General features: G+C 35.5%; 44 protein-coding genes and 1 tRNA gene. 9 read left to right on the forward strand and 36 right to left on the reverse strand.

The genetic code is table 11. The features are described 5' to 3' along the window. Window positions 1-116: 116 nt before the first annotated feature. Window positions 117-1,685, reverse strand: coding sequence for a peptide chain release factor 3 (locus tag BN55_RS06710; RefSeq protein ID WP_008471251.1), 1,569 nt, complete (start codon window positions 1,683-1,685; stop codon window positions 117-119). Beyond that, window positions 1,685-2,551, reverse strand: coding sequence for a hemolysin family protein (locus tag BN55_RS06715; protein WP_008471252.1), 867 nt, complete (start codon window positions 2,549-2,551; stop codon window positions 1,685-1,687). Before BN55_RS06715 ends, BN55_RS06710 begins: the two co-directional genes overlap by 1 nt. Window positions 2,552-2,658: 107 nt before the next feature. On the opposite strand from BN55_RS06715, the gene BN55_RS06720 reads away from it, so the two are divergent. Continuing rightward, entirely contained in the window at window positions 2,659-3,120 is a 462-nt protein-coding gene (locus tag BN55_RS06720) for a hypothetical protein (RefSeq protein WP_008471254.1), read from the forward strand. 12 nt (window positions 3,121-3,132) lie between these two features. Here the strand turns inward: BN55_RS06720 and BN55_RS06725 are convergent, their stop codons facing one another. Genes BN55_RS06725 through recX form a run of 3 tightly spaced genes read right to left on the reverse strand, consistent with a single transcriptional unit; the run spans window position 3,133 to window position 5,039 of the window. After that, on the reverse strand, window positions 3,133-3,624 hold the full coding sequence (locus BN55_RS06725; protein WP_040469464.1) for a hypothetical protein: 492 nt from the start codon (window positions 3,622-3,624) through the stop codon (window positions 3,133-3,135). Then, complete coding sequence (locus BN55_RS06730) at window positions 3,557-4,186, reverse strand: DUF402 domain-containing protein (RefSeq protein ID WP_008471257.1); 630 nt, start codon at window positions 4,184-4,186, stop codon at window positions 3,557-3,559. Before BN55_RS06730 ends, BN55_RS06725 begins: the two co-directional genes overlap by 68 nt. Window positions 4,187-4,223: 37 nt before the next feature. Continuing rightward, complete coding sequence (gene recX / locus BN55_RS06735) at window positions 4,224-5,039, reverse strand: recombination regulator RecX (RefSeq protein ID WP_008471258.1); 816 nt, start codon at window positions 5,037-5,039, stop codon at window positions 4,224-4,226. Window positions 5,040-5,155: 116 nt separating this feature from the next. Between recX and rlmD the strand changes: the two genes are divergently transcribed. Then, window positions 5,156-6,535 (forward strand): 23S rRNA (uracil(1939)-C(5))-methyltransferase RlmD, encoded by a 1,380-nt coding sequence (gene rlmD, locus BN55_RS06740; protein ID WP_008471259.1) that lies wholly within the window; start codon window positions 5,156-5,158, stop codon window positions 6,533-6,535. Between the two features lie 328 nt (window positions 6,536-6,863). Here rlmD and BN55_RS06745 read toward each other — a convergent pair whose 3' ends face one another. Beyond that, window positions 6,864-7,823 (reverse strand): alpha/beta hydrolase, encoded by a 960-nt coding sequence (locus BN55_RS06745; protein WP_008471260.1) that lies wholly within the window; start codon window positions 7,821-7,823, stop codon window positions 6,864-6,866. A 118-nt stretch (window positions 7,824-7,941) separates the two neighbouring features. Here BN55_RS06745 and BN55_RS06750 point away from each other — a divergent pair, with 118 nt between their 5' ends. After that, a complete protein-coding gene (locus tag BN55_RS06750) occupies window positions 7,942-8,238 on the forward strand; it encodes a hypothetical protein (protein ID WP_008471261.1) in 297 nt (98 codons plus the stop codon). Window positions 8,239-8,242: 4 nt separating this feature from the next. Here the strand turns inward: BN55_RS06750 and galU are convergent, their stop codons facing one another. The 3 genes from galU to map all read right to left on the reverse strand — a co-directional run bounded on the left by galU (window position 8,243) and on the right by map (window position 10,954). Then, window positions 8,243-9,145, reverse strand: coding sequence for a UTP--glucose-1-phosphate uridylyltransferase GalU (gene galU, locus BN55_RS06755; protein WP_008471262.1), 903 nt, complete (start codon window positions 9,143-9,145; stop codon window positions 8,243-8,245). A 61-nt stretch (window positions 9,146-9,206) separates the two neighbouring features. Next, a complete protein-coding gene (locus BN55_RS06760) occupies window positions 9,207-10,127 on the reverse strand; it encodes a YihY/virulence factor BrkB family protein (RefSeq protein ID WP_008471263.1) in 921 nt (306 codons plus the stop codon). A gap of 5 nt (window positions 10,128-10,132) precedes the next feature. Next, window positions 10,133-10,954 (reverse strand): type I methionyl aminopeptidase, encoded by an 822-nt coding sequence (map, locus tag BN55_RS06765; RefSeq protein WP_008471264.1) that lies wholly within the window; start codon window positions 10,952-10,954, stop codon window positions 10,133-10,135. A 159-nt stretch (window positions 10,955-11,113) separates the two neighbouring features. Between map and BN55_RS06770 the strand changes: the two genes are divergently transcribed. Next, window positions 11,114-11,560 (forward strand): flavodoxin, encoded by a 447-nt coding sequence (locus BN55_RS06770; protein WP_008471265.1) that lies wholly within the window; start codon window positions 11,114-11,116, stop codon window positions 11,558-11,560. Then, entirely contained in the window at window positions 11,553-12,062 is a 510-nt protein-coding gene (locus tag BN55_RS06775; RefSeq protein ID WP_008471267.1) for a GtrA family protein, read from the forward strand. The genes BN55_RS06770 and BN55_RS06775 overlap by 8 nt, the downstream gene beginning before the upstream one ends. 27 nt (window positions 12,063-12,089) lie before the next feature. On the opposite strand, the gene wecB is transcribed toward BN55_RS06775, so the two are convergent. Further along, the gene (gene wecB / locus BN55_RS06780) at window positions 12,090-13,232 is read right to left on the reverse strand and encodes a non-hydrolyzing UDP-N-acetylglucosamine 2-epimerase (RefSeq protein WP_008471268.1); all 1,143 of its coding nucleotides are present in this window, start codon (window positions 13,230-13,232) and stop codon (window positions 12,090-12,092) included. 134 nt (window positions 13,233-13,366) lie between these two features. Between wecB and BN55_RS09775 the strand changes: the two genes are divergently transcribed. After that, complete coding sequence (locus BN55_RS09775; RefSeq protein WP_008471269.1) at window positions 13,367-13,552, forward strand: Protein of unknown function; 186 nt, start codon at window positions 13,367-13,369, stop codon at window positions 13,550-13,552. Between the two features lie 7 nt (window positions 13,553-13,559). Here BN55_RS09775 and BN55_RS06790 read toward each other — a convergent pair. The 4 genes from BN55_RS06790 to BN55_RS06805 all read right to left on the reverse strand — a co-directional run bounded on the left by BN55_RS06790 (window position 13,560) and on the right by BN55_RS06805 (window position 16,982). Next, a tRNA-Arg gene (locus tag BN55_RS06790) sits at window positions 13,560-13,632 on the reverse strand. 53 nt (window positions 13,633-13,685) lie between these two features. Further along, window positions 13,686-15,017 (reverse strand): PTS sugar transporter subunit IIC, encoded by a 1,332-nt coding sequence (locus BN55_RS06795; RefSeq protein WP_008471270.1) that lies wholly within the window; start codon window positions 15,015-15,017, stop codon window positions 13,686-13,688. Further along, complete coding sequence (locus tag BN55_RS06800; protein WP_040469470.1) at window positions 15,017-16,258, reverse strand: DEAD/DEAH box helicase; 1,242 nt, start codon at window positions 16,256-16,258, stop codon at window positions 15,017-15,019. Before BN55_RS06800 ends, BN55_RS06795 begins: the two co-directional genes overlap by 1 nt. Window positions 16,259-16,271: 13 nt before the next feature. Continuing rightward, the gene (locus BN55_RS06805) at window positions 16,272-16,982 is read right to left on the reverse strand and encodes a GH25 family lysozyme (protein WP_008471273.1); all 711 of its coding nucleotides are present in this window, start codon (window positions 16,980-16,982) and stop codon (window positions 16,272-16,274) included. A gap of 113 nt (window positions 16,983-17,095) precedes the next feature. On the opposite strand from BN55_RS06805, the gene BN55_RS06810 reads away from it, so the two are divergent. Then, window positions 17,096-18,397 (forward strand): APC family permease, encoded by a 1,302-nt coding sequence (locus tag BN55_RS06810; protein ID WP_008471274.1) that lies wholly within the window; start codon window positions 17,096-17,098, stop codon window positions 18,395-18,397. Between the two features lie 57 nt (window positions 18,398-18,454). Here the strand turns inward: BN55_RS06810 and hpt are convergent, their stop codons facing one another. From hpt to BN55_RS06845, 7 genes are all read right to left on the reverse strand, one after another. Beyond that, window positions 18,455-19,024, reverse strand: a complete 570-nt coding sequence (gene hpt, locus BN55_RS06815; protein WP_008471275.1) for a hypoxanthine phosphoribosyltransferase — start codon at window positions 19,022-19,024, stop codon at window positions 18,455-18,457. Between the two features lie 95 nt (window positions 19,025-19,119). Next, complete coding sequence (locus BN55_RS06820) at window positions 19,120-20,493, reverse strand: hemolysin family protein (RefSeq protein WP_008471276.1); 1,374 nt, start codon at window positions 20,491-20,493, stop codon at window positions 19,120-19,122. Between the two features lie 50 nt (window positions 20,494-20,543). Then, a complete protein-coding gene (locus tag BN55_RS06825; protein WP_008471277.1) occupies window positions 20,544-21,245 on the reverse strand; it encodes a hypothetical protein in 702 nt (233 codons plus the stop codon). Window positions 21,246-21,269: 24 nt separating this feature from the next. Next, on the reverse strand, window positions 21,270-21,557 hold the full coding sequence (locus tag BN55_RS06830; protein ID WP_008471279.1) for a DUF3955 domain-containing protein: 288 nt from the start codon (window positions 21,555-21,557) through the stop codon (window positions 21,270-21,272). 127 nt (window positions 21,558-21,684) lie between these two features. After that, window positions 21,685-24,195 carry a plasma-membrane proton-efflux P-type ATPase gene (locus BN55_RS06835; protein WP_008471281.1) on the reverse strand — a complete coding sequence of 837 codons (2,511 nt, stop codon included), beginning with the start codon at window positions 24,193-24,195 and terminating at the stop codon, window positions 21,685-21,687. A 110-nt stretch (window positions 24,196-24,305) separates the two neighbouring features. Further along, complete coding sequence (locus tag BN55_RS06840) at window positions 24,306-24,959, reverse strand: nitroreductase (protein WP_008471285.1); 654 nt, start codon at window positions 24,957-24,959, stop codon at window positions 24,306-24,308. 157 nt (window positions 24,960-25,116) lie between these two features. Beyond that, the gene (locus BN55_RS06845) at window positions 25,117-27,522 is read right to left on the reverse strand and encodes a phosphoketolase family protein (RefSeq protein WP_008471286.1); all 2,406 of its coding nucleotides are present in this window, start codon (window positions 27,520-27,522) and stop codon (window positions 25,117-25,119) included. A 285-nt stretch (window positions 27,523-27,807) separates the two neighbouring features. Between BN55_RS06845 and BN55_RS06850 the strand changes: the two genes are divergently transcribed. Continuing rightward, window positions 27,808-28,572, forward strand: coding sequence for a DeoR/GlpR family DNA-binding transcription regulator (locus BN55_RS06850; protein ID WP_008471287.1), 765 nt, complete (start codon window positions 27,808-27,810; stop codon window positions 28,570-28,572). Window positions 28,573-28,574: 2 nt separating this feature from the next. Beyond that, entirely contained in the window at window positions 28,575-28,946 is a 372-nt protein-coding gene (locus BN55_RS06855; RefSeq protein ID WP_008471288.1) for a bacteriocin immunity protein, read from the forward strand. Window positions 28,947-29,007: 61 nt separating this feature from the next. Here BN55_RS06855 and BN55_RS06860 read toward each other — a convergent pair whose 3' ends face one another. From BN55_RS06860 to BN55_RS06930, 15 genes are all read right to left on the reverse strand, one after another. Continuing rightward, window positions 29,008-29,736 (reverse strand): GntR family transcriptional regulator, encoded by a 729-nt coding sequence (locus tag BN55_RS06860; RefSeq protein WP_008471289.1) that lies wholly within the window; start codon window positions 29,734-29,736, stop codon window positions 29,008-29,010. Further along, a complete protein-coding gene (locus tag BN55_RS06865; protein WP_008471290.1) occupies window positions 29,736-30,659 on the reverse strand; it encodes a nucleoside hydrolase in 924 nt (307 codons plus the stop codon). The genes BN55_RS06860 and BN55_RS06865 overlap by 1 nt, the downstream gene beginning before the upstream one ends. A 144-nt stretch (window positions 30,660-30,803) precedes the next feature. Then, the gene (locus BN55_RS06870; protein WP_008471291.1) at window positions 30,804-31,169 is read right to left on the reverse strand and encodes a pyridoxamine 5'-phosphate oxidase family protein; all 366 of its coding nucleotides are present in this window, start codon (window positions 31,167-31,169) and stop codon (window positions 30,804-30,806) included. Window positions 31,170-31,271: 102 nt separating this feature from the next. Then, on the reverse strand, window positions 31,272-31,970 hold the full coding sequence (gene rpiA / locus BN55_RS06875; RefSeq protein WP_008471293.1) for a ribose-5-phosphate isomerase RpiA: 699 nt from the start codon (window positions 31,968-31,970) through the stop codon (window positions 31,272-31,274). A 1-nt stretch (window position 31,971) separates the two neighbouring features. Further along, entirely contained in the window at window positions 31,972-32,895 is a 924-nt protein-coding gene (gene rbsK, locus BN55_RS06880; protein ID WP_008471295.1) for a ribokinase, read from the reverse strand. A gap of 84 nt (window positions 32,896-32,979) precedes the next feature. Continuing rightward, window positions 32,980-33,447, reverse strand: coding sequence for a Dps family protein (locus BN55_RS06885; protein ID WP_008471296.1), 468 nt, complete (start codon window positions 33,445-33,447; stop codon window positions 32,980-32,982). An 84-nt stretch (window positions 33,448-33,531) separates the two neighbouring features. Continuing rightward, window positions 33,532-35,067 carry a YfcC family protein gene (locus BN55_RS06890; RefSeq protein WP_008471297.1) on the reverse strand — a complete coding sequence of 512 codons (1,536 nt, stop codon included), beginning with the start codon at window positions 35,065-35,067 and terminating at the stop codon, window positions 33,532-33,534. 132 nt (window positions 35,068-35,199) lie between these two features. Continuing rightward, a complete protein-coding gene (phoU, locus tag BN55_RS06895) occupies window positions 35,200-35,886 on the reverse strand; it encodes a phosphate signaling complex protein PhoU (protein ID WP_008471298.1) in 687 nt (228 codons plus the stop codon). 14 nt (window positions 35,887-35,900) lie between these two features. Then, complete coding sequence (gene pstB / locus BN55_RS06900; RefSeq protein ID WP_008471299.1) at window positions 35,901-36,656, reverse strand: phosphate ABC transporter ATP-binding protein PstB; 756 nt, start codon at window positions 36,654-36,656, stop codon at window positions 35,901-35,903. Window positions 36,657-36,664: 8 nt separating this feature from the next. Beyond that, a complete protein-coding gene (gene pstB, locus BN55_RS06905) occupies window positions 36,665-37,465 on the reverse strand; it encodes a phosphate ABC transporter ATP-binding protein PstB (RefSeq protein ID WP_008471300.1) in 801 nt (266 codons plus the stop codon). Window positions 37,466-37,477: 12 nt separating this feature from the next. After that, window positions 37,478-38,371 carry a phosphate ABC transporter permease PstA gene (gene pstA / locus BN55_RS06910; protein ID WP_008471301.1) on the reverse strand — a complete coding sequence of 298 codons (894 nt, stop codon included), beginning with the start codon at window positions 38,369-38,371 and terminating at the stop codon, window positions 37,478-37,480. After that, window positions 38,371-39,366: a phosphate ABC transporter permease subunit PstC gene (pstC, locus tag BN55_RS06915; protein ID WP_008471303.1), complete on the reverse strand. Its 996-nt coding sequence runs from the start codon at window positions 39,364-39,366 to the stop codon at window positions 38,371-38,373. The genes pstA and pstC overlap by 1 nt, the downstream gene beginning before the upstream one ends. Window positions 39,367-39,368: 2 nt before the next feature. After that, window positions 39,369-40,244 (reverse strand): phosphate ABC transporter substrate-binding protein, encoded by an 876-nt coding sequence (locus BN55_RS06920; protein WP_008471304.1) that lies wholly within the window; start codon window positions 40,242-40,244, stop codon window positions 39,369-39,371. Between the two features lie 124 nt (window positions 40,245-40,368). After that, entirely contained in the window at window positions 40,369-40,893 is a 525-nt protein-coding gene (locus BN55_RS06925) for a GNAT family N-acetyltransferase (RefSeq protein WP_008471306.1), read from the reverse strand. A gap of 107 nt (window positions 40,894-41,000) precedes the next feature. After that, a complete protein-coding gene (locus BN55_RS06930) occupies window positions 41,001-41,924 on the reverse strand; it encodes an EamA family transporter (RefSeq protein ID WP_008471307.1) in 924 nt (307 codons plus the stop codon). Window positions 41,925-42,085: the final 161 nt, after the last annotated feature.

A 42,085-nucleotide genomic window follows, 5' to 3' on the forward strand; every position in this document is an offset into this window, starting at 1 on the left:
GTACTAAAAAACCATACTCCGATAGAATATCGAAATATGGTTTTAAACAGAGCTAATTAATAATATGTCCCAAATTTGGGGTTCATATCATTTTTCTCAGCTCTTTTTTCGTGTCATTATAATCTTGAACTTAATTCAACATCAGGATACTTATCTTTAAACCATCTTTCAGCAAAGGCATTTTCAAACAAGAACAATGGCTCGCCTTCTCGATCCTTAACCAATAAGTTACGTGATGAAGACATCTTTGGATCAAGTTGATCAGGATTAATCCAGCGTGCAACACGATTGCCCAAACTATGAAGTTCAACTTCTGAATTATATTCATTCTTCATTCTAAATGAGAATACTTCAAATTGAAGTTGACCTACGGCTCCTAAAATATAGTCATCAGTAGCCCAGCCACGATATAGCTGAATGGCCCCTTCTTGAACTAATTGATTCATCCCTTTATGGAATGATTTTTGTTTCATAACATTCTTAGCAGTAACTCGCATAAAAATTTCTGGCGTAAATTGTGGCAATTCTGGATAAACAATTTTCTTTTTGCCAGCATAAATACTATCGCCAATTTGGAAGTTACCAGTATCGTATAGTCCGACAATATCGCCAGCTACCGCGTCAGAAACTTGGACACGTTCACTAGACATAAATTCAGTCGCATTATTTAAACGTACTGGCTTGCCAGTTCTAGCTAAGGTAACATCGATACCCTTTTTAAATTCACCGCTACCAATACGTACAAAAGCAATACGGTCACGGTGATTTGGATTCATGTTAGCCTGAATCTTAAAGACAAAACCAGAAAATTCAGGATCATCAGCCTTTAATTCTTGATCGCCATTGACAATATGACCTTCTGGAGCAGGTGCTAAATTAACAAAACTATCTAAGAAAGTTTCTACCCCAAAATTAGTCAAGGCTGAACCAAAGAATACTGGAGTTTGATCGCCTTTTAAAACTTTTTCTTCATCAAAAGTATTACCAGCTTCTTTTAAAAGATCAATATCATCTAAAGTTGATTGATATAAACCATCTTGAGCAAGCGGCTGACTAGGATCTAATTTACCTTCATCATCTAACGGTAAGTAACGGTCTTTTTCATCTTTACGATAAAGTTCAACGCGATTATTAGCAATATCATAAAGTCCTTTTAGTTGCTTACCCATTCCAATTGGCCAGTTCATTGCTACACCTTCAATGCCAAGTAAATCTTCTAACTCAGCAATTAAGTCAAGTGGTTCGCGGCCATCTCGATCAAGCTTGTTCATAAATGTAAAAATTGGAATACCGCGCTTTTTAACAACTTTAAATAATTTCTTAGTTTGTGGCTCGATACCCTTAGCTGAGTCAATAACCATGACAGCAGCATCGACAGCCATCAAAGTTCGGTAAGTATCTTCAGAAAAGTCCTGGTGTCCTGGCGTATCCAAGATATTAATACGCTTGCCTTGATATTCAAATTGCATTACCGAACTAGTTACAGAAATACCACGCTTTTTTTCAATAGCCATCCAGTCACTAGTTGCATAATGACCACTCTTACGCGCCTTAACAGTACCTGCGCTTCTAATTACTCCACCAAAAAGGAGCATTTGTTCAGTAATCGTTGTTTTACCAGCATCTGGGTGAGAAATAATTGCAAATGTTCTTCTTTTCTTTACTTCATCTGTTAATTTATTCATTAATCTTTTGCTACTTCCTCTTTTTTATTTTCTGGAATAGTCAATAATAAGGTCAAAAGTCGTGAGCCTTTCATCCGTCTTGTAGTTAAAGTCATGCCGTTATCTAGAGTCACGCTTAATTTTTCTCCTTTAGCAGGTATTAAGCCTAACTTAGTAATTACATAGCCTGCGACTGTATCTACATCTTCCATTTCCAAATGAGTGCCAAATTGCTCATTAAAATCGGTCAACGGCATTTTCCCATAAATTACAAATTGATTCTTAGAAATTTGACTGAATAAAACTTGAGCTTTATCTACTTCATCATCAATATCGCCAACAATTTCTTCAATCAAGTCTTCAATAGTTGCTAACCCCACAACGCCACCGTATTCGTCGGTCAAAATTGCTAATTGACGCTGAGTTTGCTGCATTTCTAAGAGCAATTCGCCTAGCTCCATTGTTTCAGGAGCAAAAAGCGGTTCAAACATTACAACCTGATAATCTAATTTTTCAAACCCGTCTTTGCGAGCTTTACGTAAAACCGTCCGAATATGAATTACACCGACAATCTTATCTTTATCGCCATCATAAACAGGCACTCTAGAATAAGGCTCTTTCAAAATTTCATCTAGATTATCTTGAAAATCATCATTAATATCAACCATAAAAGCATCAGTTCTAGGCACCATTACTTCACGAGCAACTTTACTTTGAAAATTAATAATTCCATCCATCATGGAATACTCGCGATCAGTAATCTTATGATGCTTATGTAAATTTTCGAGTTCTAATTTAATTTTTTCTGGTGTATCAAGTTGATCTTCACCATGTAATTTTGCTTTTATTTTACTAAAAAAATCATTCGCGGCCGGGTCAGTACTCATCTCTTTTTCACACTTTCTAAAAATCGACTGCTAACAATTAATTAACCGTCATTATATCATAACCTAATATATGTTAGAATAAAGGCTAAGAAACGAGGTTAAGTTATATGAAAAAAGAACGTATCTATTTAGTATTTACCTTTCTTTTGCTTATTCCCTATATTTGCAGCCTAGTAATTATTGGCATCGGCTACAACGCCTTAGTGCGTCATTCTGACAATCTCTGGCGGACTATCATTGGAGCATTAGTTGGGGCAATGATTATGTTTGCAATTAAGGCAACTATTCAACGTCCTTTAGACTTAGTTTCAGATAATATTTCTGAAAACTTCTTTAAGCAACTTTTACGCTTTTTCAGTATTCGACGCCGCAAATTATTTTTAATTGGAAACGTAGTCTTAGACTTTGGTTTATGCTGGCTTGCTACTTTAATTGTAAGAGCAATTTTACCATTAAAAGTAATTGTCGGCACATCGACTGGCTGGGTATTATTGGTTATGCTAATTTCAACTTGTATCGGTGCTTATATTGAATACGATAACTTATCCATTGACCCGCAGCAGCGTTAGTTAGAAAATAAATTATTTTTGTAAACTGGAGTCCAAATATAAAATTTGCTCCAGTTTTTTGTTTGATAAATTCAAAGTAGTTAATAAATATGGCTTTTTACTATCACCAGGATTTTCGTGAAATACTACTTTAGCCTGAGCTAATTTATCTAAAAATGTTGGAATAACAAAATTCAATGGTTGGCTAAAGAAGGCTAAATTCATACCGTCAGTTTCTACTTCAGCCACTTCGCTAGCTGGTAATTCAAAGTGATTTAACTGCTTTGGAAGTTGCTTGATCTTTTTGTCAGTCGCCGCGCCGTACCAAAACATAAATGTATCTGGTGCAAAAACAACTAAACTTGCTCTTTGATTAGTTAAGTCATTTTTATCCAAAAACTTTTTAAAGATTGGATCATTTTCTGTTTCTTGAACTTGTTGTCCAAAACTTTTTTGATTATCCATCTGATTCGGCAAAAAAACTTTGCCGATAAGGTTCATTTCCGAGAATCTTTCTTTCTTCATTTTCTTTCCCCTTGAAAAAACTATTTTTTAAATCTGGGCGTAGTTCGTTATAGCGTTCATACCATATATTGGCAAACTCTGGTGAAAACGGACCTTTGCCTTTTTTAATCCAGTCTAGCAGCTCTAAACTAGCTCCACGTAAAACCGTATCAATTTTTTCACTATAATGCCATCTTTTTTTATTCATGGCGTACTCATCTACATCTAAAAGCCGCGTTTCTCCATCTGGAAAAACCTTAATATCCAGATCATAGTCGATATATTTTAAAGCTTCTCGATCGAGTACAAATGGACTAGCCAAATTACAATAATATGCTACTCCTTCCGGTCTAAGCATTACTATCACATTAAACCAAAGTTTCTTGTGAAAATAAACAATTGCCGGTTCTCTACTAATCCACTTACGCCCATCACTTTCGGTAATTAAGGTTCGGTCATTTACGCCAATTAAAATATTCTGTTCAGTTTTAACAACCATAGTATCGCGCCATTTGCGATGCAACAGCCCATTATGTTTATAACTTTCAATAGCGATATAATCGCCTTCCTTGGGTCCAGTCAATTGACTCACCTTCTCACTTTTTCATTATACCAGCAATTTAATATTCATCTATTTCTGACAAGTCAATGATTTCCCCGTTTAAGAAAGTATCGATTTCATTTGACGAAAAGCCGTGTTGATATAAATACCGCTTGACTTTTTGTTTACGCGTAAAATCATCTTCGTTACGATAGCGTTTATAAACCTTAATTCCTTGCTTTTTTAAAGCTTCAAACTGTTCATTATCATCATTAGTTAAATCTAAGCTATCAACTATTAAATCAGCTAGCTCAGAGCTAAAACCGTGACTCAACAATTTAGTTTTAGCTTTCCTAATTATTTCTTTAGTTGCTAATTTACCTTGCTGATGAATCAAAGAATGAACTAATCTAACGCCTGCTTCTTGCCAGCTTTCATCATCAAATTCAGCTAAACAATTTTGAATTATTTCAGGATCGACCCCTTTTTTGGCTAGTTTATTTTTAAGACTATTTGGACCATCTTTACCTACTCGTAAATTATTTTTAATAAATAATTCACTGTATTTTTTATCATCTAAATAACCTAAATCAGTTAAAGTTGCTACTGCTTGGCTTTGAGCTTCAGGATTAATTTCGTGCTTATTTAAATATTGAAGCACCTCATAAACTGAACGCGGCTGATAGCTTAAAAAATTCATTGCCAAGTCGGTTGCTCTGCTATCTGCTTGAGCTTGTTTTATTTCTTCAATTTGCTCGTCAGTTAATTCAGTGCCTTTAAAAAGCCGATATTCAGTTAATATTTTTTCGCTAACGCCAAAGGCAAATTGATTATCTAAAAATATATTAAAGTAGCCTTTTCTTTTTTGGGTACTAACTTTAGTAATTACCGCCATTATTGCCCTTCCTTTTTTGTTAAAATTATTAATAGAGATTACTTGTCACAACAAATAATTGCGCTTATCATTATTGTGACACTTTTTTGCGTAAAAAACGAAATGAGGACTTAATTTTGACCAAATTTGCAAAAAACAAACAAGAAAAAGATATCATAATTACCATTAAACGACTAGGGATAAATGGCGAAGGAATCGGATATTATAAAAAGAAAATTATTTTTATCCCCAACGCTTTGCCTGGTGAAGTCGTTGTTGCTAAAATCACTAAGACTTATCCACACTATTTAGAAGGTGAATTAGTTAGAATTAAAGAAAAATCGCCTCATCGCGTTGCTTTGCCAAAAGGCGTTAATCCAGAAGTCGGCGGTTTAGAATTAGCTAATTTAGACTATAATTCTCAATTAGAATTTAAAAAGCACCTAATTTTAGAGTCGCTGCGTAAATTTCATCCCCGTAATTTCAATAAAATCAAAGTTAAAAACACTTTGCCTGCTCCAGATATTTGGCATTATAGAAATAAAGCTCAATATCAAATCGAATTTGAAAAAGGCAAAACTAAGCTTGGACTTTATGCCCCAAATTCTCACCGTCTAATTGATTTACCAAAAATGCCAACTCAATCTAAAGACACCCAAGCTACTGAAAGAAAGATTAAGCAACTTGTTGACAAGCTCCACATCAGAGTTAGCGATTATCGTCATAAATCCGACGGTTTAAAAACTATTGCTGTTCGTCAATCCCATGCCACTAAAGAAATTCAAGTAACTTTAATTACTGTGGGTAAAAAAATTAAGAACTTGAAGCTTTTAGCCCAAGAAATTATGAAGTTAGACAATGTTGTTAGCGTCTTTCAAAATGAAACTCAATGGGACAATCCACAAGTTTGGGGCAATAAGACAATTAAATTATTTGGCAAAGACCATATCATGGAAGAAATTTTAGGCAAGAGATTTAAATTGTCTCCCCGAGCATTTTTCCAGCTTAATCCAGTTCAAACACAAAACCTGTATACGCAAGCTTTGAAATATCTTGATTTATCTCCAGACCAAACCTTAATTGATGCTTATTCTGGCGTTGGTACTTTAGGAATTCTAGCTAGCGACCAAGTTCGTCAAGTAATTGGCATTGAAACGATTGCTGAAGCTGTCGACGACGCTCAAGAAAACTGTAAGCTAAACCACATCCGCAATGCCGAATATATTCAAGGCGGCGTAGAAAAAGTTTTGCCTAATTTGAAAAAACAAGGCGTGCCAATTGACGCATTGATTGTTGATCCACCAAGAACTGGCTTAAACAAAAAATTAATCAAGACTTTACTTGATGTTAAGCCAGAAACTTTTGTTTATATTTCATGCAACCCATCGACTTTAGCTAAAGATTTAGTTTTGTTAAGCGAAGCTTATGACGTGCGCGTTATTAAGCCAGTTGATATGATGCCACAAACTCCGCGCTGGGAAGGCGTAGCTAAGTTAGTATTGCGACAAGACAAATAAATAATAATTGATAAGGAGGAGATTTCCTCCTTATTTTTTGTACTAAAAAAGCAGGTTGCTGACTTACAAAGTCATTTGCAAACCTGCTATTTCAAGTGGATGAGGCAAACATAACTATCTAGCTTTACGATATTACGTCATCATTATCACTATCGTAATTGGATCAACATCACTTGTTTTGCTTTGTATTGAATAACGACTATCTGATTATTAAGAGAATCTGTCTTTAAAACACTACAATCTGGAGATAAAAACTTTATATGAATAACTTTACCTCTTCCACACATTCATTATAGCAACTTGTGAAAGCACTTTCAAAATTTTGCCATTATTTATATTCTTGCACATATTTTTGTAAAAATTTTTGTACATGATCTTTGTATTGCTTAGGATGCGTTTGTAAGCTTTTAGCATGCGCTGCACCTTTTACTACCCATAATTGCTTTGGAGAGTTTGCTGCGTGATAGTTTTCATAAACCATTTTTGTTGGTACAAAAGTATCTTTTTGCCCATGAATAAATAAAATTGGCAGCTTATTTTTCTTAAGTTGCTTAACGCTTGAGCCATCTTTTAAGAAATATCCTACTTTCGTCTTATTAATGCCACTTAAAATCTCTACTAATGGAAAACGTGGAAATGTTGGCATATGGTATAAATCTTGAGCTTCATGTTCAATTTCATTTTTAACATTGCTATAGCCACAATCTTCTACAACAGCTTTTACTTGATGTGGTAATTTTTCTCCACTAGTCATCATTGCTGTTGCGCCACCCATACTTACACCGAAAATCACAATCTTGTTTTTAGGATTTTGTTTGGTCAAACGATTAATCCATTTTTTTACATCAGACTTTTCAACCCAGCCATAGCCAATATATTTACCTTGACTATTTCCATGAGCGCGGGCATCGGGCATTAAGACGTTATAACCTAAAGAATGAAACATCGCTGCATATGGTCCCATCGTATCTTTATTATTCATGTAGCCATGCAAAACTACGACAGTCTTTTTACTATTTGAGCTTGGAATATAATTAGCATCTAGTAAGTATTTATTATCACTAGATTTCATCTTCCAATTTTGCTTAGATGCGTTTTTGTACCATATTTTTTCTTGATACAAAGGATCAGATTTTTTCACAACTTGAGTATTGCTGCTGATGAAGCTCTTATGTCCCGGAACGCAAGCAACATTAAAAAAATACATCCCTGCGCCAATAAAAGCAATCACAATAACTGTTAAACTAATAATCAGAGTAATCCATAATTTGCGGTGTTTATACCACATTTTTTCATCTTCTTTTCTTCAAGTTTGTAATAACACTATATTAATATTAAAAAATATAGTATTAAAGTCTTGAATTATGATTTCTTTTGTTAACTAGCTCTATATAGGAGGACAAAAAATGCAACTAAACAACTTTTTACACCTAATTAACGATTTAGATAAATCCTATAGTATCTTTTTCAAGCAAGAAAAAAATGGACCGCAGTGGCCCATTTCTAAAGTTACTCTGACGAGTTCAAAATGTATCTTTGTAGCTCAACAAGATAGATCTGCCAAAACAATCAAAAATGTAATGACTCTTTTAGCAAAAATCAATCAAAAAAATATTCCTTTAGTTATCCAGCTGAATCAAACAGAATACTCATTTTTTGGAATCCAAATTGATCCGGTCAAACATCAAATTAATATTTTTTGAGCAATTAATTTTTCTTATTTTTATTTTGACGACTTAATTTTGTTCCTAAATCAATAATGTATTGTCTTAAGGCATCTTTAGTTTCAGGATGAGTTAAACCATATTCAATAGCTGTTTCTAGGTAGCCTTCTTTATTTCCAACATCATGGCGTTCGCCTTTGAATTCATGTGCAAAAACTCTTTGAGTCTTGTTCATCGTATCGATAGCATCAGTTAATTGAATTTCGCCACCTCTACCTGGCTTTTGGGTAGCTAAGATATCAAAAATCTCAGGCGTTAATAAATAACGACCAATAATAGCTAAATCACTTGGAGCTTCATCGACAGCTGGCTTTTCCACAAATGATTGAACATTGTATAAACCAGATTCGATTTCACCAGAAGGATCGATAACACCATATTTAGAAACTTCTTCATGCGGCACGCGCATCACGGCAATAGTCGAAGCGTGAGTCTTATTATAGCGATCAATTAATTGCTTAGTAAGTGGCTCTTTATCATTCATTAAATCGTCACCTAGCATAACTACAAATGGCTCGTCTCCAACAAAGCTCTTAGCACGATAAATAGCGTCTCCTAAGCCAGCTGGGTGTGGTTGACGAGTGTAATACAAATTAACTCCTAAATCAGTAATTGATTGCGTTAATTTTAATAACTTATCTTTGTGCTTTTCTTGCAAGTCTTGCTCTAATTCAGGATTTGCATCAAAGTGATCTTCAATGGAACGTTTATTTTTACCTGTAACAATTAAAATGTCTTCAATCCCAGACTTCTTAGCTTCTTCTACAATAAATTGAATTGTTGGCTTATCTACGATTGGTAACATTTCCTTTGGCATTGCCTTAGTTGCAGGCAAAAAACGCGTACCTAATCCAGCAGCCGGAATTACAGCTTTTCTAACCTTCATAAAATCCTTCTTTCAAAGTAAAAGTTATAGCTTTCTTTACATGGCAATCATATCAAAGAAATTACTTCACTGCATCCTTATTTTTTACGAATAATTTTAAATTATTGGCCCGATAAACAGGCTGCCCATATCTTAGTAAATCAATACTTGCATTGACGCTGACGCCAAACAAAAAGATCAACGAAGCAATATTTAGCCAAAGCATGAACACTATAAATGATCCAACAATACCATAGTTTTGCCAGCGGGTACCAAAGTTTTTGATATATAAACCAAAAAAGTAGGTTAAAGCAATCCAAGAAATTTCTGTTAAGAAAACTCCTGGCCAAATTGTCCGCTTACGATTTTCAATATTCGGTAATGTATAGTAAAGATAAAGAATAATCAAAATCATCATCAAGATAATAGCCGGCCAGCGATAGCTTTCGATTTTATTAATTCCGGCTAATGAGAATTTGAAAATCGGGGCCAAAAATTCCATAATCTGACGACCGAAAGTTAAGGCAAAAATTGCTAAAGCAAAAGCTAAAACCATTATTGCCGTGATCAAAAAAGAAATTGATCTTGATAAAACAGTATGCCACCAAGGCTGACCCTTTTCTTTACTATAAACGCCATAAATTCGATTCATCGCAATGCGAACTGAATTTATCAAACTTGAAAATGACCAAACCGCCAAAATAATACCAAAACTAATAAAGCCACTGGAATGCTGTTTAAGCAAGCTATTAATGATCGGCATAACAAAGCTTGATACTTCGCTTGGAAAAATCAGCTCTAAATAATCCGCAATTGGTCTGGTATCAATTTTAAAAAGCGGCAAGACATTTCCGACAATAATGATGATCGGAAAAATACTAAATAAAATGTAGTAAGCAATAATAATTGAATTTTGCGTAATTTCTCCTCGAGAAATTACCTTTGATAAAGCGACGATTAGGTGATTAAATCGTCGCTTTAGTTTTTGGGGATTAATTTTCATTAAGCCTATTCTTCATCAAAATGTGGCAAGTATTTTTCATAGCCATCGTATGGTTTTTGCAAAGTTAAAATCTTAGGACCATCTTTAGTAATGGCAAAAGTATGCTCAAATTGCGCTGCCTTTGAACCATCTGGAGTTGCATAGTAAACCCAGTCGTCGTTTGGATCAGATACAGTCTTTTGTTCGATTCTCCAATCTCCACCAGCTTCAACCATTGGTTCAACTGTAATGGTCATTCCTTCGCGCAAACGCAAACCGTGACCTGCTTTGCCCCAGTGAGGAACTTCAGGATCTTCGTGAATTGATGGTTGAATTCCGTGTCCAACTAATTCACGTACATCGCCGTAGTTGTTTTCTACTTCTAGGAAGTTTTGAATTACGCTACCGATATCACCGATTCGATTGCCAACAGTAGCTTGGTCAATTCCAAGATACATTGCTTTTTTAGTATCTTCGATCAATTTGGCATCTTCATCAGAAATCTTACCTACAGGATAAGTAGTGCATGAGTCAGTTTCGTAGCCATCTACATTGCAAGTAACATCAACACTTACAATATCTCCTTCATTTAAGATCTTGTCTTTACGAGGAATTTGGTGAGCAATTTCTTCGTTTACACTGATACAAGTGCCATACTTATAGCCCTCGAATCCTTGTTCAGATAAACGACCACCATGCTTTTTCATAAAGTCTTGACAAAATTCTTCGATCTCCCAAGTTGACATACCTGGTTTGATTACATCGCGTAAAGCTTCAAACATTGATGCTAATACACGACCAGATTTTTGCATTCCTTGAAGTTCTCTTTTTGATTTAATAGTAATCAAATCTCAACTCTCCTTTTAAGTAATAAATTTATATTTTTAAAAATTATATATAGTTCTTATTATAAAGCTTTTCTAAAACTTTTTCTCCTCTTCTTCACACATTATTAGTTTGCATCTAGTATAATAAAATAAGATATTTTGACGAAAGAAGACGATCTAATGAAAGCACAAATAGTTTTTGCAAGCATGACCGGCAACGATGAAGATATGGCAGATATTCTTGAAGAAGACCTTCAAGATGCAGGCTTTGAAGTTGAAACTACCGATGTAAGTTTTGCTGATGCAAGTTCTTATTTAGATGCCGATCTTTGCGTAATGGTCACTTATACTTACGGCGAAGGCGTTATGACCGATGAATTACGCGACTTTTATGATCAATTAATAGAATTAAACCTCACTGGTAAAAAATTTGCTGTCATGGGCTCTGGAGATAAAACGTATAAGGACCATTACTGCGAAAATGTTTTTGATTTCCAAAAAGCATTTAAGAAAATCGGTGCCCAAGAAGTGGCAAAACCGGTAACTATTGAAAATGCCGTTAAAGATGAAGATATCGCCTTAATCGATCAAGCAGCATCCCAAATGGCTGAGGCATTTAATGACTAAGCATCATCATGCCAAAGGAGTTACTAAAAAGCAGCTACGTAAACTAGGCAACAAGTTAGTTTTACGTCATCGAAATTTTTATGTTTATGTAGTTTTCGGCTTTTTAGCAGCCCTAATTAATATTTTTACATTCTGGCTTTTTCATAATATTTGGAAAATTCCTTGGTTTTATGCCAATATTTTGGCTTTTATTATTTCCAATCTCGCTTCATTTGTTTTCAATAAGCATGGGGTTTTCATTGAAAATGTTGATAAAAGCCACTCAATAATTTATCAATTGTCTTTGTTTTTCCTTTATCGCATTTTAAGTTTGATTCCCGATAACATTATTATGTTTTTAGGGATGTCGTGGCTTCATTGGAATACATTTATCGTAAAGATAATTGATCAAATTGTAGTAGGAATTTTTAATTATCTAACTACTAAATCTATCTTTCTTAAATCCAGCAGTAAGGTAGCAAAAATATTTAGAAAAAGATTACGAGCTAGCAAAAAATCATAGATTCGTTTGAATCTATGATTTTTTATTTTATTCAAAGTCCTTGGGCTTAGGACCTTTTTTATCTGAGAAGTAATATGCAATTGCGTCCATAATGCGTTCACTAGCATGACCATCCCCGTAAGGGTTCTTAGCATTAGCCATAGCATCGTATGCTTCTTTATTTTCAAGAAGTTCTACCATTTCATCATGAACTGAATCAACTTGCGTGCCAACTAACTTCAAAGTACCAGCCTTTACCCCTTCAGGACGCTCAGTCGTATCGCGTAAAACTAAAACTGGCTTACCTAAACTTGGTGCTTCTTCTTGGACGCCACCAGAGTCAGTCATAATAAAGTATGAACGCTTAGCTAAATTGTGAAAATCTACTACATCTAATGGATCAATCAAGTGAATTCGTGGATCGCCACCTAAAACTTCTTTGGCAACTTCTTGCACTCTTGGCGATAAGTGAACTGGGTAAATAATTTCAACATCTTCATGTGAATCAACAACTTGCTTCATCACTTTGAAGACGCGACGCATTGGTTCACCTTGGTTTTCACGACGGTGCATGGTAACTAAGATAACGCGGTTACCTGGCTTAATTTTATCTAAAACATCGTGGTGGTAATCCTTTTGTACAGTTTGCTGCAAAGCATCAATTGCGGTATTACCAGTTACGTAGATATTATCAGCTTTGTGGTTTTCTTTAATTAAATTAGACTTACTTAATTCAGTCGGTGCAAAGTATAAGTCGCTCAAATCATCAGTCATTTGACGATTCATTTCTTCAGGAAACGGAGAATACTTATTCCAAGTACGAAGTCCTGCTTCGACATGGCCCAAAGTAGTTTGTTCATAAAATGTTGCAAGTCCTGCCGCAAAACTAGTAGTGGTATCGCCATGAACCAAAACAATATCTGGTTTTTCCTCTTTAATAACTTTTGCCAAATCGATCATTACTTTAGAGGTAATTTCCTCTAAAGTTTGATTTTTGTGCATAATGTTAAAATCGTAATCAGGTTTGATTTTGAAAATATCCAAAACTTGGTCAAGCATTTCACGGTGTTGTGCACTAACTACTGTTACTTCATCGAAACGATCGTCTTTTTTTAATTTCAAAACAAGTGGCGCCATTTTAATAGCTTCTGGACGAGTTCCAAAAACTGTCATCACTTTAATTTTTTTCATAAGTTACCTCCGATATAATTATCTCTACTATACCGTAAAAGCACTATCTTTTGCACTATCAAATTTAAAAATTGCTGTATTTTTGATTGCTAATTATGCTTTAATTTAAATAGCTTTTATCAGGGAGTGAAAAAATGTCCTGGATTTTATTTCTAGCTGGAATTTTAATTATTATTACTGTCTTCTTACTCGTCTTCAGTTTTGATAAGCAATTTAGTAAAAAGACCCGTTTAATTATTTTAAGTATTGGGATCGTATTTTTGATAATGACATTAATTTTAATCTGGAAAATATTATCAAATCCGATGATGATTTTGTGATTTTCTATGACCCCGGTGAGATTCGAACTCACCTCTACGGTTTAGGAGACCATTGTTCTATCCAGATGAACTACGGGGTCAAAACTAGTTTTACTTTACCATAAAACTAATTTTTGTACTATGCTTTGATCTATTAAATTTCAGGCAAATAGAAACTGCGATTAATATCATCTTCTGTCGCAATCTTATCAGCAGCAAACACAAACGGCATCCAAATAAAGAAAGCAATAATCATATTTACCAAAGACAAGACAATAGCCCGCCAATCATAATTACATGCTAAAAATGGTCCAATAATTGGCGGCATAACCGCTGGAACAAAGATTTGCACTGGATTTACCCAGCCTAATCTGGTTACCCAATATGCCAATGAAACATTTACTAAAGGCGCTACAACAAATGGAATCAGATAAACTAGATTAAAGACAACTGGCAATCCAAACAAAACAGGTTCATTAATATTAAACAAGCCTGGAGCCAGGGCCATTTTAGCCACAGTTCGAAAATCGCTTCTCTTAGAAAAGACCAAGATTGCGATTATCAAAATTAATGTCCCACCTGCTCCTCCAAACCAGGCAAATACATTAAATGAATCTCTTACCCAGTCATATGGGACATGAGCTCCTGCTCTAACAGCCGTTACGTTGCTATTTTGCGGAGTCAGCCACAGAGAATCTATCACTGGCGTTAAAACACTGATCCCGTTAATACCAAAGAACCAGAATACTTGTACCAAAAATGTGATTAATAAGACAACGCCGAAACCTTGCCCCATCTTAACTAATGGAGCTTGAATTGTTTCTAATAGCCAAATTCCAAAATAAGTACCAGTAAAACGTTGGAAGAACCAATTAATAATTCCTACGCCAAAAATCGCCAGCATCATAGGAATAAGCGTCGAAAATGCCACCCATTCTGCATGCGGCATTCTGGCATCCACCTTTAAAGTTAATCGCATTTTATATAGCGCAATAAAAAATGCCGTCCCAATCCCGCCAAAAATAATTGCGGTAAAAAGACCTGAAGTAGAAAATTGATTGATATCCACCGCAGTTTTTAAACTAGCAGCATCCATTTTCATCTTGATCTTTACAATATCGCTAATACTCATTGTAAAAGAAACTAAGGACACAATTGATCCCGACAAGCGATTAACTTCAAAGGCTTTGGCCAAGTGATAGCCCCAAGAAAAAGCAAAATATAGTGCAAAAAGCGCAAAAGTTCCATTCCAAACGACGTTATCAATTACTACTAGCGGGGTTAAAATAGTCGCAAATTGATCCCAGCCTAACTGTACTTTTGATGCTTTAATCAAGCTGTTAAACAGCATTGCGAGCGATCCAACCATGGTAATTGGTAAAAGCGATACGAATGTATCTCTCAGCGCCACTAGCCATCTAATCTGTCCTAATTTTGCAGCCAACGGCAATACATAAGTTTCAAGCCACTTTACTATTTTAGACATTAACGTACCTCTTTTTTATTTCGTGGGTGGTATCCTTTGTTCTTTTTATTACGCCAACGCTTTTTCTTATGTTTAGCTGACTTTTTAGCGTTAGAATTTTCCACTTTTTTATCGTTTTTAACTTCTTCTTTAGCCTTGTTATCAGGTCTTGTAGTCGTTAACTCGTAGCCGTTAAAGTAAACGCGTTGAATTTTGTATTCACCATCAACTAGCTTGCGCAAATCACGAAAATCATGATCATCGCCCAAAGTCACAACGCATCCGCTCTTATTCATCCGTCCAGTTCTGCCGCTGCGGTGCATATAAGTATTAGCTTCAGATGGAATTTCAAAGTTAATAACGTAACTAACATTAGGAATATCCAATCCCCTTGCCGCTAAATCTGTCACAAACAGAAGCTTAATATAACCCTTGCGAAAATCGCTCAAAAGCTTTTCCTTAACTTGCTTGTTACTATCAGATGCTAAAACGCCAAATTTAGTTTTGGTATGAGAAAAAATTTTAGCAAAGCGATTCTGCGTTTCATTTGAATCAAAAAATAGCATTCCTTTAAACTTATCTAACTTAGCTAGGCGCTGAACAAACTGAATCTTATACTCATTTGAAACTTGTAAAAAGTAGTGCTTAACTTTAGACTTTTGCTCATCTCTAACATCAACTAATAAAAAGGTTCGGCCAAATAATTCCTCGCAGTTATGCGTAATTTCTGATTCTGAAGCACCAAAAAGTAAAATTTGCGCCTGCGATGACAAATTTTGACCCAAAGATGAAAGTAAATCTGCTTTTGCAAATTCTAAAATATCATCGGCTTCATCGATAACTAAAGAATTAATTTTATCTAACTTAATCTTATTTTCTGAGAAAAAGTCAAAAAATCTACCCGGCGTACAAATCAAAATATCAGGCTTATCTTTTTTTAACCGCTCTAGTTGACGCTTGCGATTACCTGCCCCTACTAAGGCAATTGTACTTAAGCCCTCTGTCTTAGCAAATTCTTGTAAAGCATTTCTCGTTTGAATTGCTAGTTCAGTTGTTGGCTCAAGTATAACTGCTTGTCCCCCAATTTGCTTGATGCGTTCAATTACTGGCAAACCATAAGCTAGCGTCTTACCAGTTCCTGTTTTAGCTAAACCGACTAAACTTGCCCCATTTTTAATTGCTTGAAAAGTTTGCTCTTGAATCAAAGTGGGCTTAGTTTTACCTTGTTTTTCTAATACTTTTTGAATATTTTCTGAATACATTTTCATTAACACCTTATTGAGTTATCTGAGCTGCGTAACGTTGCTGATAAGTTGCCATACTTCCAATATAAGCAAACATCGTTACATTATCATTTAAGTTCTGAACATTTTTTACGCGACCATCTTGGGTATAGCACCAAAATGCGTACTCTTTTTTATCTTTTAGACTAGAACCTGTGTATAAAAATTGCGTTCCTGGAGCAAAGTATTTTTTCTGAGTATAATTTCCAGCAATTAATACTTTCTTACCAGTATTAACTAACAGCTGACTAAATTGGCCCATTTGTCGCCAAAACTTAGGATCATTTGTTGCAATTGCGGGCACAATCATAATCGGTAAATTGCCGCTTTGACTGCCCACTTTTTTCTCGAAATAATCAAATTGATCTTTGACGCTGCTTTCATTGCTAAAGGTGATGATTGAGCCATAAGATAGCTGAGTGCCCTGGATACGATCTCGATAAATTAAATAGTTATCGTCAAAATATGATTTTCCTTGCGTCGAGCGCAAATAAACAAAGGAAATGCCATTCTTTTGCAGCTCATGCAAATCAACATTATCCACATTTTGATCTAATTCAACGCCGAGTACGCTCATGTTTGCCCCACGTGGCACAGTTGTATTTTGGCGCGAATTGAAAAAGCCCCAAATCATAATACCAATTGCCAAGATCAATAATGTAATAATTGCTGGCAAAGTATAACGATGATGATATCTATGCACAAGTATAGCCTCCTTCAATTTTATTTTACCCAATAATGTACCAGCATGCTAGAAAGTTTAATCTTTATAGTATAATAAAAGGTATTGCTTATTTATTCCAAGGAGGGCATACAATGAAACGACAGATCAGTTTTACCCAAGCCTTAGCTACAGTTGTCGGAACTGTAATTGGTGGAGGGGTATTTTTCAAAATCAGCTCAATCACTCAAAATACTCATAGCCCTTCACTAACCTTACTGGTATGGATTTTAGCAGGTCTTATTTCTATCGCTTCAGGTTTAACTGTGTCTGAAATTGCGGCTGCTCTTCCGGTAACTGGTGGCTCAGTAAAATATATTGAATATACTTACGGCAAAGTTTGGGGCTTTTTATTTGGTTGGGCACAGATGTTGATTTATTTTCCAGCAAACATTGGGGCGCTCAGCGTAATTTTTGGACAGCAGTTTGCTGTTTTATTCGATATTCCAGCACGTTTTGCAACATTAATCGCCGTAATCTTAGCACTATTTTTGATGGGACTAAATTTGATTTCCACTAAATTTTCCACACGCATGCAATCGATAATGACAATTTTAAAAATAATTCCAATTGCCGTAATCGTAGTCTTTGGTTTATTTAGTCAAAGTAAAATTAACGTCCCCATCTTTCCTATTCAAGCTGGCAGCCATACTTCATTTGCAACAGCACTATCTGGCGGATTGCTGGCTGCATTATTTGCCTACGATGGTTGGATTAACGTAACCAACTTAGCAGGCGAAGTTACGCATCCTGAGAAAAATCTCTCCCGCGCTATCATTATTGGCTTGTCCGCGATCACCATCATCTATGTCTTGGTCAACTACACCTTTATGACCGTGATTCCTTTTAAAGAAATTATTGGCAATCAAAATACAGCCTACTTAGCTTCATTAAAGTTATTCGGCAACATTGGCGGAAAAATTATCACTATCGGAATTTTAATCTCTGTGTATGGAGCAATTAATGGCTTTATGCTTACTGGGATGAGAATTCCATATACTTTAGCTAAAGATAAAAGCATTCCTTTTTACAATAAAATTGGTAAAACCAATATCAATACCGGCGTACCAATAATTTCTGCTTTAATTATTTTAGCTATTTCAATTGTCATGATGCTGCTAGGAACATTTGATTTATTAACTAATATGTTAGTTTTCGTAATGTGGACATTTACAACTCTGATTTCAATTGCAGTGGTTATTTTGCGGTATCGCGAGCCAAAATTAAAGCGGCCCTATGTCGTTCCTTGGTATCCAATTATTCCTGTAATCTCAATAGGTGGTGGAATTTTTATTATTGTTTCTACAATTATCAATGAATTTGCACTATCAATGACAGGAATTGGATTAACTCTTTTGGGGTTGCCAGTATATTACTATATGAAAAAGAAACAATAATCACGCTAAAAGGGTAAATCACTTAAGATTTACCCTTTTTCATTAGTATTCAAATTATTATCTATTCAAGTTAGCTTGAATAACTTCTGGCTTTAAAACCCCAATAAATGGAATATTGCGGTATTCGTTTAAGTAGTCCAATCCATAACCAACTACGAACTCATTAGCGACTTTAGCACCGTAATAATCTACAACTACATCATCTTCACGTCGTTCAGTCTTATTCAAAAGTGCACAGCATTTAACGCTCTTAGCGCCACGCTCAGTCAATAAATCCTTCATGAACTTCAAAGTGTGACCAGTATCAACGATATCTTCAACTAATAAAACATCGCGATCCTTTACATCTGCTTGAACGTCAATATCCAAACGAACTTTACCGCTTGATTCAAAGCCATCACCATAGCTTGAAACATCCATAAAGTCATTTTGCATCTTAACATCCATTTGACGAACTAAGTCAGTCATGAAAAATACTGCACCCTTTAAAACGCCGACAACCAAAGGATCTTTGCCTGCATAGTCTTCAGTTAATTGCTTTCCAAGACGTTTGCACATTTCTTGGATATCTTCTTGACTGTATAAAACATGATCAATAATGTCGTTAATATTATCGCTTTTTGCCATTTTTAACCCCTTAATTTAACTTTGTTAACTGATAGTAGAATTATAACACGAACAAGCAAAAAGCACCGCTAAAAACGGTACTTTTCTAACTATCATTAATTTTTATCGCTAGCTGCTTCTTTAGCTTCTTTTTCAAGCATTTCTTCTGAATCCACTTTAGAAACAATAAACCAGCGCATAAAGCCTTGTTCTACGCTTTCAAGCTTGAACTTAAAGCCTTCAAATTCGACACTTTGACCTTGCTTTAGATCTGGATAATGCTCCATCATATAACCACCAATAGTAATAATGTCGCTATCTTCAAAGCTCTTGAGCTTAGTGTGGAAGTATCTTTCAAAGTCATAAAGCGTAGTTTTACCAGAAACATGAATTTGACCATGATCATCTTTGACAATATATTCATCTGAAACATCATCAATTTCATCTTTAATTGAGCCAAATAATTCTTCGTAAATATCTTTATCAGTTACAATACCGCTAGTACCACCATATTCATCTACAACTAAGACAATTGGCGTATGCTTTTTGATCATTAACTTCAAGATTTCTTGAATTAACATTGATTCAGGAACTGTAATGATGGCCCGAATAATTCTGGTAATTGGTACATCTGGATTTTCCATGTACTGACTGACGATATCATAGGCGTAGACGTATCCTACAACGTCATCTTTATCATTATCGCGCACAACTGGAAAACGGCTGTAACCTTCTTTTAGGTACATATTAAGAGCAGTCTTAATATTATCTTTTGCATCTAAAACTTCTAGCTGCGTTCTATCAGTCATAATGTCTTTAGCTACTTTATCATTAAGCTCAAAGGCTCTTTCCATATAAAGAAGATCATCTTTATCTAATGAACCACCACTAACGGCATTACGCGATAAACGCAAAATTTCAGATTGAGAATAGATTTCCTTTTCTTCATCAGCCGATTCCATCCCCAATAAGTGCAGTAAGCCATTAGCTGAGTGATTAAGTAACCATACAAAGGGATAAACTATCCAGTGAAATGCTGTTAATGGCGTTACAATCGCCATTAAACACTTAACTGGCATATCAATAGCTACATTTTTAGGCACAATTTCAGTTACGACCACTTCCAAATAAGTTAAAAGAATAACACCAATTGTGGCTCCCAAAACGCCAGAAGTTTTTGCACCAAACAAATGCGTCATGCCAAATAAGTCAGTTAATAATTCTTCAATCGTGCTTTGACCGACCCAACCTAAGATAACACCAACTAAGGTAGTACCAACTTGGGTTGTAGACAATGATTCATTTAAGTTGTGTACCATGTGAAGTGCACGTTTTACTTTTTTCGGATTACCTTGACCATTAGCTAACATATCTTCTAATTGACTTGGTCTAGTCTGCACTAAGGCAAACTCAGCCAAAACAAAGAAGATTGCAACAATGAAGGTAATCAACATAATAATTAAATTAGTCGTTATAGTACTTGTTGACAAGTCTTATTCACCTTTTTATATATAAAATAATAACCATTTATATTTTAGCATTATTTAACTGAATCAGGGATCCAGTTTGCAACTAATCCTGGATGATCGTAATTTTGCTTATATTTGTCTGATACTTTTTTGTTCCACTCATTAGCCGGAACTAATATTTTATCACGCATGTTATATGGTAAGTTAATAAAGCCAGCTTTTTCAAAGTTTTTATTGCGCATGTCAAAACGATAACCTACAAAGTAAGCAGTATTACCCGAAATTTTTTGACAATCGCTCGTACTAAATTTCATAACTGCCTTATCTAACTTGACGTAAACGTAATAATCATCCCTACCCAAGAAATCAACTTTTTGTGTAACTTTTCTTTTAGAATAGATATCAGTCAAACGACTCGGATTATCCAAATCTACCACATACCGATATTGCGCTATCTCAAAGGGATCATACTCTTTTTTAAAGAAAAGCTGCACACTATAAGTACGCGTTTGTGGAGTAATATAGTGATTTTGAACAAAATAGCTTTTAACTTCTTTATTAGAAGATTTAATGCCACAAAAGATGCCAAAGATTATGCAGATCCCTAGCAAGCTATAAAACAAACTCCAAGTAATTTTATTTCTAACGTATAATAGCGGAATCAAGCCGACAAACAAAAATAGACCGCCTAAAATTAAACAAATTGCTGGCAGCTGAAAATTAAACCATTGGTCGTAAGCTTGCCACAGCTGTGGACTAATTAGTATTAACATCTCATTCTTCCTTATCAGTAACTGCTATTTTTCTGAATTCTTGTCTTGCTTTTCTTTCTCTTCTTTTTGTCTAATTGCCAAATTTACTGCTTTATCTTGCTTTCTTAAAGCAATAAAAGCAGCAACAATTAAAACTAAACCGCCTATTAAAATTAACAGCCAGCCCAACGGAATTAAGAAAAATAATTCGTGCAGCACGCCATTTGCTCCTACACTAGCGCCAATAAGTACGCTAATTAAAATAAAGATAAGTCCTAAAACTAGTAAACTTACACCAGTAATGAGCAACTTCTTACTTAAATATTTTTTCATTATTTTACCGTTCCTTACTAGAATAAAGACATTATACTGTATTACACCTTTTTCTTAAACCACTATCTTATTTTTAATTAATGATTCTTTAAAAATAAAAAATAGCTCTTGCGAGCTATTTTCAAAGTTATATCTTTTTACCTTGCCACTTTTCAATTGCCATTCTGATAATGTTCAAAATGAACATCCAGATAATGTTATAACCCCAGATTTCAGCAATCATAAGTAGAGAAATCTTTGGCACAAACCAGCCAAAATAGCACATAAAGATGGCAAAAATCTGTGTAATAACGATTGCCCAAAATAGTTGTGGAGCTGGGAATGGTCTTTCAAAGAACCATTTAGTCTGACGAGTAATAAAGAGTAGCAAGTGTCCGCCTGCAACTAATTGAAGAAACATTATTGTTTGCAATTGAGCCAAGCTTGTAACATCTAAGAAATTGCTACCAGGATTTTTCACGTCCAAATAGCCAAACCAAAGCAAAAGCATGGACTGAATTACGGCAAAAACACCTAAAATCGTCGAAGTCGTTAAAATTTTCTTCATCTTCCAGCGAATTGGTGTTGGACTAACTGCCGTATTATCATAAGCAATCGTCATAATTGGCAAATCATCAAGTAGTGACATTACCACAATCATAATCGCCGTTAATGGTTGAAAGTTTAAAAAGATTGAAGATAAAACAACTAAAAACATAATATTCATTGTTAAAGCAACACGATAAATAGTGTAGCTCGTAATTCTAGCAAAAATCTTTCTTGCTTCTTGAATAGCTGTCTTAATAACCGATAAGCCAGGCGCCGTCAAAATTAAAGCAGCTGCACTTCTAGCTGCATCAGTAGCTCCTGCTACAGCAGTACCACAATTAGCTTGCTTTAAAGCTGGAGCGTCGTTAACGCCATCACCAGTCATAGCAACTAAGTGGCCTAAATTTTGCAAGGCTTTAACAATAGCATATTTGTGTTCTGGAAATACTCGAGCAAAACCATCGGCAGCTTCAATTTTCTTAGCAAGATCTGCTGGTACATGGTTAGGATCAAGATCTTTTGGAAATACCTCAGAGGCATTATAAATCTTAGTCCCCATTCCCAATTTTTTAGCTGTTTCAATCGCAATGTCTGTGTCGTCACCAGTAATCATCTTGACGCTAACGCCTTGTTTTTCGCAGTCAGCAATCGTCTGTTTAGAATCTTTTCTTGGTGGATCAAACATAGATAAGACGCCTAGGACTTGCCAAGTTTTTCCGCCATCTTTGCTTTGCGCTACGCCTAATGCACGATAGCCGTGGCTAGCAAGATCTGCCGTGATTTGCTTAACCTTATCTTGCACGCTCTTATCGCTGCTTAAAGCTGCAATTACTTGTGGTGCACCCTTAGTTGTCCAAATTTCATTGCCATCTTTATCTTTTAAGTGAGCCTCAGTTTTCTTAGTAACTGGGTCGAAAGGAATAAACTTTTCTAAAGTGTAGCCTTTTATTACAGTAGAATCTTTTAATGCATTTAAAACTGCGTTATCAATTGGATCGTTATCTTCTTTACGTGAAGCTAATGCTCCGGCTAAAATCACTTCTTGTGGGGTAGTTGCAGCAATTAAATCAGTATCTCCTAATGTTAGTTTGTTTTGCGTTAAAGTACCCGTTTTATCACTACATAAAATATCAACTCCGGCCATTGATTCAATTGATGACAAACGAGAAACTATAGCCTTTTTCTTAGAAAGCTGAAGTGCCCCTAAAGCTAAGGTAATTGAAAAAACAGTCGGCATAGCAACTGGAATTGAAGCAACTAATAAAACCAAAACAAATTGCAAAATATTTAATGCTTCGTCTAAGCCCCAATCATGAGCAATCGCAATGCTTCTATAGACTCTAAAGGCAACCATAATTACAGCCAAAATTACCGCAACTACAATTAAAAAGTTACCAATTTTAAACATAGCTTTTTGTGCATCAGATTTAACGCCGGCACTAGCCACAAGCTTGGCAGTTTTACCAAAGAAGGTATTTCCGTCAGTAGCAATAACGACCGCCGTCATTTCACCTTCTTTAACGATACTGCCAGAATATGCTTCATCGCCAATCTTTTTATGAACTGGCAGAGATTCGCCTGTTAAAGCGGCCTGATCGATTGAAGCGTATTGTCCGCCAATTAATCTTAAGTCAGCTGGCACAATCATTCCTAGTCGAATTTTCACAATATCGCCAGGAACTAGATCTTTAGCGACCATTGTCTGCCATTTGCCATTACGCAAAACTGTCGCTTGCGGAGCTAAACCTTTCTTTAAAGCAGCTAAGGCATTAGAAGCCTTGTTATCTTGCCACATTTCAATGCCAGCATTGACTAATAGCAAAGCTAAAATAATCCAAAAGTCATCCCAGTGCCCAATAATAGCTGATACAATAGCAGCTGCTTCAATCATGTAGGCAATTGGACCGGTGAAATGTTTTAAAAACTTCTTCCAAGCCGGTTCAGTTTTAGCCACAATGGCGTTGGGACCATACTTTTTCAAACGCTCCTGCGCCTGAGCAGTTGTCAGTCCTTTTGCTGGATCAACTTTCAAATAACTAATTACATCTTTAATATCGGCTTTTTCTAAATTGATTTTAGATGAAGTCGATTTTGGTGCTCCTTGATTCATCAGTAAGCCCCCCTGATATCTATGAAACAATATAATATAATCCTATTCATTTTTAGTTTAAGGCTCAGTAATTCAAAATACAAAAAAACTGCACTTTCGTGCAGTTAAATTTATTCTTTTGCAAATTTAACAATTTTATCTAGCGGAACTCGCTTGGAACGATAACCGTTAATTGATGCACGTTTATCTTTATATCCAAGTCCAATTCCCATACCAATTGCTTCATCGTCTGGAATATCCATATATTTTCTAATTACATCTGGGAACTTAACAATTGCGTGAGCTGGCATGGTGCACAAGCCATGATCTACAGCAGAAAGCATTAATGTTTGAGAAAAAGTTCCTAAATCATATACAGACCAAGCTGGTGACTTTTTAGGAATAGTTAAAAATACTAAAACTGGAGCGTTAAATAAGTTAACCTGCGCTTCATCAAATTGAGTCATCTCACCACGCAAGAAGTAGTTCAAAGTATCGCTCATTGTAGACATATTTTGACTAGGAAAAGTATCCCATTCAACTTTCATCAATGCAGCAAAATCTTCGCGAGGTTGTTCGCCTTTTTCAATTAATTCTTTAAAATCAGCACGAATATTTTTAACGGCTTTTCCCATTGCAACATATACTCGCCAAGGCTGAGAATTTAAAAGTGAAGGTGAGCGTTGAGCATCCGTTAAAATTTCACGAATTACTTTTTCACTAACTCTTTGATCAGTAAATTTTCTTGTGGCTCTTTCTTTATCAAGTACTTCTTTAAAATCCATGATCTACCTCTTCAAAATTTATATTATAAACTTTAACGTTTACCCATTAATTAATAGTAAGTAATTTACCCATACTTTTGCAAGCATTTTTATTTAAATAACAAACAAGACAAGAAAAAAGCGCCGAATTAAATTCAGCACTTTTTAAACTAATTCGTTATTTTAAACCTTCCCATTTCCATTCGGTAACTTCAGGCATATCTTTACCATTATCGCGAATGTATTGGTGATGTTTTGCAAGTAAATTATCCATTTCGCTAAGGAAATCAGCATTTTCTTGAGCGATGTCGCCAACGCTTTCAACTACGTCTTTAGCTAAATCAAATCGATCCATGTGGTTCAAAACTCTCATATCAAATGGTGTAGTGATATCACCATTTTCTTCATAGCCATGAATGTGAACGTCATCTTTGCCACGACCACGATCAAACCAAATTGACTCCATCATTGGTTTGAAGCCATGCCATGCAAAGATCACTGGCGTACCCTTAGGGAATAAGCGATCAAACTCTTTATTGCTGATTGCTTCTGGGTTCTTTTCAGGCGCCATTAACTTCATAACATCAATTACATTAATGTAGCGAATCTTCAAGTCTGGGAATTTCTTATGAAGTAAATCAATTGCTGCCAAGGTTTCAATAGTTGGTTCTGTACCGGTTGAAGCAAAGACAACATCTGGCTTTGCACCCTTATCAGTTGAAGCCCATTCAATGTAGCCTAAACCTTTATCAACTAACTTCTTGGCTTCCTCAATTGAGAACCATTGGGGACGAGGCTGCTTTGAAGTTACCAAAACATTGATGCATTCACGGTCTCTGAATGCCTTATCAGAAACAGCTAACAATGAGTTAGTATCAGCAGGTAAGTATTCATGAATTAAGTCTGCACGACCTTTTTCATACAAGTGAGTAAGCATACCTGGATCCTGATGAGTGTATCCATTGTGATCTTGTTGGAAAACAGTTGAAGTATCAACCAAGTTTAATGCTGGATAATCGTGACGCCAGTCTTGCTCTTTAGCTTTACGGAGCCATTTCATGTGTTGAGTAAGCATTGAGTCAACTACACGGCCAAATGCTTCATATGTTGCAAAGAATCCATGTCTACCAGTTAAAACATAGCCTTCAAGCCAACCTTCATCTTGGTGCTCAGATAATTGAGAGTCAATTACTCGACCTTCATGAGCCAAATTTTCATCATTTGGCGTATGAATATTTTCCATCCATTGACGCTTTTGATTATCTAGTAATTGGAACAAACGATTTGACTTAGTTTCATCTGGACCAAATCCACGGAAGTTATTTGGGTTTAATTTAGCCATCTTATCAAGATATTTTGCCCATTCAGCCATATCTTGCTTTTCAACAGAACCTGGCTTATCAAATTTAACCGCAAACTCACGGTAATCTGGCATGTTCAAAACTTTAGGATCAATTCCACCATTAGTTACCGGATTCATTGCCATTCTTTGATCGCCTGATAAGGTATTTTCTTTTACGATATCTTTTGGTGAACCATCTTCGTTAAACAATTCTTCTGGCTTATAGCTCTTCATCCAATCAGTAAGCATTTCTTTATGAGTCATATTGCCTTGAGCAACAGGAATAGGAATTTGGTGAGCACGGAAACTATTTTCAATTGGATTGCCATCTAAGTCAAATTTAGGACCAGTCCAGCCCTTAGGAACTCTAAAGACAATCATTGGCCACTTAGCTAAGGAATCATCGTTGTTTTCACGAGCATGCTTTTGGATGGCTTTAATGTCTTCAACAACTTCATCCATGGTCTTAGCCATTTCTTCGTGAACTTGCATATGATCTTTATAGCCATTAAATTCGCCATCTTTATATGCGGAAACAAAGTATGGCTTCCAACCCATTCCTTCAAAGTACTTAGTTAAATCTTCATCGCTCATTCTAGAAACGATAGTTGGGTTAGAAATCTTAAAGCCGTTGATTTGTAAAATAGGAATAACGGCACCATCTTTGATTGGGTTGATAAACTTACTTGAAAACCAAGAAGTAGCAAGTGGACCAGTTTCTGATTCACCATCACCAATTTCAACAGCAGCAATTACATCAGGATTATCTAAAATAGCACCAACGCCGTGAGACAAAGAATAACCTAATTCTCCACCTTCGTGAATTGATCCTGGAGTTTCAGGAGCAGCATGTGAAGCAACCCCACCTGGAAAACTGAAACGCTTAAATAACTTAGCCATACCTTTTTCATCTTGAGTGATTTGAGGATATCTTTCAGTGTATGAACCATCAAGATAAGAGTTAGAAACCATTACTTGACCACCGTGACCTGAACCTTCGATATAGAACATATTTAAATCGTACTTTTTAATTACACGGTTTAAATGTGCGTAAATAAAGTTCTGTGGAACGATCGTACCCCAGTGACCAATCGGCTTAGGCTTAACATCTTCAGCCTTAAGTTCACGCTTTAATAAAGGATTATTCATTAAAAATAATTGGCCAACAGATAAGTAGTTGGCTGCACGCCAATAAGCATCAACACTCTTCAAATAATCTTTAGAATCGTAATTAACTGCCATAATTTTTCTCCTTAAAACAAAGTTTTAATTTCTTTCTTCTATTATCATAATAAAGCACTTTCATATAAAATTCAACCATTATTTTAATTGGTGCGTTCCAATTTTGAAATACTTATTTCTACAAAACTCCTTTTTACAATAAATGCGATAATATCGACTTTTATAATTAATGACTAAGTGTTTAAATGAGTATATGCTTATAAATGCTGATTAATAAAGATCAATTTACGCATAAATGCTTATATTTATCTTGAAAGATGCTATTGTATGACTGAGGGGAAAAATATGAATCAATCACAACGTTTAATTGAAATCAAAAAAATCTTAGCTAAGAAAAAAGAACTGCAAACAAAAGAAATTGCAGCTCACTTCAATATATCTTTTGATACAGCAAGAAGAGATGTGTTGCGTCTGACTTCAACTGGACAAGCCGTTCGAGTCCATGGTGGTATCATGGCAATTACTGCTAGTCAAGTTCCGGCTTATATTACTCGCAGTCATATCCAATCCCCAGTAAAAAACAAAATGGCGCAAGCAGCTAAAAAGTTTTTCTTGCCAGGCAAGTTTTACTTTTTAGGCGTTTCAACTTCAATTGCGCAAATGTGCAATTTGATCAATGGAATTGACGCCAGCGTTTTGACTAATTCACTAGATAATGCTCTTGCTTTGATGCAAAGCAATTTCCCCACTGTCAGTATTTTAGCCGGACAAGTTAATAAAACTAATCGCTTTATCTATTCTCCCCAAGCATTAGAAGAACTTAACAATGTCCATTTTGAAACTGCCTTTGTCGGTGCTTCAAAAATAAATTCTGATGGTCTTTACGTCGCTGATCAAAGAGATGCAGTCACTACTGGACGAGCAATTTCTCGAGCAGACAAAACTATTCTTTTTGCTGAAAAATATAAATTTACTACTCGTAATTCTTCCCCATATAAAACTGCGAGTTTAAATGACATTGATATTTTAATTACCGATACCGTTCTTCCCCAAGAGTATCGTCAATGGCTTGATCCGCATACCCAAGTAATTCATGTTTTGGAGGTATAAAAATGATTATTTCTTCACCAGCTAAGCAATTAAACAGTAAACTTTCTTCTCAAGAACAAGAAGCTCGTCAAAATGGCTATTTATTCGCTCAATTAGTGCGTTTATATCACACTTTTGATGGACGGCCCGGCAATGAATATAGTAAACTGCAAGATGCAATTGCTTGCGTTTTAGATAAGATCGATCAAAATGATCATCCTTACGCTTATACAAATAAATTAGTGATGTTCATTGAGGCACGCCACGCCCTTCGCGGACTTTATTTGAGCCCAGATCAAAATAAATTATTAATTGACTTACGTGAAAATACTAAGCGCACTAATCTAAATTACGTATACTTAAGCGCAATTGATGCAACTTCACAATTTAAATAAGATTTTTAATCTTTAATATACAAAGAAAAGAGAGCTTTTTAACGGCTCTCTTTTCTTATATTTATTCTTGGTTTAAGTTAACAAAGGTATTGTATTTCATATACTTATAATGAATACGCATATTTGAAACTTCAAATGGCGTCCCATCATCTAAAAAGAAAATACCTTCCATTACTCCAACTGGCTCATTCGGCGCTAACATCAGCTGGGTTTGATCATCTAAAGTCGAAGGCTCAACTGTAATTGTCAAAAATGATTTAGTAACAGTTTTACCTTGCGTATCTTCTAAATAATTAAATAAAGACCCCTTTAAGATATCTTCATCAAGTTCTGGCGTAATCTTAATTGGAATAAATCCTGTTTCAATCATAAATGGTTGATCATCAAGCAAACGCAAACGCTTGATTTGATAAACAAAATCTGAGTCCTTCAAGAATAGATCTTGTTTTAAATCTTCATTTGGTTTAATAACTTGATAATCAAGTAATTCAATACTTTGACTTTTGCCAGGAACACTAAAAGAATCAGTAATACCTAAATTAGATCCTTCATACTTAAATAAGGCCTGATTTTTTAAATATAGCGGATTAATGAAAGTCCCACTACCTCTTTTTTTAAAAACAATTCCTTGCTGGGCTAGTAAACCTAGTGCTCTTTTCATCGAAGAACGACTGACTTGATAATGTTCACTCAAACTGCGCTCATCAGGAAGTCGCATGCCTTCATATTCATGATTAAGAATTTTTTGTTTAATATCGCGCATTACGGAGCGATAAACTAAATCAGTCATTATTTTCTCCCTTGATCAGCCTTTTTAACGCTATCAACAAACCAATCCGCAAATTCTTGAGTATCTACATCAACAGCAATTTCTGCATTAGACTTGTCGCTTATAAAGTCCATTGCACTAGCTCCTGCAGTAAATTTACCAGCTAATTCAATATCAACTCTTGCCTTTTTAAAGGTATACATTTCAGGTTTTAACAAAATTCCCACTGCAGTTGGATCATAAATCTTAATTCTGGGATCGCCATCAGGTTCTTTAATATGAGAAAACATTGCATAAAGCATTTCGCCCACTTGACCTTGGGACTTAATTTTTGCCATTTGATCTTGTGTTACATGAGCCTTATCGCCAATTTCTAAAGGCGCTACTTTAATTGGCAAACCGCTATCAAAGACGACGCTAGCAGCTTCTGGATCGCCTGCGATATTATACTCGGCAAATGGGCTGTGATTGCCATGACCAATATTTGCTCCCATAATTACAACTTCTTGAATCTTTTCCAAATCTTTTGGATATTGTTTAAATAGCAAAGCAAAATCAGTTAGTGGTCCAATACCCATTAAAGTTACTTTTTGCGTACTTTTTTGAATAACTTCATGCATTTTGGTTGCAGCTAGCCCCTTTTCAATTAAACTAGTATCTGCTTTTTCAAATTCATAGCCGGCAATTCCAGTTTTACCGTGCACGCTGGCTGCGCTAATTGCTGGACGCACTAAAGGCTGGTTTGCACCAACAACGATTGGCACCTTAGTATTCAAAAATTTTTCTAAATTTAAAGTATTTTGCAAAGTATATTTTAAAGCAACGTTTCCCCAGGTAGGGACAATCATTTTCACATCTAGTTTTTCTGCAAATAAACTAATCGTCATTGCTGCAATATCATCAATTCCTGGATCTGTACTAATAATTAAGGGTATTTTCGTCATTGATGTTTTCTTCTTTCCAAATTTATTCATTATCTTCATCATACCAGAAGCCTGTTTAATTCGCATCGCTCTTTCAAAAAATACCGTCAAAAAAGGCCTAAAATCAAAATTTTAGACCTTAGTTTTTATATTATGCAGAAAAAATTATTCGTAAATTTCTTCAATATCAATTACAACAACATAGGCATTTGGACTATCGGTTTCTGCTAAAACTTTTTTTGCATAATCATCGTCCTCATGAATATGTGCAGTCCCCTTAATTCTTACGTTAGTGTGGGTTGGCTTATCAGCAACTACAACAGCTGCCTTTGAACCATTCTTCAAATTTTCGTAAGCATGTGCTTGAGTTTTTTCAAGATATTGTAAGTGTCCTTCATCTAAAACTTTCATAGATTGCTTGGGACCTACTTGAGGTTCACCGTTTGCATCTACAGTTGACAAATATGCCAAGTGAGTCTTGAAGAATTCTTGTTGCTTGTCAGTAAGTTTATTTGAATCAAGTTTTTTCATAAGATATAGATCCTTTCATTAATTAACTTTTCGATATCTATTATACGATAATATATTGCTCAAATAATTGATCTACGTCAAGAAAAAAGCATTTATTTTAAATTATGCGCGATCTTTTTCTTCTATTGTTCCATCACTATGGGCAATAATCACCTTATCGCACATATTCAAGAACAAGCCGTGTTCAACTACACCGACAGTATGATCAAGATAATCTGCTAATCCATCTGGAACAGGAATTGGATCAATTGCTAAATCAATAATATAGTTGCCATAGTGCGTCACATATCGCTTGCCGTTTTCATCTAAACGCCACTGAGGTTTTAAGCCTTCTTTTTCAAAACGCTTAAAGTTTTGCTCGCAAGAAATTGGTAAAATTTCTACTGGAAGAGCAAATCCACCTAAATGGTGAACAAGTTTTGACTCATCAACAATCCAGACGATCTTTTTAGAATTAACAGCAACGTTTTTTTCTAAAGTTAATGCGCCACCGCCACCTTTGATGCCATCTAAATTATCATCGACGCGGTCGGCACCATCCACAGTTAAATCTGCTTGATCAATATCAGCTAATTCATCTACCTTAAAACCCAAGCTTTCTAATTGCTTTTTGCTGCGATTACTGGTAGTTACGATATGCTTTAAAGAAAAGTTTTCTTTTTCTTTTCTTTGGCCTAAAGCATCAATAAAAAATGCTACTGTTGAACCAGTTCCAACGCCTAAAACTGAATTAGGTTTTACCATTGCTGCTGCTTTAATTGCAGCTTCTTTTTTTAATTGATCTTGTTTTTGTTTATCCATGTTAATCTTCCTTGAGAGCTTGCTCTACTATTTTACGACTTGGAATAGAAGGAAAAGCGCCTAGCTTTTGCACTGTAAATGATGATGATTTAGAAGCATAGATGATACTTTCTTTCAAGTTGCTTAAATCTGGCTTTAATTCGCTAGCCAAAGCCCCAATAAAAGTATCGCCAGCAGCAGTTGTATCAACGGCTTTAACTTTAAAGGCTGGAATAATTTGTTCTAAATCTTCATATGAAACGTAAGAACCCTTTTCTCCAACAGTGATAATTACGCCTTTAACGCCCATTTCATGGAGTTTATCGGCGGCTTTTTTCATAGATGCTTCATCCACCACTTCAATTCCAGTAATGCTTTGCACTTCAGTTTCATTTGGAGTAATGAGATCTGTTAACTTCAAAAGTTCATCAGGGATATCGCTACGTGCTGGAGCAGGATTTAAAATAGTGGCCTTGCCCGCATTTCTAGCTATTTTAAAAGCTTCAATAATTGCATCAAGCGGCGTTTCAAATTGGGCAATCACAAAATCACTGTCTTCAATTTGATCTTGAGCTTCTCTAACATCACTAGCACTTACATCAAAATTAGCGCCATGTTGAATAATGATGGAATTTTGACCTGATTCTTGAAGCAAGATATATGCTTGGCCTGTTTGCTGATTTTCAGTGACCGCAACATGATCAATATTTATGCCATTATCTTTAAATTGATTAAGCATGTAGCGACCATTATCATCTGATCCTACGCGTCCAACAAAAACAGTTTTGCTATCTGCACGACTACTTGCAACAGCTTGATTGGCGCCTTTTCCTCCGGCAGCTTTAGAAAATTCAGTCATTGCAATTGTTTCTCCTGGTTGAGGAAGCTTTTTAATATGCAGAATATTATCGACGTTAATTGATCCAACAATTGTAACTTTATTCATGATATTCCTTTTCCTATCTGGCAATATTTACCTTAATTATAGCAAAAAAGCATCCCTAAAACGGAATGCTTTACACCATATATTTTATTCACCATCGCCTGGACGCTTGCCAAGTTCTGCTGACATCATCCAAATTCTTTTTTCTATAGCTGTATGATACGCAATCAATAAATCGTTAGTTGAATCGTCGCCTTCATCTTCGCTAATCTTTATACCGCGTTCATAATCATCACGCAATTGTTTATAAGCATCGACAATTAATTGAAATCTATCTTCAATTGAAAGATTCCAACTTCCTACTTGATCAGCAATATTAGTTTTTTCTAAAACTTCTTCATAAGTAGAAATTGGACTGCCATTGATTTCAATTAATCTTTCGGCAACACCATCTTGTTGTTCAGATAACTCGTCCATCACCTCATCTAAATATGGGTGCAAGTTCAAAAATCCCCGTCCTAACATATACCAGTGGTGCTGGTGAACAAGCATATGAGCTTGTGTTAAGTCGGCAACGATTTCGTTCATTATTTTTTTAGTTTCTTGATAAGCCATAAAATGTCTCCTTAATATATATTAAACAATGTTTATATATAAATCATATCCAGAAACGGTTTTAAAAGCTATTTATTTGCCTAGCTAGTACACCACAAGTCCAATTGCTAGAAAAGCTAAGCAGAGACCAAATTCAATTACTAATAATTTCCAACAAAACTTAAACCATTTATCAAAGCCAATGTTAACCATCATCAAACTCATCAAAATTAACCCTGTTGGAGCAACTAAAGAGATAAAACCTTGTCCCCAGTTATAAGCATCGATAATGCTTGCGCGATCAATCCCAACAACATTAGCCAATGGCGCCATAATTGGCATTGATAATACAGCAAGTCCTGATGAAGATTGAATAAAGAAGCCTAAAACAATGAAAATTATAAACATAAACCAGATAAAGAGCAACGGCGGCATACCTGATACTTGCTTACTAAAAAAGTACATAATGGTATCGCTAGTATGGCTTTCTTCCATAATAATCGATACCGCACGAGCAAGTCCAATTGTTAAGGCAACTCCTAATAAATCTGCAGCACCGTTAACAAAGCTTTCAATAAATTTATGTTCATTTAGTCCAGATACTACTGCCAAAACATAGCCTGCAGCTAAGAAAACTACTGAAATTTCTGTAAAGTACCACCCCTTTTGCTGTACGCCCCAGATCATGACGATAAAGGCAATTGCAAAGGTCAAAAGCGTTAGTTTTTGACGTAAGGTAAACTTAAAGTCTTTTTTATCTTTGTCATTTTGCAAGTATTCCTGATCTTCTTTTGCAAATTCATTGTAAACATATGATGCTTTAGGATTCTTTTGTACTTTTTTGGCATAAACAATGACATAGATCATTCCGACAATCACGCAAGTTGCCCACATCACAACTCTCAGTGGCAATGCATCCGTAAAGTTAACGCCAGCAGTATTAGAAGCAATTACTGTCGAGAACGGATTAATTGTCGAAGCCATTGTACCAATACTAGTCCCTAAAAAGATTGTCGCAACTACCGTCATCCTGTCAAAACCGGCAAGCAAAAATACCGGAATTAAAATTGGATAAAAGGCCATCGTCTCTTCAGCTAAGCCAAAAGTAGTCCCGCCAATGGCAATTAATCCCATTACTAAAACAATCAATAAAACTTGCTTACCTTGAATCTTTTTAGATAAAGCCTGCATCCCGGCATCGATGGCACCGTTAGCATGAACTACGCCAATACAACCACCTAAAATCAGCACAAAGGCAATAATATCAATTGATTGTGCAATACCATTTACTTGCGATGAAAGAAATTGGAATACCGCACCGCCCAGCGTTGGCTTTTTCATATTGATTCTTTTATAAGAATCAGGAATTGCTACCGGCTTATAAATCGTGCCGTTTTTGAACTTATCGACTTTGATTTTAACTTTATATTTATCAAGAGTTTTCTGCGTAGCAGGCTCTTTCTTAGTAGAACCATTTGGATTTGTGACAACGAAATTTTGATTAGTCGTGTCATAAGCAATCGTTGCATAATTTCCTGATGGAATAAAGAAAGTTAAAATTTGAACCAGCAGCAACACAATAATGATTACTGTGTAAGCTGTTGGAAACTGATGCTTTTTCTTTTTTGCTACTTCAACCATAATAATGCTCCTTAGCTTTTACTATATAGATACACTTTTATTATAGTTGAAAAGTAAATAAATTACACCGCTTTCATAAATAAAAACTGATGGTTATTTTCAGCCATCAGTTATACTTGTATATTTTACATATTATAAATTATTCATCACATTTTCGTCATTGGATGAATTTAAATCGACCAATTCACCGCTTGTTTTATAAACTACCCATTGAGCTAGGTTAACAACGTGATCGCCGATTCTTTCTAAAAGACGAATTACCATAAAGTAACTTGATGAAGCTACTGCCGATTCAGGATCTTCCTTGATTCCTTCAATAATTGCTTTACGTGCTTTAACGTATAATTCATCAACTTCATTGTCTTTGGCAGCGACATCACGAGCGAGTTTTTCATCGGATTGAATAAATGATTTCAAAACTTGATCAAGCATAAAAGTTACTCGATCAGACATTTCTTTAATTAGATCTTCAACTTCAGGAATACGTTTATTTCCTTTAACGCGAATGGTTTCCCAAGCAATCGACATTGCATTTTCACCAATTCGCTCTAAGTCAGTAATTGCCTTCAAAATTGAAATTACATTTCTAAAATCGCTAGCTACAGGTTGCTGAAGAGCCATTAATTTCAAAGTTCTTTTTTCAACCTTTAAGGCCATTTTCGAGATCTTTTGATCATCTTTGACGATTTCTTGAGCAGCTTTTTTATCATGATCAATAAATGCTTGCGTTGCATTTTCAATTTGCTCGCTGACGTCAATTACCATATTCATGAAACGGGTGTTAAGTTTTTTTAACTCATCTAAGAAAACTTCATGCATTATATTTGCTCCTTTTATCCAAAACGTCCATTCAAATAATCACTAGTTATTTGCTTTTGCGGCTTCATAAACATATCACTGGTTGTACCATATTCTACTAAATCGCCATTCATGAAAAATGCGGTCATATCAGAGATACGACTGGCTTGCTGCAAATTGTGAGTAACCATAATGAAAGTAAAATCATTTTTTAAATTTAACAAAGTCTCTTCAATTTCTGATGAAGAAATTGGGTCAAGCGCACTGGTTGGCTCATCAAGTAAAACCACTTTAGGATGAACCGCCAAAGCACGTGCGATACAAATTCTTTGCTGTTGCCCACCAGAAAAACTTTGCGCATTTTTATTAAGATCATCTTTAATTTCGCGCCAAATCGCAGCTTGCTTTAAGCTTTCTTCTACGCGCTGATCGATAAGTTCTTTATCCTTAATTCCTGCTAGCTTTAAACCATAAGCAATATTGTTATACACCGAAAATGGAAACGGAGTCGGTTGTTGAAAAACCATCCCGACTTCTTTTCTTAGCCAAACCAGGTCAGTTTTAGGACTATAGATATTTTGATCTTCAAATTTTATTTTGCCAGTAATTTCTACATTGGCAATATCATCATTCATTCGGTTAATGCAGCGCAAAAAAGTAGACTTACCGCATCCCGACGGCCCTAAAAGAGCAGTCAATTCATTTTGCTTGAAGTCCATCGTAATACCATGAAGTGCTTCAAAGTTTCCATAGCTTAAATGAACATCTTTACTTGAAATAATCGTCGACATTTTTACCTCTAACCAAAACTTCCACGAATATAATCTTCAGTAATTTGCCCTTGAGGATTAGTGAAGATATTTTCAGTAGTGTTATATTCCAATACATGCCCTAAATGGAAAAAGGCCGTGTAGTCAGAAATACGACTAGCCTGCTGCATATTGTGCGTAACCATAATCATTGAATAATCGCTACGTAGCTGTTTTAAAGTATCTTCTAATTTAGAAGTAGATACTGGATCAAGCGCACTCGCTGGTTCATCCAATAATAAAACTTCTGGCTTTAAAGCTAATGCACGTGCAATGCATAAACGTTGCTGCTGTCCACCAGATAAAGCAAGTGCACTCTTATTTAATTTATCTTTTACTTCGTCCCATAAAGCCGCAGCACGCAAACTTTCTTCGACAATCTGATCTAATTTTTGCTTATCTTTTTCACCGTTGGCAACTAAAGCATAAGTAATATTATCTCTGATTGATTTTGGAAAAGGATTAGGCTTTTGAAAGACCATCCCGATGTTTTTTCTTAACTCATAGACATTAATATTATCAGCATTAATATCTAAGTCATGGTACCAAATCTTGCCATCAATACGCGCAATCTTATCATTCATGCGATTTAAGCAGCGTAAAAATGTTGATTTACCAGAACCTGATCCGCCAATCAAAGCAGTAATTGTCTTTTTCTTAAATCCCAAACTTGCATCAAAAAGTTTTTGGGTAACTCCCCCATAAAAAACACTTAAATCTTGTGTCGAGATAATTTGTTCATCTTTATCGAAATGAACAATATGAGGCTTTACTTCTTTAACATCTTGCATTTTTTACCTCTATTATGAAGCTTTCGCAGCTGTCAATTTACGATATAAATGGTTTCCTAACGCACGCGAACCTAAATTGAAAATAATTACAACGATAATCAATAATGCTGAAGTGGCAGCTGAAACAACAGTAGCATCTGGAATAATACCTTCTGTATTAACTTTCCAAATATGTACAGCCAAGGTTTCAGCTGGACGCATGATATTTAAAAAACTAGTCGGGCTAAAAGGATTCCAGTTAGCATAATCAATTGTTGAACCACTTTGACCAGCAGTATAAATTAAAGCTGCTGCTTCACCAAAAATACGTCCTGCACTCAAAATTAAACCAGTTAAAATTCCTGGTAAAGCAGCCGGCAAAACAATACCGCGAATTGTCTTCCAGTTCGATAATCCTAAAGCAAGTCCTGCATCACGCTGAGCTTGCGAAACGCCATCAATAGCTTGTTCAAAGTTGCTGGTTAAAGTTGGTAAATTGAAAAAAGTTAATGCCAAAGCTCCGGCTAAAATTGAAAATCCAAAGTTAAATTGAACAACAAATAATAAATAACCAAAAAGTCCCACAACAATTGAAGGAAGCGAGCTTAAAATTTCAATTGTCGTCCTAATTAAACTAGTAAACCAATTATCGCTGGCATATTCTGCCAAATAAATGGCTGCGCCTAAAGCAATAGGGATAGAAATAATCATCGTTAAAATCAGCAAATAAACCGAATTAAACAATTGATCCCTAACTCCGCCGCCTGCTTGAAAAGAAGACGCTTCTGAGCTCAAAAAGTGCCAGGATAAATGAGGAACTCCAGAAATTAAGATATTACCCAAAATTCCAATTAAAATAATGACAACAATACTTACTAAGGTATAAATTCCAGCAGTTGCAACTTTATTTGCAGTTCTTGGATTCATTATTTTTGTCCCTTTCTACCAATCAGGCGAACTAAGAAATTGAAAAATAGTGCCATAATCAACAACAATAATGCTAAAGACCATAAGGCATTGTTTGGCAATGTCCCCATGACAGTATTACCCATTTGACTAGTAAGTTGACTCGTTAAAGTAGCTGCTGGACTTACCAAGTTATAAGGCATAAGGACTGCATTACCAATTACCATTTGTACAGCTAGTGCTTCACCAAAGGCACGTGCCATCCCAAAAATAACTGCCGTCAAAATCCTTGGAGTCGCTACTCTTAAAACCACCTTATAGATAGTTTGCCAGTGCGTTGCACCAAGGGCAGCAGAAGCTTGACGATAATGATTAGGAACTGCTTTTAAAGCATCAACTGTTAGTGAAGTAATTGTTGGCAAAACCATAACAAATAAAACTAAAGTAGCTGACAAAATACCAAAACCAGTTCCGCCAAAAATCGATCTAATGAAAGGCACAATAATTGATAATCCCAAAAATCCGTACACTACAGAAGGAATACCAACTAATAATTCAATTACCGATTGCAAAAAGCGACTGCCCTTTTTAGACGAATATTCGGTCATGAATAAAGCAACTGCAATAGCAAATGGCGTTGCCACAATTGCGGCTAATAATGTAACCGAAAAAGACGTTACAATCATTGCTAAAGCACCGACATGGTTCCTGCCTTCGCCAGGATCCCAATCGCTAGATGACAAAAAATGCCAAACATTAACATGATTTTGGGTAAAAGTCGCTATTCCATGAACAGCAATAAAGCCAATAATTGATACAACTAAAATAATAATCAATAAAATCGCTGCGTAAGTTAAACCTTTGCCCCAGTATTCCTGACGTGTTTCCTTTGAAGGCTTAGTTAATTTTTCAACATCAGCTTTTTCAGCACCGATTTTTTTAAGTTTAACATGCGGAACTTTTTGCTCGGCTAAAGCTTGGTTAACGACCTGTTTTAAATCTTCTTTTTTGTCCATATTTAATCCTTAGATAAAGATACGACTTGATTCTTGCTATTACGATAAATCTTCATGTCATCGATACTAATATAACCCAACTTAGGTACTAGATCTTTTTGCACCTTGCTTGAGAGCATATAATCAATAAAAGACTTTGTAGCTTTATTAGGTTTACCCTTAGTATACATATGTTCATAAGACCATAATTGCCAATGATTCGTAGTAATATTTTTATTAGTTGGGGTAATATTATCAATACTCAGTTTTTGAATATTTTTATCGTTAGCATATGGCAAGGATATGTAAGAAATTGCTCCCGGCGTTGAACTAACAATTCTGCGCACAGTACCGTTTGAGTCTTGCTCTTGAGCCTTTATTGGTTTTTGTCCATTTAAAATTAAGCTTTCAAAACTCGACCGAGTTCCGCTACCTTTAGAACGATTGATCACAGTAATGGCAATATTTTTGCCGCCTAATTGTTTCCAGTTAGTTACTTTGCCTGTGAAAACTTGAGCCAATTGCGCTTTAGTTAAATTCTTGATTCCAACATCTTTATTAACAATTGGAACAATTCCAACTACAGCAACAAGATAGTCCTGTAGCTTTTTAGCATCGATTCCTTTTTGCGTCTGCGCAAATACATCGGAAGTTCCGATTTCAACTGCGCCAGCTTGAACCTGACTCAAACCAGTTCCAGAACCTCCACCTTGAACAACAATATTGCTGTCAGGATGCGATAAGCGATAATCATTTCCAGCTTGTTCAGCTAGAAGCTGCATTGCAGAAGAGCCGACAATAGTAACTTTTTCACCATTATTTTGACAGGCACTAAGTAAATTCACTGCCAAAATTGTGATAAAAATTAAGATAAACTTTCTTAACCTATGCTTTTTCATTAATAAGTCTCCAAAATATATTTTGATATCATGCGAGCATATTTAAAATTATTTTACCATATTCTTTATCATACTTACCTTTTGCAAGAAAAAAGAAGTTGGAATTTCCAGCTTCTATAAAAAATTATTTTTTTCGTATGTTTTCATAAACATATGAAATTTCATTAGGGCGATAAACACCGTGCAGTTCGCCGACTTTAGTAAAGCCCATCTTATCGATTAAATGCTGCATTGCAGAATTATCTTCATGAGTGTCAATCCTGATTGAATCAATTTCAGGATGATTATCTCGCACTTGATCAATTACTCCTGTTAATAATTTTGTTGCATAACCATGACCTGCGTGATTAGAGTGGATAGCGACACGATGAATTACGACGTATTTTTGAGTATCTAAGAGCCACTTGCGCTTCAAATTATCATAGGCATGATCTGGAGCAGGAACAATTGAAATTGCACCGACAGTTTCACCATCTTGCGAAACAGCTAGATATGCCCATCCATTTTCAACATCTTCTTTTATTTGATCCGGTGAAGGATAATCACCTTGCCATTGGTCAACACCATGTTCAGCCAATTGATTTGCACCATCTTTTAAAATTTCCATAATGTGGTCATAATCATCCATTGTTGCTTGTCTAAGTTTCATATACTTCATCCCTTTCGTTTTTTCTAAGCGTTAAATATTATAAGAAAAAACGATGCACTTGTAAAAGATTAGTAACTTAAAAAGCTATTTATTAAGATTTGCCATAATCAGTCCTCCTGCTTTTTAGCTTTAATTTTATTTTTAGGCGAAATATTGAGTGCTAAAACAGCTACTAAAATTAAAACTGTTCCGAGCCAATCCATCAACGACATCGATAAGTGAAAAAATAAAACTCCACCGATAGTCGCAGCCATCGGCTCAAAAGCATCCAGCAAACTGACAATAGCTGGTTTTACATAGCGCAAAGCATTTGCCATCATTTGAAATGGAATAATCGTTCCAATAATAATTACTGCAGATGTCAACAGCCATACTTGTGGTTTGTGTGGAATATTACCAAATTGCGGATGAATAATAATTAGTCCAATTCTAGCAACTAGCATTCCCCATCCAGTTAAAACTAAACTAGATACTCTTTTAACAATATTTACCGGAATTAAAGTGTAGCTAGCTTCGCCTACAGCTGATAAAAAGCCAAAAAACAATGCGATTGGTGTAATTGCTAAATGATTAAATTTACCATGAGTTGCCAGCAAAAACACACCAATAAAAGCACCAATTGCTGCAATAATATCTAAACGGCGGATAACTTGCTTATGAGTGAGTCCCAAGTAAGCTAAGACAAAAAAAGGTCCCATAAACTGTAGAATTGTTGCTACAGAAGCATTAGCTTTTTGAATTACTATGAAATAAAAAAGCTGCACTGGTAATAATCCTAACAGTCCATATGCCACAATCACTGATAAGTCACGTTTATTTTTCAATATTGCAAACGGCTTCTGACCTAAAGCTTGCGCCATAATGAGTAAAACTATTCCCGAAACAATCATTCGCGTTTGTGTCAGCCAAAGTGGCGTAATGCTCGCACTAAAATTAAATAAAGCTTCGCCAAATAAACCAGATATCCCCCACATAGTCGCAGCGCTGGCAGCTAAAATAGTCCACAGTTTTTGCTTGCTGATACTTTTCATTACTCATCCTCATTATCCAGATTTTCTTTAATATAGTATCATTTTCAAAAAAATAAAGGAATCCATTTCTGATATGAACCCCAAATTTGGGACATATTATTAATTAGCTCTGTTTAAAACCATATTTCGATATTCTATCGGAGTATGGTTTTTTAGTACTG

The sequence above is a fragment of the Lactobacillus hominis DSM 23910 = CRBIP 24.179 genome (assembly GCF_000296835.1).
Lineage (GTDB): Bacteria > Bacillota > Bacilli > Lactobacillales > Lactobacillaceae > Lactobacillus > Lactobacillus hominis.

What these genes read in the sequence shown, in the direction of transcription:
- wecB (WP_008471268.1), bottom strand. Translation starts at nt 13,232, where the DNA reads ATGAAAAAAATTAAAGTGATGACAGTTTTTGGAACTCGTCCAGAAGCT.
- pstA (WP_008471301.1), bottom strand. Translation starts at nt 38,371, where the DNA reads ATGAATCCAAGAACTGCAAATAAAGTTGCAACTGCTGGAATTTATACC.
- BN55_RS06800 (WP_040469470.1), bottom strand. Translation starts at nt 16,258, where the DNA reads ATGTATTCAGAAAATATTCAAAAAGTATTAGAAAAACAAGGTAAAACT.
- recX (WP_008471258.1), bottom strand. Translation starts at nt 5,039, where the DNA reads ATGGCGGTAATTACTAAAGTTAGTACCCAAAAAAGAAAAGGCTACTTT.
- pstB (WP_008471299.1), bottom strand. Translation starts at nt 36,656, where the DNA reads ATGTCGACGATTATTTCAAGTAAAGATGTTCATTTAAGCTATGGAAAC.
- BN55_RS06775 (WP_008471267.1), top strand. Translation starts at nt 11,553, where the DNA reads ATGACTAAGCATCATCATGCCAAAGGAGTTACTAAAAAGCAGCTACGT.
- pstB (WP_008471300.1), bottom strand. Translation starts at nt 37,465, where the DNA reads ATGCAAGATGTTAAAGAAGTAAAGCCTCATATTGTTCATTTCGATAAA.
- BN55_RS06890 (WP_008471297.1), bottom strand. Translation starts at nt 35,067, where the DNA reads ATGGTTGAAGTAGCAAAAAAGAAAAAGCATCAGTTTCCAACAGCTTAC.
- BN55_RS06825 (WP_008471277.1), bottom strand. Translation starts at nt 21,245, where the DNA reads ATGTTAATACTAATTAGTCCACAGCTGTGGCAAGCTTACGACCAATGG.
- rpiA (WP_008471293.1), bottom strand. Translation starts at nt 31,970, where the DNA reads ATGGATAAACAAAAACAAGATCAATTAAAAAAAGAAGCTGCAATTAAA.
- BN55_RS06750 (WP_008471261.1), top strand. Translation starts at nt 7,942, where the DNA reads ATGCAACTAAACAACTTTTTACACCTAATTAACGATTTAGATAAATCC.
- BN55_RS06835 (WP_008471281.1), bottom strand. Translation starts at nt 24,195, where the DNA reads ATGAATCAAGGAGCACCAAAATCGACTTCATCTAAAATCAATTTAGAA.
- BN55_RS09775 (WP_008471269.1), top strand. Translation starts at nt 13,367, where the DNA reads ATGTCCTGGATTTTATTTCTAGCTGGAATTTTAATTATTATTACTGTC.
- BN55_RS06770 (WP_008471265.1), top strand. Translation starts at nt 11,114, where the DNA reads ATGAAAGCACAAATAGTTTTTGCAAGCATGACCGGCAACGATGAAGAT.
- BN55_RS06860 (WP_008471289.1), bottom strand. Translation starts at nt 29,736, where the DNA reads ATGACTGATTTAGTTTATCGCTCCGTAATGCGCGATATTAAACAAAAA.
- galU (WP_008471262.1), bottom strand. Translation starts at nt 9,145, where the DNA reads ATGAAGGTTAGAAAAGCTGTAATTCCGGCTGCTGGATTAGGTACGCGT.
- BN55_RS06930 (WP_008471307.1), bottom strand. Translation starts at nt 41,924, where the DNA reads ATGAAAAGTATCAGCAAGCAAAAACTGTGGACTATTTTAGCTGCCAGC.
- BN55_RS06745 (WP_008471260.1), bottom strand. Translation starts at nt 7,823, where the DNA reads ATGTGGTATAAACACCGCAAATTATGGATTACTCTGATTATTAGTTTA.
- hpt (WP_008471275.1), bottom strand. Translation starts at nt 19,024, where the DNA reads ATGGCAAAAAGCGATAATATTAACGACATTATTGATCATGTTTTATAC.
- BN55_RS06855 (WP_008471288.1), top strand. Translation starts at nt 28,575, where the DNA reads ATGATTATTTCTTCACCAGCTAAGCAATTAAACAGTAAACTTTCTTCT.
- BN55_RS06725 (WP_040469464.1), bottom strand. Translation starts at nt 3,624, where the DNA reads ATGAAGAAAGAAAGATTCTCGGAAATGAACCTTATCGGCAAAGTTTTT.
- BN55_RS06845 (WP_008471286.1), bottom strand. Translation starts at nt 27,522, where the DNA reads ATGGCAGTTAATTACGATTCTAAAGATTATTTGAAGAGTGTTGATGCT.
- BN55_RS06830 (WP_008471279.1), bottom strand. Translation starts at nt 21,557, where the DNA reads ATGAAAAAATATTTAAGTAAGAAGTTGCTCATTACTGGTGTAAGTTTA.
- BN55_RS06715 (WP_008471252.1), bottom strand. Translation starts at nt 2,551, where the DNA reads ATGAGTACTGACCCGGCCGCGAATGATTTTTTTAGTAAAATAAAAGCA.
- BN55_RS06795 (WP_008471270.1), bottom strand. Translation starts at nt 15,017, where the DNA reads ATGTCTAAAATAGTAAAGTGGCTTGAAACTTATGTATTGCCGTTGGCT.
- BN55_RS06925 (WP_008471306.1), bottom strand. Translation starts at nt 40,893, where the DNA reads ATGAAACTTAGACAAGCAACAATGGATGATTATGACCACATTATGGAA.
- BN55_RS06850 (WP_008471287.1), top strand. Translation starts at nt 27,808, where the DNA reads ATGAATCAATCACAACGTTTAATTGAAATCAAAAAAATCTTAGCTAAG.
- BN55_RS06710 (WP_008471251.1), bottom strand. Translation starts at nt 1,685, where the DNA reads ATGAATAAATTAACAGATGAAGTAAAGAAAAGAAGAACATTTGCAATT.
- BN55_RS06840 (WP_008471285.1), bottom strand. Translation starts at nt 24,959, where the DNA reads ATGGATTTTAAAGAAGTACTTGATAAAGAAAGAGCCACAAGAAAATTT.
- BN55_RS06885 (WP_008471296.1), bottom strand. Translation starts at nt 33,447, where the DNA reads ATGGCTTATCAAGAAACTAAAAAAATAATGAACGAAATCGTTGCCGAC.
- BN55_RS06760 (WP_008471263.1), bottom strand. Translation starts at nt 10,127, where the DNA reads ATGAAAATTAATCCCCAAAAACTAAAGCGACGATTTAATCACCTAATC.
- rbsK (WP_008471295.1), bottom strand. Translation starts at nt 32,895, where the DNA reads ATGAATAAAGTTACAATTGTTGGATCAATTAACGTCGATAATATTCTG.
- BN55_RS06720 (WP_008471254.1), top strand. Translation starts at nt 2,659, where the DNA reads ATGAAAAAAGAACGTATCTATTTAGTATTTACCTTTCTTTTGCTTATT.
- BN55_RS06920 (WP_008471304.1), bottom strand. Translation starts at nt 40,244, where the DNA reads ATGAAAAAGCATAGGTTAAGAAAGTTTATCTTAATTTTTATCACAATT.
- phoU (WP_008471298.1), bottom strand. Translation starts at nt 35,886, where the DNA reads ATGCATGAAGTTTTCTTAGATGAGTTAAAAAAACTTAACACCCGTTTC.
- pstC (WP_008471303.1), bottom strand. Translation starts at nt 39,366, where the DNA reads ATGGACAAAAAAGAAGATTTAAAACAGGTCGTTAACCAAGCTTTAGCC.
- BN55_RS06865 (WP_008471290.1), bottom strand. Translation starts at nt 30,659, where the DNA reads ATGACGAAAATACCCTTAATTATTAGTACAGATCCAGGAATTGATGAT.
- BN55_RS06810 (WP_008471274.1), top strand. Translation starts at nt 17,096, where the DNA reads ATGAAACGACAGATCAGTTTTACCCAAGCCTTAGCTACAGTTGTCGGA.
- BN55_RS06870 (WP_008471291.1), bottom strand. Translation starts at nt 31,169, where the DNA reads ATGAAAAAACTTGATTCAAATAAACTTACTGACAAGCAACAAGAATTC.